At 68.2% G+C, this 57,671-nt stretch carries 42 protein-coding genes and 4 pseudogenes (1 of these 46 running past the window's edge); 30 read left to right on the top strand and 16 right to left on the bottom strand.

All coding sequences use genetic code 11. The features are described 5' to 3' along the window. The 5 genes from ACP56T_RS11050 to ACP56T_RS11030 form a co-directional block, all read left to right on the top strand. Positions 1-493 carry the final stretch of a hypothetical protein gene (locus tag ACP56T_RS11050; RefSeq protein ID WP_430912161.1) on the top strand. Its footprint begins 1,046 nt before the window's first position, so the window shows 493 of its 1,539 coding nt (coding positions 1,047-1,539); the start codon falls outside the window, past its left edge; it ends in the stop codon at positions 491-493. Continuing rightward, complete coding sequence (locus ACP56T_RS11045; protein WP_430912160.1) at positions 490-2,007, top strand: hypothetical protein; 1,518 nt, start codon at positions 490-492, stop codon at positions 2,005-2,007. Before ACP56T_RS11050 ends, ACP56T_RS11045 begins: the two co-directional genes overlap by 4 nt. Continuing rightward, positions 1,997-6,595, top strand: coding sequence for a helicase HerA domain-containing protein (locus ACP56T_RS11040; RefSeq protein WP_430912159.1), 4,599 nt, complete (start codon positions 1,997-1,999; stop codon positions 6,593-6,595). Before ACP56T_RS11045 ends, ACP56T_RS11040 begins: the two co-directional genes overlap by 11 nt. A gap of 98 nt (positions 6,596-6,693) precedes the next feature. Beyond that, positions 6,694-8,622: an ATP-binding protein gene (locus tag ACP56T_RS11035; RefSeq protein WP_430912158.1), complete on the top strand. Its 1,929-nt coding sequence runs from the start codon at positions 6,694-6,696 to the stop codon at positions 8,620-8,622. Positions 8,623-8,840: 218 nt separating this feature from the next. After that, positions 8,841-9,494, top strand: a complete 654-nt coding sequence (locus tag ACP56T_RS11030; RefSeq protein WP_430912157.1) for a hypothetical protein — start codon at positions 8,841-8,843, stop codon at positions 9,492-9,494. 54 nt (positions 9,495-9,548) lie between these two features. On the opposite strand, the gene ACP56T_RS11025 is transcribed toward ACP56T_RS11030, so the two are convergent. From ACP56T_RS11025 to ACP56T_RS11010, 4 genes are all read right to left on the bottom strand, one after another. Next, complete coding sequence (locus tag ACP56T_RS11025) at positions 9,549-9,734, bottom strand: hypothetical protein (RefSeq protein ID WP_430912156.1); 186 nt, start codon at positions 9,732-9,734, stop codon at positions 9,549-9,551. Between the two features lie 32 nt (positions 9,735-9,766). After that, a complete protein-coding gene (locus ACP56T_RS11020) occupies positions 9,767-10,126 on the bottom strand; it encodes a hypothetical protein (RefSeq protein ID WP_430912155.1) in 360 nt (119 codons plus the stop codon). A 141-nt stretch (positions 10,127-10,267) separates the two neighbouring features. Beyond that, entirely contained in the window at positions 10,268-11,602 is a 1,335-nt protein-coding gene (locus ACP56T_RS11015) for an MFS transporter (protein ID WP_430912154.1), read from the bottom strand. Further along, on the bottom strand, positions 11,602-11,874 hold the full coding sequence (locus tag ACP56T_RS11010; RefSeq protein WP_430912153.1) for a metal-sensing transcriptional repressor: 273 nt from the start codon (positions 11,872-11,874) through the stop codon (positions 11,602-11,604). Before ACP56T_RS11010 ends, ACP56T_RS11015 begins: the two co-directional genes overlap by 1 nt. Before the next feature lie 107 nt (positions 11,875-11,981). Here ACP56T_RS11010 and ACP56T_RS11005 point away from each other — a divergent pair, with 107 nt between their 5' ends. The 3 genes from ACP56T_RS11005 to ACP56T_RS10995 all read left to right on the top strand — a co-directional run bounded on the left by ACP56T_RS11005 (position 11,982) and on the right by ACP56T_RS10995 (position 16,886). Beyond that, positions 11,982-12,290 (top strand): hypothetical protein, encoded by a 309-nt coding sequence (locus ACP56T_RS11005; protein WP_430912152.1) that lies wholly within the window; start codon positions 11,982-11,984, stop codon positions 12,288-12,290. Positions 12,291-12,368: 78 nt separating this feature from the next. Continuing rightward, the gene (locus ACP56T_RS11000) at positions 12,369-13,598 is read left to right on the top strand and encodes an efflux RND transporter periplasmic adaptor subunit (RefSeq protein WP_430912151.1); all 1,230 of its coding nucleotides are present in this window, start codon (positions 12,369-12,371) and stop codon (positions 13,596-13,598) included. Positions 13,599-13,601: 3 nt separating this feature from the next. Then, complete coding sequence (locus ACP56T_RS10995) at positions 13,602-16,886, top strand: efflux RND transporter permease subunit (RefSeq protein WP_430912150.1); 3,285 nt, start codon at positions 13,602-13,604, stop codon at positions 16,884-16,886. A 446-nt stretch (positions 16,887-17,332) separates the two neighbouring features. On the opposite strand, the gene ACP56T_RS10990 is transcribed toward ACP56T_RS10995, so the two are convergent. The 5 genes from ACP56T_RS10990 to ACP56T_RS10970 form a co-directional block, all read right to left on the bottom strand. Next, entirely contained in the window at positions 17,333-18,274 is a 942-nt protein-coding gene (locus tag ACP56T_RS10990) for a cation diffusion facilitator family transporter (protein ID WP_430912149.1), read from the bottom strand. A 42-nt stretch (positions 18,275-18,316) separates the two neighbouring features. Further along, entirely contained in the window at positions 18,317-18,868 is a 552-nt protein-coding gene (locus ACP56T_RS10985) for a threonyl-trna synthetase (protein ID WP_430912148.1), read from the bottom strand. A gap of 4 nt (positions 18,869-18,872) precedes the next feature. Then, positions 18,873-22,121, bottom strand: coding sequence for an efflux RND transporter permease subunit (locus tag ACP56T_RS10980; protein WP_430912147.1), 3,249 nt, complete (start codon positions 22,119-22,121; stop codon positions 18,873-18,875). Positions 22,122-22,132: 11 nt separating this feature from the next. Continuing rightward, a complete protein-coding gene (locus ACP56T_RS10975; protein ID WP_430912146.1) occupies positions 22,133-23,482 on the bottom strand; it encodes an efflux RND transporter periplasmic adaptor subunit in 1,350 nt (449 codons plus the stop codon). A 130-nt stretch (positions 23,483-23,612) separates the two neighbouring features. Then, the gene (locus tag ACP56T_RS10970) at positions 23,613-23,993 is read right to left on the bottom strand and encodes a hypothetical protein (protein ID WP_430912145.1); all 381 of its coding nucleotides are present in this window, start codon (positions 23,991-23,993) and stop codon (positions 23,613-23,615) included. A 172-nt stretch (positions 23,994-24,165) separates the two neighbouring features. Here ACP56T_RS10970 and ACP56T_RS10965 point away from each other — a divergent pair, with 172 nt between their 5' ends. Beyond that, positions 24,166-24,402: a hypothetical protein gene (locus ACP56T_RS10965; protein WP_430912144.1), complete on the top strand. Its 237-nt coding sequence runs from the start codon at positions 24,166-24,168 to the stop codon at positions 24,400-24,402. A gap of 224 nt (positions 24,403-24,626) precedes the next feature. On the opposite strand, the gene ACP56T_RS10960 is transcribed toward ACP56T_RS10965, so the two are convergent. From ACP56T_RS10960 to ACP56T_RS10940, 5 genes and pseudogenes are all read right to left on the bottom strand, one after another. Then, positions 24,627-24,890, bottom strand: a complete 264-nt coding sequence (locus tag ACP56T_RS10960; protein ID WP_430912143.1) for a hypothetical protein — start codon at positions 24,888-24,890, stop codon at positions 24,627-24,629. 96 nt (positions 24,891-24,986) lie between these two features. Continuing rightward, on the bottom strand, positions 24,987-26,318 hold the full coding sequence (locus tag ACP56T_RS10955; RefSeq protein ID WP_430912142.1) for an ATP-binding protein: 1,332 nt from the start codon (positions 26,316-26,318) through the stop codon (positions 24,987-24,989). Beyond that, entirely contained in the window at positions 26,315-27,061 is a 747-nt protein-coding gene (locus ACP56T_RS10950; RefSeq protein ID WP_430912141.1) for a response regulator transcription factor, read from the bottom strand. Before ACP56T_RS10950 ends, ACP56T_RS10955 begins: the two co-directional genes overlap by 4 nt. Before the next feature lie 15 nt (positions 27,062-27,076). After that, entirely contained in the window at positions 27,077-27,679 is a 603-nt protein-coding gene (locus ACP56T_RS10945; RefSeq protein WP_430912140.1) for a ZIP family metal transporter, read from the bottom strand. A 7-nt stretch (positions 27,680-27,686) separates the two neighbouring features. Beyond that, positions 27,687-28,393 (bottom strand): annotated as a pseudogene (locus ACP56T_RS10940) (cation efflux transmembrane domain-containing protein). Between the two features lie 129 nt (positions 28,394-28,522). On the opposite strand from ACP56T_RS10940, the pseudogene ACP56T_RS10935 reads away from it, so the two are divergent. The 14 genes and pseudogenes from ACP56T_RS10935 to ACP56T_RS10870 all read left to right on the top strand — a co-directional run. Beyond that, a pseudogene (locus ACP56T_RS10935) lies at positions 28,523-28,642 on the top strand (MerR family DNA-binding transcriptional regulator); the annotation flags it as partial. A 540-nt stretch (positions 28,643-29,182) separates the two neighbouring features. Beyond that, complete coding sequence (locus tag ACP56T_RS10930; protein ID WP_430912139.1) at positions 29,183-29,602, top strand: hypothetical protein; 420 nt, start codon at positions 29,183-29,185, stop codon at positions 29,600-29,602. 88 nt (positions 29,603-29,690) lie between these two features. Then, entirely contained in the window at positions 29,691-31,430 is a 1,740-nt protein-coding gene (locus ACP56T_RS10925) for an efflux RND transporter periplasmic adaptor subunit (RefSeq protein WP_430912280.1), read from the top strand. Between the two features lie 13 nt (positions 31,431-31,443). Beyond that, the gene (locus ACP56T_RS10920; RefSeq protein ID WP_430912138.1) at positions 31,444-34,581 is read left to right on the top strand and encodes an efflux RND transporter permease subunit; all 3,138 of its coding nucleotides are present in this window, start codon (positions 31,444-31,446) and stop codon (positions 34,579-34,581) included. 37 nt (positions 34,582-34,618) lie between these two features. Further along, the gene (locus tag ACP56T_RS10915; protein WP_430912137.1) at positions 34,619-34,987 is read left to right on the top strand and encodes a hypothetical protein; all 369 of its coding nucleotides are present in this window, start codon (positions 34,619-34,621) and stop codon (positions 34,985-34,987) included. Positions 34,988-35,015: 28 nt separating this feature from the next. Next, positions 35,016-35,405: a CopM family metallochaperone gene (gene copM / locus ACP56T_RS10910; protein WP_430912136.1), complete on the top strand. Its 390-nt coding sequence runs from the start codon at positions 35,016-35,018 to the stop codon at positions 35,403-35,405. A 199-nt stretch (positions 35,406-35,604) separates the two neighbouring features. Beyond that, the gene (locus ACP56T_RS10905; RefSeq protein ID WP_430912135.1) at positions 35,605-35,838 is read left to right on the top strand and encodes a hypothetical protein; all 234 of its coding nucleotides are present in this window, start codon (positions 35,605-35,607) and stop codon (positions 35,836-35,838) included. Between the two features lie 479 nt (positions 35,839-36,317). Further along, entirely contained in the window at positions 36,318-37,403 is a 1,086-nt protein-coding gene (locus tag ACP56T_RS10900) for a multidrug ABC transporter ATPase (protein WP_430912134.1), read from the top strand. A 334-nt stretch (positions 37,404-37,737) separates the two neighbouring features. Beyond that, a complete protein-coding gene (locus ACP56T_RS10895; protein ID WP_430912133.1) occupies positions 37,738-38,070 on the top strand; it encodes a four-helix bundle copper-binding protein in 333 nt (110 codons plus the stop codon). A gap of 457 nt (positions 38,071-38,527) precedes the next feature. Then, positions 38,528-39,073, top strand: a complete 546-nt coding sequence (locus tag ACP56T_RS10890; RefSeq protein WP_430912132.1) for a protein phosphatase CheZ — start codon at positions 38,528-38,530, stop codon at positions 39,071-39,073. A gap of 14 nt (positions 39,074-39,087) precedes the next feature. After that, positions 39,088-40,167: an HD-GYP domain-containing protein gene (locus tag ACP56T_RS10885; RefSeq protein ID WP_430912131.1), complete on the top strand. Its 1,080-nt coding sequence runs from the start codon at positions 39,088-39,090 to the stop codon at positions 40,165-40,167. Between the two features lie 2 nt (positions 40,168-40,169). Continuing rightward, positions 40,170-41,771, top strand: coding sequence for a GGDEF domain-containing protein (locus ACP56T_RS10880; RefSeq protein ID WP_430912130.1), 1,602 nt, complete (start codon positions 40,170-40,172; stop codon positions 41,769-41,771). A gap of 12 nt (positions 41,772-41,783) precedes the next feature. Then, positions 41,784-42,680, top strand: coding sequence for a GGDEF domain-containing response regulator (locus tag ACP56T_RS10875; protein ID WP_430912129.1), 897 nt, complete (start codon positions 41,784-41,786; stop codon positions 42,678-42,680). 471 nt (positions 42,681-43,151) lie between these two features. Next, the gene (locus tag ACP56T_RS10870) at positions 43,152-44,831 is read left to right on the top strand and encodes a methyl-accepting chemotaxis protein (protein ID WP_430912128.1); all 1,680 of its coding nucleotides are present in this window, start codon (positions 43,152-43,154) and stop codon (positions 44,829-44,831) included. Between the two features lie 79 nt (positions 44,832-44,910). Here the strand turns inward: ACP56T_RS10870 and ACP56T_RS10865 are convergent, their stop codons facing one another. After that, complete coding sequence (locus tag ACP56T_RS10865) at positions 44,911-45,201, bottom strand: hypothetical protein (protein WP_430912127.1); 291 nt, start codon at positions 45,199-45,201, stop codon at positions 44,911-44,913. A gap of 1,325 nt (positions 45,202-46,526) precedes the next feature. Between ACP56T_RS10865 and ACP56T_RS10860 the strand changes: the two genes are divergently transcribed. The 3 genes from ACP56T_RS10860 (at position 46,527) to ACP56T_RS10850 (ending at position 51,830) form a co-directional block, all read left to right on the top strand. Further along, positions 46,527-47,636, top strand: a complete 1,110-nt coding sequence (locus tag ACP56T_RS10860; RefSeq protein WP_430912126.1) for an efflux RND transporter periplasmic adaptor subunit — start codon at positions 46,527-46,529, stop codon at positions 47,634-47,636. Next, entirely contained in the window at positions 47,633-48,715 is a 1,083-nt protein-coding gene (locus tag ACP56T_RS10855) for an efflux RND transporter periplasmic adaptor subunit (RefSeq protein ID WP_430912125.1), read from the top strand. The genes ACP56T_RS10860 and ACP56T_RS10855 overlap by 4 nt, the downstream gene beginning before the upstream one ends. Positions 48,716-48,842: 127 nt before the next feature. Then, a complete protein-coding gene (locus tag ACP56T_RS10850; protein ID WP_430912279.1) occupies positions 48,843-51,830 on the top strand; it encodes an efflux RND transporter permease subunit in 2,988 nt (995 codons plus the stop codon). Positions 51,831-51,908: 78 nt separating this feature from the next. Here ACP56T_RS10850 and ACP56T_RS10845 read toward each other — a convergent pair. Further along, a pseudogene (locus tag ACP56T_RS10845) lies at positions 51,909-52,189 on the bottom strand (ISL3 family transposase); the annotation flags it as partial. Between ACP56T_RS10845 and ACP56T_RS10840 the strand changes: the two are divergent. The 4 genes and pseudogenes from ACP56T_RS10840 to ACP56T_RS10825 all read left to right on the top strand — a co-directional run. Beyond that, a pseudogene (locus tag ACP56T_RS10840) lies at positions 52,159-52,343 on the top strand (IS5/IS1182 family transposase); the annotation flags it as partial. The pseudogenes ACP56T_RS10845 and ACP56T_RS10840 sit on opposite strands and share 31 nt — an antisense overlap. Before the next feature lie 215 nt (positions 52,344-52,558). Next, entirely contained in the window at positions 52,559-52,948 is a 390-nt protein-coding gene (locus ACP56T_RS10835) for an ArsR/SmtB family transcription factor (protein ID WP_430912124.1), read from the top strand. Between the two features lie 226 nt (positions 52,949-53,174). After that, positions 53,175-55,841 carry a heavy metal translocating P-type ATPase gene (locus tag ACP56T_RS10830; protein ID WP_430912123.1) on the top strand — a complete coding sequence of 889 codons (2,667 nt, stop codon included), beginning with the start codon at positions 53,175-53,177 and terminating at the stop codon, positions 55,839-55,841. Between the two features lie 367 nt (positions 55,842-56,208). After that, positions 56,209-57,498 carry an adenylate/guanylate cyclase domain-containing protein gene (locus tag ACP56T_RS10825; RefSeq protein WP_430912122.1) on the top strand — a complete coding sequence of 430 codons (1,290 nt, stop codon included), beginning with the start codon at positions 56,209-56,211 and terminating at the stop codon, positions 57,496-57,498. Positions 57,499-57,671 lie beyond the last annotated feature (173 nt).

The raw sequence follows: 57,671 nt of genomic DNA, 5'->3' as shown, positions 1-57,671 counted from the left end.
ACCTCGGCGTCTGATTGGCCTGCTCAACCGCTTCTTCGACCGAACGGATACGGCCGAGGACATGCTCCACCTGTGGGCCACGCATCGTTACGATGCGCGCCCAACGCGCTACGTCGCGGCACGCTGGCACGTGCCGGCATTGCAGATGCGCGTTCTCGTTCCCGAATTGCCGCCTCAGGTCGCAGCCGCCTTTCCGAGCTATCGGCCGGACCATGTCATCCTCACGCACAAAGACCTCACGCCGGGCGAAGGCCTGATCGTCGACCGCACGCTCCTTGAGGCGCTGCTCGGCGCTCAAGTCGGGGGAACAAGCGCCCGATCGGGCGAACCCAGAGCCCGGATCGCCGCCTTCTTCGATCGATTAGCCCGGATTGCTCGTCGCGAATGGCTGGCGACACCGTCCGCGCCGCAAGTGCAGGTGCTCGACATGGATGCTGGTCAACGGGTCGTGCTGGGTGTCGATGTCGACACAGGGAGCTTCGTGCGGCCATGAGGATCGGCGAAGTCCTCGACCGGGTGTACGATGAGGAGGTCGGTTGGCGCCCGGTGACGGGCACTATCAAGCCCGTCCACATCGCGAACGGCATGTTCCGCGCCCTGACCGGTCGGCAGCACGACATCTCGCGCATCATCGCCTTCATCGTCTGGTGGCGTAAGAAGAACGAGAAGTTGCGTCACGAACAACGCACCTTCGCGCGCTTGGTGACGGATCAGCCCGAAGGGCCATTCGCCTGTTTTAGGACCGATGAGCGTCGGTTCGACCAAGCGCGCGACTTCGCCAGGGCGATCCTCGGAACTGACAGCGCCGTCTTTCCGGACGCCGACCACAGTTCGCTCACCCTGACCTGCGCGCAGATGATCTCGCCGGATGAGTTCGATCGCGGTCTCGGCGCCTTCGCCGCAGCGCTCGTCGGCGGGGCGAGTGGAGATGCGCCGCTCGCGGCGGCTGTTCGAAGCGCTCTGGACGTCGATCAGCCCGATGACCCTGTCAGCACCCTGGTCTGGCCGCTGCTCGACCACCGTGGGCGCTCTGTGACAGTCGCTGCGCCGCCGGCCATGGACAGCTTGGCAGCACGCGCTCCCGACTATATTGCGCAACTTCAAGCCGCCGCTGCGTGCCTGGCCACGCACGAGGCGAACCAGGGCAATAGGCTGCGTACACTGCAGCGTGCCGTGCACTTTGCCTGCGTGTCGACGCAATCGCACGTTCAGGCGCTCGTGGCGGAAGGAGTTCTGGCAGATCGGATTCCCGCCCTATTGGCTGTTCGCTCTCCGACCGGGAGCGCTCTGACCACGGCGAGCGAGACCACGCTGACCTTGCTCCACGACCGCTTCGAAGACTGGCTTCGGGATCGCCTTGCTGCTCGCATCGCCGCAGGCCAACCACTCCATCGTGGTGAGACGATCGATCTGGCTGTTCTCCGGCCGAGCGCTGCGGTCGAGCGACTGGATGAAGTGCTCCGCGACATCGGTCCTTATGGACGCGGTCAGGGTCAACTAACAGACGAGGTCCTAAAGCATCGGTTCGAAGACCTCGAAGAAGCACTTCGGCTTCATCCCGAACCGACCGAGCGAGCTGCTGCTCTCGCGCACGCCATCTGGGCCGCATACCGCCGGGAGTATGGTTCAGGGGGACCCCGCCAGTATCTCCTCCGGATCGGGCGGTGGAGCGGCCTGATCTACCCGCATTTTCAGGGACCCGGTCAGAAACGGGTACGGCCCACCGTAGCGCTGCTCGACATGCTGGTGCGCAGTTGTGTGCCGTGTGGTGAGTCGGTACCCCTGGAGGACTTCCTCGAGCGATTGTGGCTGCGCTTCGGCTTGATCGCGGGGGGGCGCGGCGATGGTCAGCACGATGCCGCGCTGCTGCGTCGCCACGGCGTCGATCTCGATGCCAACCGGCTCGTTGAGAACACCGAGGATCTCGTGGATCAACTCGCCGCTCTCGGCTTGGCGCGCCGGTATGCCGACAACGTCACTTTCGTGGGAGATGGACATGCCGCCTGAGGCAGCCCTCCTCGCCGCGCAACTCACAGCAGAACTGTGCCTCGAGCGGCTCCGTCCACCCGGCGTCCTGGGCGTCTTCGCCGAACGGCTGCCGCCGCTCGATCGCGGGGCCTTCGTGGCCGCACTCGCAGGGCGGGCGGGACGACCGATCCGTGTCGCGATCCTCGGTGGCGGCCCTTGGACGGACGCCGTTCCCACCGATGTCGACCTCACCGTCGACGCGACGCAGGCAAACACGTGGCGGCACGACGCCGAGGCGCGCCAGGGCCGTCCGTGCGTCACGCTGGTGGTCGGCCAAGTCGCCAAAATCAACTCATTGCGCACCTCTGTACCGATCGTTCACGCGACGGATCTCCGGCTCGCAGCAGCCTCCCGGGCCGTCGATGCGTTGCCCACGCCCGAGCGCCGGGTGTTCTGGGACGCCGCAGCGCTCGATCCCGCCATCTCCAACACTGCGCTGCTGGAGTTCGCAGCCGCCGTGATTGCCCTCGCGCCCCGGGGCCAAGCCGCGATCTTGGAACGCGAGCCGCATCTCTTGCACCTCGCTGGGCTCCTGCCGGAGCCCGAGTTGTTGTCCGCGCGCGGGCCAACGGCGATAAAGCGACTTCTCGAGCGCAACCGTGAAGCTGTCGCTCGGATCAGGCGTTTGACCGACGCCGACCGGCGCCGTGCCGCTGCCGTGGCCCGGGACGGGCAGTTGGGCGTGGCCCTGCGCGCGGAGGCCGAGGTGCTGCTCCGCTTCGGACGCGGTGGTCCGGTCACCGACCTCGGGCGGCTGTCATACGCGAACGTCGTCAAGATCCTCCGCGACCGCCCGCCACCGGCTCTCCCCGCCGCGCCGGCCGCCGCCGAGGAGCCCGACGTGCCGGGTCCACAGCGCCCAACCCGCACCGAGCGGGTGTTCGGCGACGAACTTGCCGTCGACATGCTCCTCAACAACCAGGAGCGCGGCCTCGAGGCGGTGGCCCGGCGCTATGACGAAGCGGTTCAGCCTGGCAACGACGAGGACGTCGCCGACGAGTTTCAATCGGGTCCCCGAACCATCGCCCGACGACTCCGAAACGGACAGGCCGCGCTCGAGAACCCACTGGCACGGCTCGTGACTGCGGAGGTTTGGGGAGGACTCGTTCATACGCCCGGCGCCGTGGACGCCGTGGCAGCGATCCAGGCAATGGATGCCGACGACGCCCAGGTCGTGGGTTTCCGCCCCACCGATCGGGACCAGGTCCGCGAGATGCTGGGCCGAGCTGCTGAGCGCGGCATCGTCAGCGCTGACGCCATTGCCTGTTGGAGCGAGTACACGACCGCCCGCACGGCCCTTCTCCCGAGTTTGGCAGCCCTGGCGGATCATCCGCTGATGGCGTTCGCTGCGGATGCCGATCTTCGAGCTCGGGCCGAACGCGTCATCGCCGCACATGCCGCGTTTCTGCAGGCTGCCCGTGACGCGGCGACGGCCATGCGCGCGCGCAATTCGTTCGAACCGGCCAAACGGCTGCTGGCGCGCACGCTCTGCCTGGATTTGGTCGTCGTGCGTTCGCAGGAAGGCCTTGCCGCGATCGCCGCTCCCACCCACCCGTTCCACCTCTGGCGTTGGCTCGCCCTCGAGCGCCTGATGCGTGATCACGGCGATGAGTTGCGCGACATCGGCGATGATGTCGTGCGCCAGCTAGTGCTCGATCCGCCGCCTATCGGCCCCAACGTACTGCTGAGCCCGCACGTCTCCGAACTCGAGTTGGAGCAAGAGATCGTCTTTGTCGGGGTCGGCTCTCTAGGCGCGCTGCCGGTGTTCGGCGACCCGCAATCGCGCACGACTGGGCGCTTTCGTGCCGATGCGCTGACCAGCGTTGCGAGCAATCTCGTGCGCGTCGCCGGACACGCTCGCTTCGGCCTCAAAGTTGCTCTGATTGATCCACCGAGCCTTCCGGACATCGTCGAGGCTCTGTTGGCGGTTCCAGCCCGAAATGGAGAAGCGATTCCGCTTCATGTCGATGTATTCCGGACGAAACCAGAGCCGACGCTCTCGGAAGAGGAGCACGTCCAACTGGAGGGCGTGCTCGCCGGTCTCGACGAAACACGAGGAACCTTGCGCGTCCAACGCGAGAGGATGACGGTCAGTGAGATCGTGCAACTCCTGGCCGCTGACGCGGCACACCTCGCCATCGTGTTCGAACCGGGCCATGGCAGGATCTACCCGGTCGGCGTCGATGCGCCGCCCGCCCTCTCCCCGCTCGTTGCGCCAAGAGTCTACCAATACGACGAATTCGACGACCGCTTCACCGTTGTGGTCGCGGCAGAGGCGACGACCTTCGGCCCCTATTATCAGGTGTTCCGGGAAGCGATGAGCCTCCCGCAGAACCAGTTCTTCGGGCGGCACTCCGGATCGACCGATTGGCGGAGCGACCTCGAACGGCTCGCCCAGCACGCGTTGTGGACCGTCATCGTCGATCAAGGTCTCGAGCCGACCTTCCACTTGGCCGGAGCGATGCGGCTCGACTGGCGTAGCGCGGGCGGTCGCGACCTGGTCACGTTCACGACCCATCCGGGCACGGTCGAGGACTTCGCCGCGCAGATTGTGGAGCGCGGCGGGCTGGTCCCGAACGACCCCACCGTCGAACGCACGCTCGCCGGCATGCGTGCCCTCGGCGGCGACACCGTGCTGATGCCGATCGGTGGATCGAACGGAGCGCCGATCGATCCCAAAATCGCCAAAGGACTTCTCGGTACGTTGGCGGCGGCCCGCACGATCGCGCTGCGATACGCTGGCGGCGTCGTCGTCTCGCTGGACGATCGTCACAGCCGGCGTTGGATCCTTGGAGCACAAGCCGATGATGGGCGCCGCGGTGATCTCCTGTGGATCCGCCCAGTTGACGGCGGGATCGTCGTGACGGCTGTCGAGGTGAAGGCTCACGACGATTCCGACGGCACGATTGCAACGACCCAGGGGCGAGCGACCGGTCGTGCGGTCGATCAGATCGACAGCACCATTCGGGTGCTCCGCCGTATTCTCGTCCCGGCACCGGCGAGCGCGCTTGATCGGGCTCGCCGCGAAATCCTCCAGGACCAACTCTACCGCGCAGTGGCGAGTCGGCAGATGGAGCCCGGTGATCGCGAGCGCAGCGTCCAGATCCTGCAGGAACTCTTCCGTGAGGGTCCCACAGCCTTCGACGGAGCGCTGTTCAAGGTCAGGGTTGCCTCCGGAAGCCCGATCGTCCTGCCGACGCAGCCGCGCCACAGCTATCGGACGAAAGAGGACAATCCACTGGCGCTCTACGAGGTGGTCGAAGCCGAGGAAGGCGAGGTGACGCCGCCATCGCCGCCTCCATCCCCTCCGCCTCCTGCAGGCGACCCACCCCCTCCCTCAGCAGGATCGACTTCAGCACGAGCCTCGGCAACGGTTGCTCCCGCAGCACCGGAACCCCGGTCCAAAGCTGAGCGCGCGCCAGAACCGCCTCCAACGCCAGTGCAGGTGCCGGCTTCAGCCGTGCGCATTCTCCTCGGCCGTAGCGCCGACGGCCGCGAGATCTACTGGGATCCGACCTCTACCGAGCGGCCGCTCATGAACTTCGGCATGCTCGTCACGGGCGATTCCGGATCCGGCAAGACGCAGACCCTGCGGGCCATCATCGACGGCGTGGTCAGCGCCGGCCTGCCGGTCTGCATCTTCGACTTCAAGAACGACTACGCCGACCCGGCGTTCAGCGGCCCCCTCGGGCTCACGGTCTATGACGTGAACCGTGATGGCCTGCCGTTCAACCCGCTCGCGCTCGTGGCCGATGAGCACGGCGAAGTTCAGCCGATCCGGCAGGTGCACGAAGTCGGCTCGATCCTGAAGCGGATCTTCGGCCTGGGCGATCAGCAGGAAGCACGCCTCAAGCGCGCGATCGCAGCGGCCTTCGAAGGAAGGGGGATCGCGCCGCGCGATCGGCACAAGGTTGCCGATCTCCCGATCGGACCGAGTTTCACGGAAGTGGTCGCTCTCCTCGACGCCGATGACGGCAACGAGACGCTTCTAAATCGGCTCTCGCCGCTCTTTGATCTCAACCTGTTTCCGTCGGCCGAAGCCGCGTCAGCCGGGTTCGAGGACTTGCTGGCCGATCGGGCGGTCCTTGATCTGCACAGCCTGCCCGATGATCGCATCAAGGCGGCGCTTGCCGAACTCATTATCGTCCGGCTGCACGGCCATCTCGTCCGGGGCGCTCAGCCTCGCGCCCTGCGCCGGCTGCTCGTCTTCGACGAAGCGTGGCGGGTGAAGGACAGCAAGCGTCTGGAGGAACTGGCACGGGAAGGTCGGGCCTTCGGCGTCGGCATCGCTGTAAGCACGCAGTACCCCCGCGACGTGCCTGAGACGCTGTCCGGCAGCCTGGAGACCCAGATCTTCCTGTACAACCGCGAAGCCGAGCACCAGCGCGCGACCGTCCGGGCGCTGTGCGGAGCGACGTCCGGGCCGGTGGCGACCCAGTTGTTCGCGAAAGTCGCGGTGCTCCAAAAGCATCAGGGCTTCGTCAAGAACTCCCAGCACTCGCCCTACTTGCTCGTGAACCTTCTGCCTCACTACGCGCGATCCGCCTCGACCGAGGGCTCGCCGTAGATTTTTCCGGCGTCAATCCGTCAAGTTGGCGAGATCCTGGCGATATCAGGGGTGTCACCAGCGCTGCCATGAGCAGCCACGCCCCTGGAGAGATCGCCATGACCATCGCCACCGACGACCGCCTCCTCAGCGAACTGGAGCGCCAGCAGAAGTACCTCAACAAACTGCCCGATGATTTCGAGTTCCCGCTCTTCAACTCCCGCCAAGCCCTCGAGTCGCAGCGCCGCAACGGCTACCGCCACACCGCATCGGCGGCGCGCGAGATTGTCGACAACGCGATCGAAGCTGGCGCATCGCAGATCCACGTGATCTTCGAGCGCCCGAAGCGGTTAGCTCAGTTCCAGCGCAAGGAGTCGGTCTCCGCCGTTGCCTTCATCGACAATGGCGCTGGCATGCTGCCCATGATGGCCCGCTACGCCCTGAGTTGGGGCGCCGGCACCCACTTCGACGAGCCGGACTTTATCGGCAAGTTCGGTTTCGGGCTTCCGAACGCCTCGATCAACCAGACGCGACGCGTGGAGGTCTACACCAAAACGCGGGACGCCAAGGGGATCACCAAGGCATGGCTCGACGTCAACGAGGTCCAGCAGCATGGACTTCAGAAAATCCCCGCTCCTGAGCCATCGGCATTGCCGGATTTCGTCCAGCAGTATCTGGCGAAAGAGAAGATAACCTTTGACCACGGCACGGTCGTAGTTTGGGTCCTTCCTGACCGCCTGAGCTATCGCACAGCCGGATCGCTCCGAGAGCACTTGGTCGATGATTTTGGCGTCACGTATCGTAGCATGCTCGACGGCGTCGAGTTGTACGTTGACAGCACCTTGGTCGAACCAGTCGATCCCCTCTTTCTAGATCCCGATGCGCGACTGTTTTTGCCCGAGGACGAGGGAGGAGCGCATTGCAGTTTCGATCGAACAATCCCGGTCCGCTTTTTCCTCGACAAAACCACCGGTGCATTACATCTCCGCAAACTCGAAAGTGCGGCTGATCTCGAGGACGAAGACAGCGAACTGAGGGCTGCTGGTACTATTCATATTCGCATCAGCAGGCTGCCGCCGACATTCATGTCAGGAAATAAGACTGATGGCGAAGACGAGTTCAAGCGCTTCGAAATCCGCAAGCCCCGACGCGGAATGTCCTTCGTACGTGCGGGTCGGGAGATCGAAACACTGGACGCTTTTCCGCGTTCGGCGCGCGACATTGCCTCAGGTCTCGGTAAATGGCCGCTCCTCCAAGGATACGCCTACTACTGGGCAATCGAGGTCCGATTTGAGCCGGCGCTCGACGAGGTTTTCGGGATCACCAACGACAAGCAGACGGTCCGGCCGATCGAGGATTTTTGGCGGCTTCTTGTGGCCGATGACATCGATCGGCTCGTCAGAGACGAAAACGCATGGCAGGCAAAGAAACGCAAGAAGGTGCCCAAGCCTGAACCGGATAAGGGCCCGACGCCCGCCGAGCAGGCCGCTGCCGCGGCCGACAGCGCGGCCGGCCGCGGGCCGCAGGTTCCGGACAACCAGAAGGAGGATGTCCGCGATCGGCAGGAGGTGGAAGCGAAGCGCGTCGCGGCCACGACCGGCGCTTCGCTGCAGGCAGCTCTGGCAGCCCTAAAACAGGAGGTGAAACGGCGTCCCTATAAGATCGAGTACGTCACACTCGCTCATGGGCCCTTCTACGTGCCGGAGTGGGGACCTGGTGTTCAGGTGATCGTCAAGATCAACCAAGCACACCCATTTTACACGACGCATTACGGCGAACTCATGCGTCTCCAGGATGCACAACTGCCGAAGCAGGCGGCTGACGTCCTGCTGATCGCGCTCGCCAAGGCCGAACTCACCTGCGACGATGAGCAGGCGCAGGTCTGGTACAAGCGCCAGCGTGAGAGCGTCTGGAGCCCATTCCTGGCCGACGCGCTGACGGTACTGGGGCAGACCATGCGTCCTGGCGACAACGATCCGGTCGACTCCGAGCCCGCGACGCCCGATGATGAGGACGACGCCGACCCTTCGGCTGAAGCCGCGGAGTAAGCCCCGCGACCCGGCAGGTGCGAGCCAGCCGGGTCACCGGAACTTCGAGGCTTGGAAAAAAAGTTCCCCTTGTCCGTCGCCAAGGAGAAATCCTGGCGATACTCTGAGTACAGCTCGAAGGCAGTGTAGGCGCGGTTACTCCGCCATGTCCCCCGGACGCTGCATCCGCCTTTCCCGCTGGAGTCAAAGGCTGATGCAACGTTACGGAGACGCCACACATGCGCCCGACGCAATCCCCGAATCTTGACCGCCACGATCTGTTGATCGACTTCCTCGCCGGCAGTAAGCGCGCTCACGGTCCCTTCTTCAAGGCGTTCATGCCGGTGATGTTGTGCCAAGCGCGCAAGATCGCTCCCGACCTCCCGGCCGACCTCTGGCAGGACATCATTCAGGGCGCCTTCTTGATCTTGGTGCAGACGAACTCGAGCAAGTACGACCCGACCAAGGGGTCACCCGAGGCCTTCGTCGGACTCGCGGTCTGGGACGCGATGCGGCGCGTTCGCTCGGAATACGCCGCACCGGGGCAGATGACCCGCCGCGAGAACGAGCGCAAGAAGAAGGGCGCGAGCTCGACCTCTACGCCGCCGGCACCGACCGACCCATTCGTGCCGCCCGCCCCACCGCAGGTCATCGCATTCGATGATCTGTCCGCTGAGATCGCTGGGGGAATGGAAGAATTTGCCGCTGTCGAGCACCGCCTCGACGCCGTGAAGATCATGGCACGGGCCGAACGGCAGATCGCAACCGCTCTGGGGCTCATCCACTGGGAGGACGCCTCGAAGGGTGACGCTGCGGCGCATGTCGCGCTGCCTCGCACCACCCTCAATGATCGGCTCAAGGCGTTTGGCCGGCTGTTCGCTATCGCCGCCTGAGCAGCGGTTTGGGGGCTGCGTCGAGTGGTCCCCAAACCCGTTGTGGCTTCCGGTTCAGCGATGGTCGTTCGGCGCGGGCCGCGCGCCGATGTCGAGGGTAAAAACCCGGATCGGCCTCTCGACCCTGTCCTTGCCGTCGTTGAACGGCGCCATCCGGTCGAACTCGGCCGCCGGCAGCCACGGGCGGCCCTGCGCGTCGATCCACATCGCATCGAGCCAGACGAGGCGCGGATCCTGCACCAGCGTCGTGGTCGCGCCGTCGGGCGCGACCTTCAGGACCGCGAGACGGCCGGTGTCGCTGACGTAGAGGTTGCAGGCCGCGTCGATGGAGGTCCCCCGGTCGAGGGCGTGTCGGCGAAGGTCTCGACATGCCTGGCGAACTCCGCGCCGGGGAGCGACGGTTCGTCGAGGTAGCGGGTCTCGATCCGCGACATCCGTCCTGAACTCGGCTGGTAGTAGAACCAGCGCCCGTCCAGCGACATTTCGAGTTGGTCGGCGTGTATATGCAGCGGCTTGCCGTCGGGACCGTGCATCGGCTTGCCCTCGGCCGAGACGGGGCGGTCGCTCACCGTCGAGGGATGGCGATCGAGGACGCGGCGCGCTTGCCCCGAGGCGAGATCGAGCACGATCATGCCCGGCGCGCCCGCATCGGTGAGGTAGGCGTGGGCGCCGTTGAAGCGGACGTCGTCAACGAAGCTATCTGCCTTCGTTGCGGCGGCGGCCTCTAACGGGGCGGGGCCAAGAGAAGCGTGAGGAACGCCCGCTTGGCCCTGTCACCCCGGCCGCACCGCGGGCCAATGATGATGCAGATCGTCGATGACGAAGGCATGGGCGTGTCGGCGCGAGCCGCCGCCTTCGAGGTGGGGGTGGTCCGGCCGCAGATCGGCATGGACATGCTCGACCACGTCTGGGTCCGAGACCGGCCACAGCGCGGCCGCCGCGGTGATGGCTGCCAGGGTGAGCACGCCGAGCACGGCCAGCGTGACCGGCATACCGACCGTGGCGCCGAGCCAGCCCGCCAGCGGATAAGTCAGTAGCCACGCGACGTGCGAGAGGGCGAACTGCGCCGCGAAGACGGACGGCCTGTCGCCGGGCGAGGCGGAGCGACGGAGCAGGCGACCGGTCGGCGTCTGCGCGGCCGAGTAGCCGATGCCGAGCACCAGCCACGTCGCCAGCAGCACCGGCCATCCGATGACGCCACCCCAGGTCGAGGCGGCGAAGGCGAGCAGCACCACCCCGAGGAGGGCCGCGGAGGGTAGCATCACGGCCCGGTCGGGCAGCCTGTCGAGAACCCGCGGCAGCAGCAGGGCCGCCAGCATCGAGCCGCCCCCGAACAGGCCGAGCGCGACCGCGACGTCGTTCTGCGGCCGCTGCAGGATGGCCTGGACGATCACGACCGTGTTGACGATGACCATCGAGCCGGCCGCGGACACGGCGAGGTTCAGGGCCAGCAGACCACGCAGACGCGGCGTGGCGAGGTAGATCCGCAGGCCCCGGGTCGTGCGCTCGTAGATCCCGGCCCGCCGCTCGGGCGGTGTCGGCGACGGCAGCGACACCGAGACGACCAGGGCGGCCGAGCAGAGGAAGCCGACGACCGTGCCGCCGAACAGCCAGTGGAAGTCGATGACCGTCAGCAGCAGGGCGGCGAGCGTCGGCGAGAGCAGGTTCTCCAGGTCGTAGGCGAGCCGCGAGAGCGACAGCGCCCGGGTGTAGTCGCGCTCCTCGGGCAGGATGTCGGGGATGGTCGCCTGGAAGGTCGGGGTGAAGGCGGCCGAGCAGGACTGGAGCACGAAGACCAGGACGTAGACCTGCCAGATCTGGTCGACGAAGGGCAGGATCAGGGCGACGCCGGCCCGGACAAGGTCGGTCGCGACCAGGAAGGCGCGGCGCGGCAACTGCCCCGTGAAGGCGTTGGCGACCGGCGCCACCAGCACGTAGGCGACCATCTTGATGGCCAGCGCCGTGCCGAGCACCGCGCCGGCCTCGGCCCCGGCCAGCCGGTAGGCCAGTAGCCCGAGGGCCACGGTCAGCATGCCGGTGCCGATCAGGGCGATGACCTGCGCGGCGAACAGGTGCCGGTAGGTTCGGTTCGCGAGGACAGCCAGCATCAGAGGTACTTCGCGAGCGCCTTGAACTCGGCGAGCGCGGCCTTGGCGGACTTGCCGCCGTCCGCGACGCCGTCGCCGATGCAGTGCTCCATGTGGTCCTCGATCAGCACGCGCTTGGCGTTGCCGATCGCGCTCTCCACCGCATGGAGTTGCTGGGCGAGGTCCACGCAGGGCCGTCCCTCCTCGATCATGGCGATGACGCCGGCGAGATGGCCGTGGGCGCGCTTCAGGCGCTTGACGATGTCGGGATGCGAGGCGTGCATGTGATCCATGTTGACATCCTATCCCCCTGGAGGGGATAAGGGAAGGGTGTTCGACGCGCCGGGTGGTCCGGTGCCGGTTCGGGAGTGGTGGTCGGGTGTCGTTCGGGCGGCGTCTCATGACGGTGACCGTCGCGTTGCTGCTGGCGGCGGTGACGGTGCTGCCGCTGCTCGCCGAGGCCCATCACGCGGCTTCAGGGCCGATCGCACACGCCGTCCAGGGGTTGGCGGGCCCGGCCCATGCGGCGGACCATCAGGACGCCGACGAGCTGATCCACCACGTCCAGTCGCACGCGCAGGGCGTCGTGCCTGCTACTTCGAAGGCTCCTGCCACCGAGGACGGCGCGACCGTGGCCTTCGCTTTCGCGGACGAAGCTGCCCGGACCGGTAGTGGCGTGCGGGGACCATTCGAGCCGCCGAGGGGCTGAGGCCACCCGCCTTTCCCCTCCTCGAACGACGGCACCGACGCCGCGCGGGCGCGTGGCCGGCCGTCCCATGGCACCGACATGTTCAGACGTCTCATCCCCGTGCTGCTGGCCGTCGCCGGCGGCTTCCTGATCGCGGTCTGGTGGCCCGGCGCGCCCGATGCGGTCCGCACCATGGTGGCGGGCACCAGGGGCGGCGACGCGCCCGCCAAGCCCGGAGCGATGCCGGCGGCGGCACCGGAGCCGGAAAAGCCCGGCCTCGTCAGGCTGACGGATGCCCAGGTCACCAAGGCCGGCATCCGTGCGGAGGCTGCCGGCGGTGGCCGACTTTCGCGACATCTGCATGTGCCCGGCACCATCGTCCCAAGCGCCAACCTCACCGCCCGCATCGCGGTCAAGACGACCGGCACGGTGGTGGAACTGCGCAAGGGGCTCGGCGACCGGGTCGGGAAGGGCGAGGTCGTGGCCCTGCTCGACAGCCGCGAGATCGCCGAAACCAAGGGCGAGTACCTCACCGCCCGGGTCACCGCCGACCTGCAGAAGACGCTCTACGAGCGCGACAAGGCGCTCTGGGACAAGCGCATCTCCTCCGAGCAGCAGTACCTGCGCTCGCAGGCGAGCTACCAGGACCTCAAGGTCAAGGAGGACGCGGCCCGTCGCAAGCTGTCCTTCCTGGGTCTGAGCGCGGCCGAGATCGAGGCGCTCCCGAACCAGCCGGAGGCGCAGTTCGAGCGCCAGGAGATCCGCTCGCCCATCGCAGGCAAGGTCGTGGAGCGGCGCGTCGACCTCGGCGCCGCGGTCGGGCGGGACAACCTGGAGACCGAGCTCTACAGCGTCGTCGACCTCTCGAAGGTCTGGGTCGACCTCGCGGTCAGCCCCGGCGATCTGCCGCTGGTGAGCGAGGGTCAGATGGTGGCGGTCCGGACCGAGGCCACCGGCGATACGGCCCGCGGACGTATTGTGTTCATCGGTCCCGTGCTCGACCAGAACACGCGCGCGGCCCGGGTGGTCGCCGAGATCGCCAACGCCGGCGAGATCTGGCGCCCCGGCTCGTTCGTGGCCGCCGAGATCGAGGTCTCGGACAAGCCGGTGCGCGTGCTCGTCCCGAAGGACGCGATCCAGACCCTGGAGGGCAAGCCGAACGTGTTCGTGCGGGTGGCGGACGGCTTCGAGGCGCGGCCCGTCACGGTCGGCCGATCCGACGACGACGACGTGGAGGTGACGGCCGGGCTGGAGCCGGGAGAAGCCGTGGCGGTCGCCAACAGCTTCACGCTGAAGGCCGAACTTGGCAAGACCGCGGCGGAGGACTGAGCCATGATCCGCCCGATCCTCGCCTTCGCGATCGCCAACCGCTACGCGGTCATCCTCGTGACGCTCATCGCCGCCGTCTTCGGGGCGTGGTCGCTGGCGCGGCTGCCCATCGACGCGGTGCCGGACGTCACCAACAACCAAGTCCAGATCAACGCCATCGCACCGGCCCTGACCCCGGTCGAGATCGAGAAGCAGGTCACGGTGCTCGTCGAGCGGGCGCTCGCAGGCACCCCGGGCCTGGAGAGCATGCGCTCCTTCTCGCGCAACGGGTTCGCCCAACTCACTGCCGTGTTCAGCGACAAGGTCGACGTCTACTTCGCCCGGCAACAGGTCAACGAGCGCCTGATCGAGGTGCGCGCAAGCCTGCCGCCCGGGGTCGAGGTGCGGCTCGGGCCGATCTCGACGGGGCTCGGCGAGATCTACTGGTGGGCGGTCGAGTATCAGCAGCCCGGCGAAGGCACGCCGGTGAAGGACGGCAAGCCGGGCTGGCAGTCGGACGGCAGCTATCTGACGCCCGAAGGCGAGCGGCTGAAGTCCGACTTCGAGCGTACCGTCTACCTGCGCACCGTCCAGGACTGGATCATCCGCCCGCAGATGAAGAGCGTGCCCGGGGTGGCGGGCGCCGACGCCATCGGCGGCTTCGTGAAGGAGTACCAAGTCCAGCCCGACCCGATGAAGCTCGTCGGCTACGGGCTGTCCTTCGCCGACCTGACGCGGGCAATCCAGGCCAACAACGCCACCCGCGGCGCCAACTACGTCGAACGCAACGGCGAGGGCTACGTCGTCCGCGCCGGCGGCCTGATCGAGAACCAGGACCAGATCCGCGAGATCGTCGTAGCGACCCGCAATGGGGTGCCGATCCTGGTGAAGGACGTCGCCGAGGTCGGGATCGGGCGGGAACTGCGCACCGGCTCGGCCAGCGAGAACGGGCACGAGGTGGTGCTAGGCACCGCGCTGATGCTGATCGGCGAGAACAGCCGCACCGTCTCGGCCGCCGCCGACGCCAAGATCCGGGAGATCAACAAGCTCCTCCCGCCCGGTATCCAGGCCCGGACCCTGCTCAGCCGCACCGACCTCGTCGACGCCACCATCAGGACGGTCGGCAGGAACCTCGCCGAGGGCGCGCTGCTCGTAATCGCGGTGCTGTTTCTGGCGCTCGGCAACATCCGGGCGGCGATCATCACGGCGCTCGTCATCCCGGTGACGATGATGCTGACGGCCACCGGCATGCTGGCGGGGCGCATCAGCGCGAACCTGATGTCGCTCGGCGCCCTCGACTTCGGCCTCATCGTCGACGGGGCCGTCATCATCGCCGAGAACAGCCTGCGGCACCTGGCGGAGCGCCAGCACGCGCTCGGGCGCAAGCTCAGTCTCGACGAGCGGCTGGAGACCGTGCGGGTCTCGGCCGAGGAGATGATCAAGCCGAGCGTCTACGGGCAGGCCATCATCATCCTGGTCTACGTGCCGCTGCTGACCTTCACCGGGGTCGAGGGCAAGACCTTCACGCCGATGGCCCTGACGGTGCTGATCGCACTGGTGGCCGCATTCGTGCTGTCGCTGACCTTCGTGCCGGCGATGGTCGCGACCTTCATCACCGGACGGGTGAGCGAAGGCGACAACCTCCTCATCCGCGCCCTGAAGGCGGCCTACCGGCCGGTGCTCGCCGGCGCGGTCCGGGCGCCGCTTGCCTTCATCCTGGGAGCGGTCGCGCTGCTCGGGCTGGCCGGGGTTCTGGCGACGCGGCTCGGGCAGGAGTTCACGCCGACGCTCGACGAGAAGAACATCGTCATGGAGGCGCGGCGGATTCCGTCGACCTCGATCACGCAGTCGCAGGCGATGCAACTCGGCGTCGAGGAGGCGATGAGCAAATTCCCGGAGGTGGCCTTCGTCTACTCGCGCTGCGGAACGCCCGACATCGCCGCCGACCCGATGCCGCCCAACGCGTGCGACGCCTACCTGATCCTGAAGCCGCAATCGGCATGGCCGAACCCGGACGAGACCAAGGAATCCCTCATCGGACGCATGGAGGCCGAGGCGAAGTTGATCCCGGGCACGCTGCTCGGCTTCTCGCAGCCGATCCAGATGCGCTTCAACGAGCTGATCGCGGGCGTGCGCGACGACCTCGCGGTGAAGGTGTTCGGCGAGGAGTTCGGACCGATGGTCGAAGGGGCCCGGAAGATCGCGGGCATCTTGCGCGGCCTGGAGGGGGCCGCCGACGTGAAGGTCGAGGAGGCGGTCGGGCTGCCGTTCCTTGAGATCAGGATCGACCGGGGCGAGATCGCCCGGCGCGGCCTCAGCATGGCGGACGTCCAGGACGTCATCGGCACCGCCATTGGCGGCAAAGATGCAGGCTTGGTTTTCGAGGGCGACCGGCGCTTCGCCATCGTGGTGCGGCTCGCCGACGGCGTCCGGGGCGACGTCGAGGCACTGAAGAACCTGCCGGTGCCGCTGCCGCCCTCGCAGGCCGCGTCCGCGCGGGCAAGCACCGGGGTTCCGGCCGGCCCGCTTCCCGCGAGTGGCATGAGCGTGCCGCTCCGCCAGCTCGCGACCTTCACCTTCACCGAGGGACCGAACCAAGTCAGCCGCGAGAATGGCAGGCGACGGGTCGTGGTGACCGCGAACGTGCGCGGACGCGACATCGGCTCGCTGGTGGCCGAAGCGCAGGAGCGCATCGCCCAGGACGTGAAACTCCCGGCCGGCTACGAGGTGAAGTGGGGCGGGCAGTTCGAGAACCTGACGGCAGCGCGTCAACGCCTGATGGTGGTGGTGCCGGCCTGCTTCGCGCTGATCTTCATCCTGCTGCTCGGGGCGCTCGGGTCGGCCCGGGATGCGGCCATCGTGTTCAGCGCCGTGCCGATGGCGCTGACCGGTGGCGTGGCGGCGCTGTGGCTGCGCGACATGCCGTTCTCGGTCTCGGCTGCCGTCGGGTTCATCGCGCTCTCGGGCGTGGCGGTGCTGAACGGTCTCGTGCTCTTGAACCACATCCGGCAACTCGTGACGGAGGGGATGGCGGTGCCCGAGGCCGTGCGCGAGGGCGCGCTGACGCGGTTGCGGCCTGTGGTGATGACGGCTCTGGTCGCCGCGCTCGGCTTCGTGCCGATGGCCTTGGCCACGGGGACGGGCGCGGAGGTGCAGCGGCCGTTGGCGACCGTGGTCATCGGCGGCCTGGTGAGTGCGACCTTGCTGACCCTGCTGGTGCTGCCTGCACTCTACGCTCGCTTCAGCCGCACTGTCCCAATCATGGAGACTTCCCCCGTAGCGCCAAGCCTGCCGGTTCCGGCCGAGTGAGGAGACTCGATGGCCCCTCGATTAGCCACATGGTAAGCCAACGATTATCAGCCAACGGCAGGCTGCAGATCGTTCAAGTCCAGCTCGCCCATTCACGCCCGCAAGGTCCAGGTCGCGAACCGGGCTTGCTCGGGTATCGTACTTCTGAGGCATATCGGGAGGCGGCCGGGTCGGCTCCAACGAGCGGACGTGAGTGTCGGTGCGACCCCGGATCGATCGTGAGGCGCGGACGCTTACGAGATTTCGACGCGGCCCGCAGGCCAAACTCCCTCAGGAAAGCCTTCCGATGATGAACAGGAGGGCAACCAGCGCCAACACCAGCCCCGTCACCCAAGCCATCGTCCGGTCCGCAGCACGGCGCACACCCGGGCGAACCCGGCGCCTGCCGCGGGGCCTTGAGCCATAATCGAGTTGCGAACGGGCGAGCTTCTTTCCGGCCATGACCGTCAGACCGGCAGATGCGCGCCTTCGGCAGCGAGACTCTCGTCCTCGACCTGGACGGTCACGTGCTCAATGCCGTGCCGCTCCTTCAGCAGGCCGCGCACCGCCCGGATCACCGCTGGGCCGCCAGCGACGTCGTCGACCACGACGTGACCGCTCATGGCGTCGAAGCCCGAGGTCAGGGTCCAGGCATGCAGGTCGTAGGCGCGCCGCACCCCCGGCATCGCCTCGATCTCGGTCTTGAGCACCGCGAGATCGATGCCGGGCGGCGTGCCCTCCAGCAGGATGTGCAGCGCCTCGTTCAGCAGGCGCCACGTGCGCGGCACGATGAACAGGCCGATGCCGGCACCCACGAGCGGGTCGACCCAGCGCCAGCCCGTCCCCATCACGACGAGAGCCGCGAGAATCACGCCGAGCGAGCCCAGCATGTCGGAGAAGACCTCGAAGTACGCACCCTTGACGTTGAGACTCTCCGCCGAGCCTCCGGCGAGCAACTTCATGCTGGCGAGGTTCACGCCGAGGCCGACGAGGGCGACCAGCATCATCGGCCAGCCGAGGATCTCGGTCGGCTCCACGAAGCGGCGGTACGCCTCGTACAGGATGTAGGCCGTCACCCCGAGCAGCACGACGGCGTTGGCGAGCGCCGCGAGGATCTCGAAGCGCATGTAGCCGAAGCTCTTGCCCGGCGTCGGCGCCTTGCCCGCGTAGTGGATGGCCAGCAGTGCCAGGGCGAGGCCGCCCGCATCCGTGACCATGTGCGCGGCGTCGGCGAGCAGCGCGAGGCTACCGGTCAGGAGACCGCCGACGACCTCGGCCGACATGTAGGTCAGCGTCAGTCCCAACGCCCAGGCGAGCCGGCCCTTGTTCCGGGCCGCCGCCGAGCCCGACGGGATGCCGCCCCCGTGCGAATGCCCGTGGCTGCCCCCGTGCGCGTGTCCGTATCCCATCTGTCGCTTCCGAGTTCGTGACGAGGTTTCCGGCCGAGGGTCTCAGGGGGTGATCCCACCGATGAGATCGGCCACGTGGGCGCCGGCCCGATGCCCGGTCTCGGCGCGGTGGGTCTCGGAGCAGGCCGCGTAGCCGGGACCGAAAGCGGTCATGACCAGCTCGCGGCGTCCGTCCGGCGCCTCGCGGCTCGCCAGCAACGCCCGCCCTTGAGGCCAGAGCTCCGAATCCGCCGTGGGTCCGGGACCGGGCTCGCCGTAGCGTCGCACGCCCTCGTCGTGGATGGCCCGATGCGCCTTCGCGAGAGCGTCCCCCGAGAGCGGCACGCCGACCCAGACCACTTGCTGCAATCCTTCGGTCCGGCAGATCACCAGCACCACCTCGGCCGTCCCGGGTCCCGTGGCCGGCCGCCATCCGTGCGGGTAGTAGAGCGCGGTCAGGTTCGCCTCGCGGTCGACCTTCATCGGGCGCGGTACATTGGCGACCGGTCCCCAGGTGAAGCCGAGCGGCGCCTCGCCATCCTTCTCCGCCGCCGATGGCGTACGTGCGAGGGCAAGTCCGGCCAGCGCGGCCGCCCAGAGGGGAGCGGCCCGCATCGGCCTACTCCGCCGCCTTGAGCTGCCGCGGCGCGGTCTCCGGCAGCCGCGCGGTCGCCTTCGCGGGTGCCACCTTGCCGAACCGGGCGTACAGGGCCGGCAGCACCACCAGCGTCAGCAGGGTGGCGCTGATCAGGCCGCCGATGACCACGGTGGCGAGCGGCCGCTGGATCTCGGCACCGGTCTCGGTCGCGACCGCCATCGGCACGAAGCCGAGCGAGGCGACCAGCGCCGTCATCGCCACCGGCCGCAGCCGGGTCATGGCCCCCTCCAGGATGGCCTCGCGCTTCGGCCGCCCCTCGGCGACGAGTTGCTTGATGAAGGTCAGCATGACGAGACCGTTGAGCACCGCCACGCCCGAGAGGGCGATGAACCCGACCGCCGCCGGCACCGAGATCGGCATGTCCCGAAGCCAGAGGGCCGCGATGCCGCCCGTGAGGGCCAGCGGAACCGCGCTGAACACGAGAAGTGCGTCCCGGGGCGAGCCCAGCGCCGAGTAGAGCAGCAGGAAGATCAGGAAGAAGCAGACCGGCACCACCACCAGCAGCCGCTTTTTGGCCGAGGCGAGGTTCTCGAACTGGCCGCCCCAGGTCACGTAGTAGCCGGAGGGAAGCTGGACCCCGCTCGCGACCTTGGCCTGCGCCTCGGCGACCAGGGAGCCGATGTCGCGGCCGCGCACGTTGGCGGTCACCACCACCCGACGCTTGCCGTTCTCGCGCGAGATCTGGTTCGGCCCCTCGGCGACGCTGAAGGACGCCACCTGCTTGAGCAGCACCGAGGACGCCCGCCCGTTCGGACCCGGCGGCAGCGGCACCGGAATGTTCTCCAGCGCCTCGCGGTCCTCGCGCACCTTGTCGGTCAGGCGCACGACGATGGGAAAGCGGCGATCCCCCTCGAACACGACCCCGGATTCCCGGCCGCCGATGGCCGCGCCGATGACCTCCTGGATCGCGCCGGTGCTCAGCCCGTAGCGGGCGGCCTCGGCCTTGTTGATCTCGATCTCCAGGAACGGCAGGCCGGCCGTCTGCTCGACCTTCACATCCTCGGCGCCGTCGATGCCTTTCAGCACCGCCGCGACTTGGTTGGCCGCTTTGAGCATCGGCTCGAACTCCTCGCCGAACACCTTCACGGCGAGGTCGCCGCGGCTGCCGGCCAGGAGCTCGTTGAAGCGCAGCTGGATCGGCTGCGAGAACTCGTAGACGTTGCCGGCGAGCTGCCCGACCGCCTTCTCGATCTGCTCCTGCAACTCGGCCTTCGACAGGCTCGGATCGGGCCACTCCTCCTGGGGTTTGAGGATGACGAAGGTGTCCGAGGAGTTCGGCGGCATCGGGTCGGAGGCGACCTCCGCCGTGCCGGTCTTCGAGAAGACGTAGGCGACCTGCGGGAACCGCGAGACGGCCTTCTCGACGTTGAGCTGCATCGCCTGGGACTGGGTCAGCGAGGTCGAGGGGATGCGCGTCGCGTTGAGCGCGATGCTCTTCTCGTCGAGTTGCGGAATGAACTCCGTGCCGAGGCGGGTGAACAGCGCGCCGGCCCCGACGAGGAGCAGCAAGGCCCCGCCGACGAACGCGAAGGGCGCCCGCACCGCCGCGCCGAGCACGGGCCGGTAGGCCGCCTTCAGCGCCCGGATGATGAGGTTGTCCTTCTCGGTGACCTTGCCGGTGATGACGATGGCGATGAGGGCCGGCACGAAGGTCAGCGACAGCACGAAGGCCGCCACCAGCGCGATGATGACCGTCATCGCCATCGGCTGGAACATCTTGCCCTCGACCCCGGTGAAGGTCAGGAGCGGCACGTAGACCAGGATGATGATGGCCTGCCCGTAGAGGGACGGCTTGATCATCTCCTCGGCCGAGGCGCGGACCGTCTGCAGGCGTTCCTCGGTGTCGAGCTTCCTGCCGAGTTCGTGCTGCTTCTCGGCGAGGTGTCTGAGCGCGTTCTCCGTGATGATGACGGCACCGTCGACGATGAGGCCGAAGTCGAGGGCGCCGAGCGACATCAGGTTGGCAGAGATCTTGGCCTCGACCATGCCGGTCATGGTCATCAGCATGGCGACCGGGATGACCAGCGCCGTGATGATGGCCGCCCGGATGTTGCCGAGCAGCAGGAACAGGATGACGATGACGAGGCCTGCGCCCTCGGACAGGTTCTTGGCCACCGTCTTCACGGTCGCCTCGACGAGGCGGGTCCGGTCGAGCACGGTCTGAACCTCGACGCCCGGCGGAAGCGACTTGCGGATCTGCGCCATGCGGGCGTCGACGGCGGCCGCGACCGTGCGGCTGTTCTCGCCGATCAGCATCAGGGCCGTGCCGACCACGACCTCCTGCCCGTCCTCGGAGCCCGATCCCGTGCGCAGGTCCTTGCCGATGCGCACCTCGGCGATGTCCCTGATCCGTACCGGCACGCCGCCGCGGGTGGCGACCACCACGGCCCCGATATCGTCCATGCCCTCCAGCCGGCCGGCCGCGCGCACGACGTAGCCCTCGCCGTTGTCCTCCAGGTAGCGCGCGCCCTGGTTGGCGTTGTTGGCGTCGAGCGCCCGGCCGACGTCGCCGAAGGACAGGTCGAGGGAGGCGAGCTTCGTCGGATCCGGCTGGACGTGGTACTGCTTCTCGAAGCCGCCGATGCCGTCGACCCCGGCCACGCCCGGCACGGTCTTGACCTGCGGCCGGATGATCCAGTCCTGGACGGTGCGCAGGTAGGCGGTCTGCTCCAGCTCCGTTCGGAGGCGCTGGCCCTCGGGCGTCAGGTAGCTGCCGTCGGGCTGCCAGCCCGGCTTGCCGGCCTCCGAGACCTTGCGCTCGCCCGGCTTCGCGTAGTGGATCGACCACATGTAGATCTCGCCGAGCCCGGTCGAGATCGGTCCCATGGCCGGCTCCGCGCCCGGCGGCAGGTCCTTTTTCGCCTGGGCGAGGCGCTCGGCCACCTGCTGGCGCGCGAAGTAGATGTCGAGCCGCTCGTCGAAGACCGCGGTGACCTGCGAGAAGCCGTTGCGCGAGAGCGAGCGCGTGTATTCCAGCCCCTTGATGCCGGCCAGCGCGGTCTCGACCGGGTAGGTGACCTGCTTCTCGATGTCGACGGGCGACAGCGAGGGCGCGGTCGTGTTGATCTGCACCTGGTTGTTGGTGATGTCCGGGACGGCGTCGATGGGCAGCTTCGTCACCGCGTAGCCGCCGAAGCCGGCGGCCAGCAGCGACAGCAGCAGGACGAGCCAGCGCTGGTGGACCGAGAAGTCGAGGATCCTCGAGATCATGTCCCGTCTCCTCAATGGGCGTGGTCGGCTTCGCTCTTTCCGAGCTCGGCCTTCAGCAGGAAGGTGTTGCCAACGGCGATCTCCTCGCCGGGCTTCAGGTCGGCGACGACTTCGAAGGCGTCGTCGTCGGAGCGCCCCAATCCGACCTCGCGCTTCTCGAAGCCCTCCTCGGTGCGCACGAAGACGACGCGCTTGCCCTCGACGGTCTGCAGCGCCGCCTTCGGCACCACGACCGGGACTCGGTCCCGGGCGATCTCGACCTCGGCGTTGACGTAGGTGCCCGGGCGCCAGGCCATGTCCTTGTTCGGCAGCGCGACGACGACGCGCGCGGCGCGGGTGTCGGCGTTGAGGAGCGGACTGACGAAGACGACCTTGCCCCGCTCGTGGCGCTCGCCGCCCTCCTGGCTCGGCGTGACGGCGACGGCGGCGCCTTCCTTGACCTTGGCGAGCTCGGAAGTCGGCACCGAGAGCTCGATCCAGACGGTCGAGAGGTCCGCTACCGTGTAGACGTCGGACGGGTCGCCCTCCTTGCCCACCGCGGTGCCGACGTCGACCTTGCGCTCGACGATCCGCCCGGAGAGCGGCGAGCGCAGTTCGTACTGGCGCAGGGTCGAGGCGTTCGGGGTGGTCTCGTCCTGCTTGGCGAATTTCGCCACCTCCGCTGCGTTCAAGCCGAGCGCCGACAGCTTCTGGCGCGCGAGATCCTGGCGGAGGGTCGCTTCCGAGTAGACCGCCTTGGCGTTCAGGTAGGCGCTCTCGGCCGAGATGCGCTTGTCCCAGAGGGCCTGCTGACGGTCGAAGTTGGTCTTCTCCAACTCGGCCTTCACCGAGGCGGTGAGGTATTCACTCTTGGCGTCGGCCACCTCGCGGCTGTCGAGCACGGCCACCACCTCGCCCTTCTTCACGTCGTCGCCCAGGCGCTTGCGCATCTCGGCGACCGTGCCGACCACCCGCGCCGGCACCCGGGCGATCCGGTCGGTGTCGGGCGTGATCGTGCCGGGCACGAGGATGTGCCGGGAGAGCGTGCCCCCCTCGGCCTTGGCGACCTTGATATCCTGGTTCGCGATCTGCTCGGCGGTCATCTTGACGTGACCCTCCTCGCCCTCGGCCTCGGAATGGGCGTGCTCGCCGTGGGCGTGGCCTTCCGTCTTCGGGGCGGCCGGGCCGCCGTGGGCGTGGCCGTCGCCCTCGGAATGTTCGGCCTTCGGCTCCGGCGCCCCAGGCGCGGCGGTGAAGGCGAACAGCGACGACGGAACGCCTGCGGCCGAAAGGCCGCCGCGCACGAGGTCGGACACGGCGGGAACGGCGGCGCCAATGGCGACGCCGGCGGCCAGGAGGACCGCGGACAGGAGAATGCGCATGGGGGTCTGCTCGGCAGGGACGCGGACGCGCCGGAAGGCGGTCATGGTCGGTCCCGCTTGGATGACGTGAGGGGGCGGTCCCGGGGCATCGGCACCGGGTTCGGGACGCGCGCGCTTTCGCGGCGTCACCTCAGGCGCGCGGTGGACGCGGCAGGCGGTCGAGGAAGATCGAGGAGACGGCCTCGGCGACCGGGGCGTAGCTCGGACGGGAGGCCGCGGCCGGCAATGCGGTCACGGTTTCGTCCAGGGCGGTGGCGACGTGGCAACCGCAATGGATGTGACAACCTAACCCCGGGTCTGCGGCCTGGGTCTCGGCCGCCGACAGGTCGGACACCATCGCCAACTCGGTCCGGTCGTGGCCCGGGTGGTCCTGATGGTAGGAGAAGTCCTCCGCAAGGCCGGCGGTCGGCGCGGCGACGGCCAGCGCCAGGACCAGTGCGAGCGCGCGGGCGGCGGTCGCCCACCATCCCGTCACGGCCCCGAAGGCCCTCTGGCGTCCCGCCGCTCGCATCGCTGTCCTTATGCTCGATTCAAGGATTCAACCACAAGCGGTCACGTCCGGAAGCGGAAGCGTCGCCCATGGTGAAACGAGGCCCGGCCGTCGATGCGCTGAACGCCGCCTTCAGCCATGGTTCAAGGCATCCGACGCAGCCTGATGCGATCAGCATCGGGATCATGCCACCATGAAACGTCACCTCACCGTCCTGGCGGCCGCGGCCGCCGCACTCGTTCCGGTCGCGGCATCCGCGCAATACTACGGCTACGGGCCTCCGCATCACCACGAGGAGGTCCGACGCTACCACCACGGCGACCACGACGACCTCGTCGTGCGGCGCCGTCACCATCACGGCGGCTGGTACGACGACCGGCCCGCCAGGTTCGAGCGCCACCATCGTCACCATCACGACTTCGACGACTGAGCGCGTCGGTCCGGCGGATCATGATGGGTGCCCGCCTCGACCGGGGTCGAGGCGGGCGTTTCCACGGTGCGTGAGGGGGCACCAACGCACCGGGAACCGTATCCGCGCAAGGGGCGCCCGCGAACGCGTAGCCGATGCCGGCGGCCAGGAGCGCGAAGACGACGAGCAGGGGCAACATCCGCATGCCGGCGTCCTCCGCTTCCCCTTCTCCTTGCGCGAGGACCCTACTTTTTGCCGGGCTTGTCGTGGCTGTGCCCGTGGGCGTGGCCGTCGCCCTCGCGGTGCGCGGGCTTGCCGTCCGGACCCTTCTCCTGCGCCTCGCGCACCCGCGGATCGTCGCGGTGGGCAGGACCGCCCGAGACGTTGCCGGTGTTCGGCACGGCGCGCTCGGGGTTCGCGGCGTTGCCGTGCCCATCGACGGCAAGCGCGGGCGCTGCAGCCCCGGCCAGCATCGCGGCGGTCAGTGCGGCGGCGAGCATGCGCTTCATGGGTCTGTCTCCGGTTCGTCGGCCCCAGCGGCCACTTCGGAGAGTGAGATAGCCGCGCCGTTTGTCTGCCGGTCGCCGCGTTCGTGACGAAGTGTGTCAGCCGCGGGCGCCCGCCCTGGGCAGCCGGATCTCCGTCCGCAGGCCGCCCTCCGAACGGTTCGACAGGGCGAGCGTGCCGCCCTCCGCCTCGACCGCCCGCTTGGCGATGGTCAGGCCGAGACCCGTTCCGCCGGTGTTGCGGTTGCGCGACCCCTCCAGCCGGGTGAAGGGCTCGAAGGCCCTGGCGACGTCCTCCGGCGCGATGCCGGGACCGTCGTCGTCGATGCGCACCACCAGGGCGGCCTCGTCGACCTCGACGCCGACCCGGACCCGGGTCCCGTAGCGGACGCCGTTGTCGACGAGGTTCTCGACCGCCCGGCGGAAGGCGACCGGACGTACCGCAGCCAGTGCCCGACCGGGTCCGTCGTACTCCACCTCGCGGCCTGCGTCCGCGGAGGCGTCGGCGATCCCCATCAGCACGCTCACCACGTTGACGACCTGGCGTGCCTCCGGGTCGGCGTCGCCCCGCAGGTAGGACAGCGTCGCATCGACCATGGCCTGCATGTCGTCGAGGTCGGCCGCCATGGCGCGCCGTTCGCCCTCGTCGTCCATGCAGTCCAGGCGCAGGCGGAGCCGGGCGATTGGCGTGCGCAGGTCGTGCGAGACCGCCGCCAGGGCCTGCGTCCGCTCCGCGACGAGGCGATGGATGCGCCCCTGCATCGCGTTGAGCGCCCGGCCGATGCCACGCGTCTCGTCCGGCCCGACTTCCGGTATCGGCACGACCGTGCCGTGCCCGATCCGGCCGGTGGCATGCGTGAGCTCCCGCAGCGGGCCGGCGATCCGATGCACCAGCACGACGGCGGCGACGCCGACGAGGATGGCCATCGCGGTGGCGAGGTACGCCCAGGGCGCGAGGTGGACGAGGCCGGGCGCGTGGGCGGATCGGAAGGTCAGGAAGCTGTCGTCTGGGAGCGGGAAGGCCCCGCGCAGATCCTGCTGATGCAGCGGTTCGTCCGGCTCCGCCAGGGCAAGCACCAGATTCGGGCCGAGCACGGGCTCGATCTCCAGGACGCGGTCGCGCAGGCCGTGCAGCGCGGGGTCGGTCCTGCCGGTCTCGGCGGACGGCCCCCGCTCCCAGCCGATCTCGAAATGGGCGGACGAGAGCGCCTTGGCCTCGGTGCGGCGCTCCTCCGGCGGGCGGCGCAGCACTGCCTCCCGCGCCAGGACGAGCTGCCGGGCCACCTCGGTCGCGAACGCCTCGTTGGCCGCAGCCGTCGCCGACTGGCGGTACAGCAGCAGCGCGCCGCCGTGGACCGCCAGCACCGCCAGCAGCAGGACGGCGACCGTGCGCCCCTCCAGGCTGCGGGCGAGACCGAGGAGGCCCTTCATGCCCGCTCGACCTTGGCCGCCAGCATGTAGCCGGAGCCGCGCACCGTCTTGATGACGGGCTGGGCACCCTCGGGTGGTTCGAGCTTGCGCCGCAGGCGGCTGACCAGGGTGTCGACGCTGCGGTCGGACGGCGCGGCGAGCCGCCCGCGGCTCATCTCCAGGATCTGCTCGCGCCCCAGCACCCGTCCGGGATGCTCCAGGAAGACCAGGAGCAGGTCGTGCTCCGCCCCCGACAGATCGACCGCGGCGCCCTCGGGATCGGTCAGGGCGCGGCTGCGGAGGTCGAGCCGCCAGCCGGCGAAGGACAGGGCTTCGGGCCGCGACGCTGCGGCCGGGACCGGCGCGATGGCGGTCCGGCGCAGCACCGCCCGGATGCGGGCCAGGAGTTCCGGCCGCCCGAACGGCTTGGCGACGTAGTCATCCGCACCGAGTTCCAGCCCAAGCACCCGATCCGCCTCCTCGTTCCGGGCGGACAGCATGATGACGGGGACGGTGCCCTTGGCCCGCAGAGCCCGCAGCAGGTCGAAGCCCGAGGCGCCGGGCAGCATGACGTCGAGCAGCACGAGGTCGACCGGCGTCTCCGGCAGCAGCGACCACATCTCGGCGCCGCTCCGACAGCCCGTCACCCGGTAGCCGCTCTCCCGAAGGAGTCGCGTGACCAGCACCCGCATGCCGTCGTCGTCCTCGACGAGCAGGACGTGGGCGGTCTCGGGGAGCGCGGGCGCATCCGCGGGTGGGGCCATCTTCGAAACCTTAGCCTAGCCGACCATCTCGTCGAGGAGGAGCAGCAGCAGGAAGCCCGTGAAGAACACCGCGGTCACCCAAGGGCGGTCCTCGGTCACGTGCGCCTCGACGAGCAGTTCCTCCGTGACGAGATAGAGGAGCGCGATCAGGCCGAAAGCGAGGAACCCGCCCGGGACAGCCAGAGGCAGCTTACCGATCGGACCGCGGAGCAGGGCTCCGAGCGGCAGCAGCAGGACGAGGCCGGTGGTCGTAGCGATCACTCTGCGCTTTGAGGCGCCACCCTCGCCGAGTTCGTTCGCCACGGTCAGGCCGAGGAACAGCACCTCAACGGTCAGGGCCACCGTCAACAGGATGCCGGCCTTGGCGCCGGTCGCGAAGGCGATCCCGAGAACGAGTCCGTCCACCAGGATGTCGATGCCTGTGACGGTCGTCAGCCCGACCGGCCCCTTCCCCCGCCGCTCCAGCATGCGAACGCCGAGCATCGCCGCCACACCGACGGCACCGCCGATCAGTATGGCCCCGGCAGAGCCCGCATGCTTCAGGTTGGGCAGGATCTCGCCGGCGGCACCGACGACGGTCGTCTCAGCCGGGATCAGCGTGTAGGCCCAGGCTTGCATCGCGGCCTCAGGCGGGCTCGCTCGGACCGGCGCCGATGGCGGTCCCGCCGAAGCCCCTGGACGCATGGCCTTGGCCGCCATCCTCACGGTATTCCCGCCACACCTGCCGCAGGATCTGCACGGACGAGGTCAGGAAGATGCCGGCCATCACCCCGCGACGGCGAGATCGGGCCAAGCGGTCGAGGTCCCCCACACGCCGAGCGCGGCCGCCATGACCACCACGTTGCCGATGGCGTCGTTGCGCGAGCACAGCCAGACCGAGCGCACGTTGGCGTCGCCGTCCTTGTAGGGCCGCAGCAGCAGGCCCGATGCGAGGTTGGCGGCGAGCGCCAGCACGCCGATGACGCCGATCACCTCAGCCTTCGGCACCCCGAGGACGAGGATCTAGAAGGCGGTCGAGCCGAACACCCAGAGCGCCATCAGGCTGAGCGACAGGCCCTTGGCCAGCGCCGCCGTCGCCCGGGTTCGGAGGGATGCGCCGATGACCGCGAGGCTGAGGCTGTAGGTGACGGTGTCGGCCAAGAAGTCGAGGGCGTCGGCCTTCAGCGCCTGCGATCTGGCGAACTGCCCGGCGACCGTCTCGGTCATGAACATCGCGCCGTTGATGGCGATGACCGTCCAGAGGATGCGCTTGTAGCGCGGGTCGACCCCGTCGAAGACTGGGACGCCGCCGGAGCAGCCGCAGGCGTCGTCGGCCGGCCAACTCCCCGGCATGGGCGTGCGTCGGCCCGTACGCGTGATGGGCGTGGTCGGTGCCGCAGCGATCGTCGGTCACGATCCCCTCCTCCCAAGAGCGTCGGAAGGGTCCTAATTCCTCTAGTGGCTAGAGGAGCAATGCCGGAAATGGATTTTCCGATCGGCGAGTTGTCGCGGCGCACGGGCGTGCTTGTGCCGACCGTGCGCTACTACGAGCAGGTCGGGCTGATGCCGCCGCCGCCGCCGCGGACGGAGGGCGGTCGCCGCATCGCCGTCCACGAACGCCGAGAGCCCGAACGTCAGCGCTTGCGTCGGGAAACGGTGCTGCGGGCAAGTGCTTCGACCGGGCTGCCGGCCTGGGGGCCGATGCCCGCCTGCGACCCAGCTTCACCCAGCCCACAGTTCGGCACCGGAATTCGATCGGTCGACTTCGCAGGAAACGACCGCCACCCCTATTGACCTTGTCACCGTTGGAAGCCCCATCCGTGCGTGACGCGGCCGAGGGAGCGCGTCATGTTCCGCCACCAAGTAGACGGAGTGGGTCACCGCAGTAGAGCCGAGGGCGTCGCGCGCGTCGCCCGGATCCAACCTGCGGCCCGGATCGCCGTCGACCTCGGGGCGAAGCTCGTGACGACACCGGCCGAGCCGCCGAGTGCATCCCCAAGACCATCGGCGTCGCCGACCCCCCGGCCGAGCCGCTTGCCAAGGTGGCCGGAACACCGCCATGGAAACCAAACGTCGACGCATTCATCCACGTCTCGAGCGCGGATATGGTCCGGACGCAGGAATCGGTGTAGATCGAGCTTCATGGGTTTTGACCGGCAGTTCGTGCGCCTGATGGCGGCGACGATCCTCGCGATCGTCGCCTACCTCGCGCCGTCCGCCGTCCAGGCCCATCAGGGGCACGCCCACGACGGCCAGCCCACGGTGATCGTGGCGACTGCCGCACCGATTGCCGAGGTCATACTGCCTGAAGCCGCGCCGGTCGCGGCGTCGTCCACCGCGTCCCTCCGTCCGGAGGCAAGTGGTTCGGGTTGCTGCCCATCCGGTGCCTGCAAGGGCGTCTGCTGCGGCGACATGGTCTGCTGCGCGAGTGGCATCCTGTCCGGGCCGTCCGCACTGTCTCCCGTGCTGCTCGGACCCGTCGTGCTGATCCCGCACGACGTCGCCCGCCTCGCGGGCATCGGCCCCGAAGCTCTCCCCGAGCCGCCACGAACCCTCGCGTGAAGTGACGCGCGCCTGAGGCGCGCAACGCCCGGACTGCGTCCGCACTCGCGGCATGCGTCCGGACTTCCCGACGCGAGGATCCCTTTCCATGTCGAAACGTCTGGCCGCCGCCTTCGTGGTGGCGATGGCTGCCGCGTCGGCGGCCGTTCCTGCCCGTGCCCACGACGGGCATGACCACGGCGCCCCCCCGACGCCGGTCTCGAAGACCATCTCACCGCGCGGCGACGCCGCGACCGAGGCGTTCGAGCTGGTCGCGATTCCCCGCGACGGCACGCTGACGCTCTACCTCGACCGCTTCCGAACCGGCGAACCGGTTTCCGGGGCGACGCTGGAGGTCGACACTCCGGACGGCCCGAAAGCCGCCGCACCGACCACCGAGCGCAGCTACCGGCTGCCAGCTCCGTGGCTGAGCAAGCCGGGCCACTACGACGTGGTGGTCACGGTGACCGCCGGAGACGTCGTCGACGTCCTGCCGGTCGCGCTCGACATCCCCGTTCCCGGTGCAGACCTCGCCGTCACACCCCCGAGCGGCTCCGTCCAGGCGATGGGCGACACCGTACGGAACGCGCTGCCCGTCGCGACCCGCGACCTCGCCGACCGTCTGGCGCGGCAGGACCCGGTACTGATCGGCGTCGCCACCGTCAGCTTCCTGCTCGGCCTCGTCGTGATGATGCTGGCGCGCAGCAGGCGTCGGCACGTACCGGCTCTCGCGTTGTTGGCGGTCGCGGCGATCGTCCTGTTCGGCGCCAAGGCGTTCGCGCACGACGGCGAGGACCACAAGGAGGTCGCCACTCCGGCAGCGTTGATCCAGCCGGGCTCGGGCGGCACCGATCTGGCCCAGCGCCTGTCCGACGGCGCGGTGTTCGTGCCGAAGCCGGCCCAGCGCCTTCTAGAACTGCGCACGGTCATGACGGAGACCGGCACGTTCGACAGAACGATCGGTCTGCCGGGGCGTGTCGTCCCCAATCCCAACGCCAGCGGCGTGGTCCAGTCCTCGGTCGGCGGTCGGTTGTCGCCGCCCGCTTCGGGGCTCTTTCCCCGGCTCGGCACGCCGGTGAGGAAAGGCGACATCCTCGCCTACGTCACCCCGCCCGTGGCGCGGGTCGATGTCTCCGACATGCGCCAGCGGCAGGGCGAACTCGACCAGCAGACCGCGATCGTCCAGCGCCGCGTCGAGCGCTACGCGAAGCTCGCGACCACCGGCGCCGTCGCCCAGGTCCAACTCGACGAAGCCCGCGACGAGCTCAAGGGCCTGCAGGACCGCCGCGCGGCGCTCGACAGCATCCGTCTCGAACCCGAACCGCTGATCGCGCCGGTCGCCGGCATGATCGCCGAGGCGTCCGCCACGGCCGGCCAGATGGCCAATGCCGGTCAGATGGTCTTCCGGATCGTCGAGCCGACCAATCTCTGGATCGAGGCTCTCAGCTTCGACGCATTGACCGCAGGCCAGCACGCCACGGCGCGGCTGCCCGACGGCCGGACCTTCGCGCTGACCTATCAGGGGTCGGGCCTCGCCGACCGCAACCAGGCCATCCCGGTGCAGTTCGCGATCGAGGGCGACGCGTCGGGCCTGCGCGTCGGGCAGTTCCTGACGGTGCTGGCCAATACCGAGGGCCGGCTGTCCGGCCTCGCCCTGCCGCGCGCCGCGGTCGTGCGCACCGGCAACGGCCAGGACGTCGTCTACGAGCACGTCGGCGCCGAGCGCTACGAGGCCCGCCAGGTCCGCATCGAACCGCTGGACGGCAACCGCGTGCTGATCGCCGGCGGCATCGGCCCTGGCAGGCGCGTGGTCGTCCAGGGCGCCGAACTCCTCGACCAGGTTCGCTGAGGAGGGCGGCGCGATGTTCACCTTCCTCGTCAGCCAGTCGCTCAGGAACCGTCTGGTCGTGCTCGCGATCGCCGGCGTCCTGGTGCTCTACGGCGCGTTCACGTCCGGCAAGCTGCCGGTCGACGTCTTTCCCGACCTCAACAGGCCCACGGTCACGATCATGACCGAGGCGGAGGGCTACGCGCCCCAGGAGGTCGAGCAACTGGTCAGCTACCCGATCGAAACCCGCATGAACGGCCTGCCGGGCGTGACCCGCGTCCGCTCGGTCGCCGGCGTCGGCCTGTCGATCGTCTACGTCGAGTTCGACTGGGGCACCGACATCTACCGCAACCGCCAGCAGGTCGGCGAGCGCCTCGCGCTGGTGAAGGACCAGCTGCCGCCGAACGTCACCCCGCAGATGGGACCGATCTCCTCGATCATGGGGCAGATCGTGCTCGTCGCCGTGACCGGCGAGCAAGCCGGCCCGATGGAGGTGCGCGAGGCCGCCGACTTCGTCATCCGTCCGCGGCTCCTGACCATTCCGGGCGTCGCACAGGTCATCCCGATCGGCGGCGAGGTGCGCCAGTTCCGCGTCAGCCCGAACCCAGCCGCCATGCGCGCGCTCGGCGTCGGCAACGCCCAGCTGGAAACGGCCCTGCAGTCCTTCGGCACCAATGCCGGCGGCGGCTTCACCGACCAGTACGCTCGCGAGTACCTGATCCGGAACATCGGCCGGACGATGAGCCTGGACGACCTGCGCAGCATCGTCGTCGCCAATGTCGGCGGCGCGCCGGTGTACCTGCGCCAGATCGCGGACGTGTCCTTCGCCGCCAAGGTCAAGCGCGGGGACGGCGGCTACATGGGCCAGCCCTCGGTCGTCGTCTCCGTCGAGAAGCAGCCCGGGATCGATACGGTCGGACTGACCCGCGACATCGAGCAGGCGCTGAAGGAGATCACCGCCAGCCTGCCGGACGGCATCAAGGCCGACCGGATCCTGTTCCGGCAGGCCGACTTCATCGAGACGTCGATCGGCAACGTCGAGCGCGTGCTCGTCGAGGCCATGCTGGTGGTCGCGGTGGTGCTGTTCGCGTTTCTGCTGAACGTGCGGACCACGGCGATCTCGCTGCTCGCCATCCCGGTCTCGATCCTGACCACGGCGGTGGTGTTCCACTTCGCCGGCCTGTCGATCAACACGATGACGCTCGGCGGGCTCGCGATCGCGATCGGGGAACTGGTCGACGATGCCGTGGTCGACGTCGAGAACATCTTCCGGCGGCTCGGCGAGAACCGGAAGGCCGGCAATCCGAAGAGCACTTTCGAGGTGGTGGTCGAGGCCTCCAGCGAGGTGCGCTCCGGCATCGTCTACGCGACGCTGATCATCATCCTGGTCTTCGTGCCGCTGTTCGCGCTGTCGGGCATCGAGGGGCGGCTGTTCGCCCCGCTCGGGCAAGCCTACATCATCTCGATCCTGGCCAGCCTGATCACCTCGATCACGCTGACGCCCGTGCTCGCCTACTGGCTGCTACCGGGCCTGAAGAACCTCGAAGAGCACGACAGCCGGTTTCTCAAGGCGCTCAAGCGCGGCAACGCCGCGCTGCTCGCCGTCGCCTTCCGCCACCAGCGGCTGCTCATCGGCACGGTGGCGGTCGCGGTGCTCGCCGCCGGCGTCACCGCCTGGAACCTGCCCCGCGCGTTCCTGCCGCCGTTCAACGAGGGCAGCTTCACCGTCAACATGACGTTCAACCCGGGCATCTCGCTGGCCGAGAGCAACCGGGTCGGCCTGATCGCCGAGAAGCTGCTGCTGCAGGTCCCCGGGGTGTCGGCGGTCGGCCGGCGCACCGGCCGCGCCGAGCTCGACGAGCATGCCGAGGGCGTCCATTCGTCCGATCTCGAGGTGGAGCTGAAGGCGGGCCGCGAACGGTCCAAGGACGCGCTGGTCGAGGATATCCGCCAGCGCCTCAAGCAGTTGCCGGTGTCGGTCAACGTCGGCCAGCCGATCTCGCACCGGCTCGACCACATGCTGTCAGGCGTGCGCGCCGAGATCGCCCTCAAGATCTTCGGCGAGGACCTGGACCAGCTGCGCCGCCTCGCGAACGGCCTGCAGGAGCGGTTCCGGAGCATTCCGGGTCTCGCCGACCTGCAGATCGAGAAGCAGGTCCGCATCCCGCAGCTGGATGTGCGCGTCGACTACGCCCGCGCCGCACTCTACGGCGTGCAGCCGGCGGCCGTGGTCGACCAGATCAGCCGCCTGTCCAACGGCCGCGTGGTCTCGACGGTGGTCGACGGCTACCGCCGGTTCGACGTGCTGATCCGTCTGGCCGAGGACCAGCGCACCACCAGGGGGCTCGGCGATCTCCTGCTGGAGACGCCGACGGGCTGGGTTCCGGCCCGGCAGGTCGCCGACATCCGCGAGACGGACGGCCCCAACCAGATCCTGCGCGAGAACTCGCGCCGGCGGATCGTCGTGCAGGCCAACACCAACGGCGAGAGCGACATGACCACGATCGTCGCGGCGATGCGCCGGGCGATCGCCGAGGAGAAGCTGCCCCCGGGCTACTTCACGAGCCTGGAGGGCACCTTCCGGGCGCAGGAGGAGGCCAGCCGGACCATCGGGGTGCTTTCGGCGCTGTCGTTGGCCCTGATCTTCATGATCCTGTTCAGCCGGTACCGCTCCGCGGCGCTGGCGCTCATCATCATGGGCAACGTGCCGCTCGCGCTGATCGGCAGCGCGGTGGCGCTGTGGTGGACCGGCCAGCCGTTGTCGGTGGCCTCGATGGTCGGCTTCATCACGTTGACCGGGATCGCCGCGCGCAACGGCATCCTGAAGATCAGCCACTACCTCAACCTGTCGCTCCACGAGGACGTGCCGTTCGGCCGCGACCTCGTCGTGCGCGGCAGCCTGGAGCGGCTGACGCCGGTGCTGATGACCGCGCTGTCCGCCGGCGTCGCGCTCGTGCCGCTGCTCTACGACGCGGCCGCGCCGGGCAAGGAGATCCTGCACCCGGTCGCGGTGACGATCTTCGGCGGCCTGATCAGCGCGACCCTGCTCGACACGTTCCTGACGCCGGTCCTGTTCCTGCGCTTCGGCCGGAAGCCCCTCGAGCGCCTGCGCGCCGCCCAAAAGCCGGACGGCTCCGCCACCGCCGGCGCGCGGTCGCGCGAGGCGTTCTGAACATCCCCTGAGAGCAACCCGACGAAGGAGAAGTCCGATGATTCCATGGAGAGCCGCGCTGATCGGCGGCCTGCTGATGGTGGCCGCACCCGTATGCGCGCACGACAGCGCCGGCCGGAACGGCGGCCGCGTGACCGACGCGGGCAAGTACCACGTCGAGCTGGTCGCCAAGGACAGGGCTGTCGAGGTCTACGTTTTCGATAGCCGCGATCAGCCGGTGCCGGCCGCCGGCTTCAAAGGCACGGCGACGCTGGTCGCGAACGGCAAGCCGGCGCGCATCGCGCTGAATCCGGGCGACGGCAACAAGCTGACCGGCAACGCCGAGGTCGCGCTTCCCGCCAAACCCAAGGGCGCCGTGCAGTTGACCGCCCCCGACGGAGCGTCGGCCAGCGGCAAGTTCAACTGATCCCGCCACCCGTACCTGGAGAAATCCCATGCCCCGCAACAAGACAATGCTGATCGCTGGATTGCTCGTCGCCGGTCTTGCCGGCGCCGCGGTGGCGCAGAGCTCGCGCGAGCATATGGATCACGCAGGCCATCAGCCGGTTCCGGCGGCCGGCCAGACCGAGACCCCCGCCACGAAGGCGTTCCGCGACGCCTCGGCCGCCATGCACCGCGACATGGACATCTCCTACACGAACGACGTCGACGTCGATTTTATGCGCGGCATGATCCCCCACCATACGGGCGCGATCGCCATGGCCAAGGTGGCCCTGCTCCACTCGAAGGATCCGGAAATCCGGAAGCTCGCCGAGGAGGTCGTCAAGGCCCAGGAAGGCGAGATCGCCCAGATGCAGGCTTGGCTCAAGCAACGCGGCAAATGAATGCTGCAAGTACAGCATGTCAATTTTCATGAACTGCTCAACAAATTGACGCGTGAACTTGGGGTAGAGCCGCTTCAGGCGCCTGAATTCCGGGCAGTTCCATACATTCACGGCGGCACGACCAAATGCCGCCGCTGAAAGAAGGGTTGCCGAACCAGGGCAGCCCGGACCCTCCAACGAGAACGAAAGGACGAGAGCCATGAAATCGACCCTCCTGACCATCGCCATGCTGTCGAGCCTGGCCGCCGTGCCCGCCCTTGCCACCGACGCGGGCAATGCCAACGCCGAGCAGCAGACGCAGACGACGCCCAACCGCGGCAACACCGCCGGCGGCCCGGCTCATGGTCCCGATCATCCCAAGAGCGCTGCCGATGACGCCGCGCGCGGCCATTCGTCCAAGCCTCACGGTCACGGCGACGGCAGCAAGCACTAGGCCGGCACGCTGGACCCGAGTGGCGGCCGTATGCCGCCACCCGGGTTCAGGGCAGTTCTGAAAAGGGTTTCACAGGCTGGGTGACCGGTACCGTGTAGGACAGGACGCGAACGCTTTGAACTGACGGATGCGCAGCAGGATTAGATCGCCCGCTGCTGCCGGCCTGGGAACCTGAGACGGCGTGGACGGCGGAAGATCACAGCCGGATCGTGAGCGGCATGCTGTGGATCCTGCGCGGGCGTGTCCTGTGAGGGTCTGCCCACGCGCTACGGGCCTATCGGTACCGTGTCGAGCCGTTCATCGCGCTGGCGTAAGGTTGGTGCGTTGACTGGATCCTGCAGCGTCTACAGACCTAAACCGATGGGTGGGACGAACAGAGTTGGGACATGCACTGACGCACTCTTTATTGTCGAGGCAGTGTTGATTTTGACAAATTTTGTTTCATTGTAAATGCAATCGTGCCGAAGAGCCAGGAGCGGATGGATACGATCAATTTCTTGCATGCTCTGTTTCACAGTATCGCAGGCACAGATTATCCAGTCGATCATTGGTGGCTCGACCTCGGCGCCGGTTTGATGCTCGTCGTCGCCCCCTTCTGGTCTGCCTGGATCCTCGGTCGTTTCATCCTCAGACGGACGCAGGAGTGGTGGGGAAGGATCTCCGCAACCGGCTTGGGGCGACCGACCGCTCGCTGGCCGCTCGAGATGTTCGTCCTGCGTACCACGTTGCGTTACCAAGTGCGGGTGGCCATCCTTTGCCTACTGACGCTGCCTGCCGCTTGGCTGCTGCTGGAGATCCCGAAGCACATCATCAACCATGCGCTTGCCGACTCCGTTTGGCGCGGTGACACCGCCCTGCCGTTCCTCGGCCTTGAACTCCGGCGCTTGGAACTGCTGCTCGCACTGTGCGCGAGCTACCTTGCGGTCCTGACCTTCAACGGGTTGATCAAGTATGCGACCAACCACGTCCGCGGCCTCGCCAACGAGCGCCTCGTCCGCAGGCTCCGCCTCGCCGTCGTTCGGCGTGCCCGGCACGTACAGTCGGAGGCGGAGCGAGCGACGCTGGCGGCAGTCGCCGTGCAGGAGGTGGAGGCGATCGGCTATTTCGGCGGCGGTCTCGTCGCCGTCCCGCTCCTTCAGGGAGGAGCCTTTCTGATCAGCATCGCCTTTCTTCTCCTGCAGAACGCTGCGCTCGCCGTAGCCGCGCTCGTCATGCTTCCCGTCCAACTCACATTGCTGCCGCGGTTGCAGAGGCGGCTGAACGCGACGGTCCGCGAGCGTGTCCACGCAACGCACGCGCTCGGTGCCATGCTGACGGCTCCTTATACGAAGGCGCTTCCGGCGGTGTTGTGCTCCAACCCCGAGGGTAGAGAAAGGAGCCCCCTCCGAAGCCGGATCCACCAGGCCGAGGTACTCGAACGCCTTCGTATCGCGATTAACGAACTCAAAAGTCGCATGAAGGGCCTGTACAACTACACCTCCAATCTGACGCCTTTCTTCTTGTTCCTGATCGGTGGATATCTCATCGTGGAAGGGCAAGCGGTCGTGTCCTGTGGGGTGGTGTAGGAGTGCCGGTCCTCGGTACCTACGATCCTCAACCGGCCCAAAATGGCCGAGGTGTGCCATCGGCATGGGCCATGGCAGAGCTTCGAGGCCGTCGAGTCATCCCGATCGCCCGCTCGAATAGGACGGCCGTCCGGCCCGCCGACCGATGAGAAACGTCATGCAGAACAGCCGGCAAACGCGTTCGGGAGGGGCTTTCGACCCCTATTGGAACAACGAGCGCATCACAAGGTTTGATTTGCTGTGCGGCCGTACATCGCTAAAACCTTTACATCATTAGAACCTTTCGCGATGGTAATGGCGCGAACTTAAGTGAACACAAGATAGGGAGCGTCCAATGCACCAGAATTCTTCTGAAATGAAAGCATGCATCGACAACTGCTTGGCTTGCTACAGCGAGTGCCTGTCGATGGCCATGAATCACTGCTTGGTGGCCGGCGGCAAGCACATTGAGCCCAATCATTTCAAGCTCATGATGGCCTGCTCTGAGATCTGTCGGACATCAGCTCACTTCATGTTGATCGGCACTGAGCACCACAAGCATACCTGTCGTGAGTGTGCCGAGATCTGCCGCCAATGCGCGGATGACTGCGAGCGCATCGGCGATATGCAGAGCTGCGTCGAAGCGTGCCGCAGGTGCGCCGATAGCTGTGAGAGGATGGCTGCATAGCATTACGGATACAGACTCGGGTTCCTATCGGGCGAGGGGTCTGGGGGTACATCATCGCCGTGTACTCGCCGCCGCGGTCGTAGCCAGCTAAAATCGACGCCCTCCGAGCACGATGGCACGTAGCGCCCGTGTGTTGCACACGGGCGCTACGTGGCGACACACGCTGTACGCGTTCCTGCCACGGTGCGCGTCGGATAGCTGGCACGGGCCATATGAAAGCAGCTCCAAGAGACCTCGAGCTCCGCCATCGATGCTCGGAACGCCGAAATTTAAAGCACATTCCCATCGTTCCCCCAGCGATCCAACAGATATTTTGTATACATCGCGTATCGCTATTAAATTACAGCGCGCCCAAAATGTATCGAAGCGCCTTATCGCGTCTGTAATGCCGTTTTAGGTTCGATTCATATGAGCCGGCTACGCTCATTCGCATCGAACACTAAAAGCCGCTGGACCCATGGCCTTCAGCCCGTTGAACTCCGTATCCGTCGAAGAGGGGCATGCCCTCCTGCAGCGCCATCTGATCTCTCTCTCGGAGGCGATCGCCCGGACCCGGCAGGAGATCGCCGACCTCCGGCACGAGCAGGAGGCGAGTCGCGCCTGCGACGAGTTGCACGCCGTCGTCCACGGCACCGAGCAGGCCACCAATACCATCCTCACGGCCTCGGAGACCGTCGACAGTCTCGCTCGCGGGATCGCGAAGCAATCCCGGGATGGGGCGACCCGTGCCGACGCGCAGGCCATCCAGACGCAGATGCAGACCATCTTCGAGGCCTGCAACTTCCAGGATCTCACGGGGCAGCGGATCTCCAAGGTCGTGCGCACCATCGTCCTCGTCGAGGAGCGCGTCGGCGAGATGCTGCGCCTTTGGTCCGGTGCCGGCGGAGCGCCCGCGAAGCCGGTCGCGGACAGGCGCACCGAAGAGGAGGCCCTGTTGAACGGCCCAGTCCTGCCCGGCGAGGCCACCGTCTCGCAGGACGCCGTCGACGCGATGTTCCCTTAAGGTCGGAGCGCCGGATGGACCGGATCCTTCTGATCACGGACGATGTCGGACGCAGCAGAGGCCGGGCGCAGGAACTCGCTGGCGAGTTGCCCTGCGAAATCCACGACCTCTACGGCGGCGAAACTCCGGCCGGTCCGGCCTCCGCGCTCGTCGCCGACATCCACGACCTCGGCTCGGGCTCGTTCGAACGCCTGCGGCGGTTCCTGGCGCACACGCGGCGCGGCGCCCCCCTCGTCGTCCTGCTGCACCAGAACAGCCAGCGGGCCCGCATGGCGGCGATCGCGCTCGGCGCGACGCAGACGGTCTGCGCGCCCTTCGACATGACCTTGGTGCGGGAGATGGTGGGCGCAGCGCACGCGACGCCGACGGCGCTGCCCCACGAGGGCGAGGCGCCCTTGCCGGCCTGCGCGGTGCAGACGGCCGCGGAGGCTCGCGCGTTCTTTACCACGGCGTTCGTGCCGGACCGGCCGATCAACCCCAGCGTCGTCGACACCGGAACCGACTTCATCGGGCGCGCGATCCACGACACCGGTATCCGCGACTGGGTCCGGGCCGTGCACCGGTTCGACGACGCCACCCACCAGCACTGCCTGCTCGTCGCAGGCTTGGCCGCCGCATTCGCGGCGAGTCTCGGGCTGGGCGACCTTGAGTGCCACCGGCTGACCAAGGCGGCCCTGCTGCACGACGTCGGCAAGATCCACGTCCCGGCCGCCATCCTCAACAAGCCGGGCAAACTCGACGAGGCCGAGATGGCGCTGGTCCGCCTGCATCCGGAGGAGGGGCACCGCATGCTCGTCGACCAGGGCTTCGAGCCGGAGATGCTCGCAGTCGTGCGCTCCCATCACGAGATGCTCGACGGTTCCGGCTATCCCGACAGGCTCGCGGGAGACGCGATCCCCGACCTGGTGCGTCTCGTGACCGTCTGCGACATCTACGCGGCCCTGATCGAGCGCCGGTCCTACAAGGCGCCGATGCCGAGCGAGAAAGCCTTCGCGATCCTGGACGGCATGGCGGGGCGCCTCGACCCGGCCGTGGTGGGCGCCTTCCGGCCCGTCGCCGCAGCCTTCATCCCCCGCTTCCCCTGCGACGCGTGAGCATGAGCGCCGCCGCAGACCACCGAAGCCCGGTACGCCGCCGCTTCCGGCCGCGCTCGACCCGGGCCTGGATCGGGCTCGGCATCCTGGCGCCGCTGGGCATGGTCGCCGTCTGCTCCGCGATGCTGCTCGATCTGCGCCAGGACGCCTGGGACAAGGCCGAGCAGACCGCGCAGAACCTGCTCCAGGTGATCGAGCGCGACATCGACCGCAACGTCGAGATCATCGACCTGGCGCTCAAGAGCGCCGTCGAGAACCTCGAACTGACCGATCTGGAGGAGATCCGCCCGAAGTACCGCCAGCGCGTCCTGTTCGACCGCGCCGTCAACGCCAAGGACCTCGGCGTGATGCTGGTGCTCGACGAGCACGGCAACAGCATCTACGACGCCGCCGGCTGGCCGGCGCGGCGCCTCAATAACGCGGATCGCGCCTACTTCCGGGCCCACAAGGCCGACCCGAGCCTCGGTCTCCACATCAGCCGGCCGCTGATCTCGCAGCACACAGCCCAGCCGGTCATCGTGCTCAGCCGGCGGATCGGCAGGCCCGGCGGCGCCTTCAGCGGGATCGTGCTCGGCAGCCTGTCGCTCGCCTACTTTGACCGCCTGTTCGACCGGATCAAGCTTGGGCGCAAGGGCACGATCGCCCTGTTCCTCGACGACGGCACGCGCATCGTGCGCCATCCCGAGCCCAATCCCGAGCTCGCCCCGAACTTCGCCGACTCGGCCAACGTCCAGCGCTTCCGGCGCGAGGGCCGGGGCAGCTTCGTCGGCATCACCCCGAGCGACAAGATCGAGCGCCTCTACACCTTCACCCGGGTCGGCGACCTGCCGCTCTACCTGACGGTCGCCCTCTCCACCCGCGAGATCGAGGCCGAGTGGCGCGCCAAGGCCCTGGTGATCGGGCTGCTCGTGCTGGTGCTCTGCGGGCTGACGGTCGGGCTCTCGCTCCTGGTCGGGTGGGAACTCCGGCGCCGCGCCGCCGCGGAGGCCGAACTGGCGCATCTCTCGCAGACCGACGCCCTCACGGGCCTAGCCAACCGCCGCGCCTTCGAGACGGCGTCCGGGCGGGTCTGGGCCGAGGCGCGCCGACGCGCCGGCCCGGTCGCTCTGCTCGTGGTCGATGCCGACCACTTCAAGCGCTACAACGACCGCTACGGGCACGCCGTCGGCGACCGGGTACTGCAGGGGCTGGCCCGGGCCCTCGCCTCGGGCGCGCGTCGGCCGGGCGACTGCGTGGCGCGGATCGGGGGCGAGGAGTTCGCCGTGCTCCTAGCCGACACTGATGCCGAGGGCGCGGCCCGCGTCGCCGAGGCGGTGCACGAGGCGGTCGCCGAGCTTGCCGTCGAGGCGGAGGGCGTCGGGGTCGGCCCGATCACCGTGAGCATCGGCCTCGCCTTCGGCCTGCCCGGCCGGACCGGCGCGCCGGCTGACCTGCTCGGCCTGGCCGACGCCGTCCTCTACGAGGCCAAGGCGGCGGGCCGCAACCGGACCTGCTACGCGGTCATGGGCGTCACCGGCCCGAGCGCGGCCCGACCCGCCCCGCGCCCCGAAGACCATCGCCGCCCAAGCACTGCCCGCCCGGCGCCGGGCCTCCTCGAAGCCTGAAGAACCCCGGCCATGCACGTCGCCCTGATCGATCCGAGCCGCGTCATCCGCAGGACCGTCTCCGGCATGCTGGAGGCCGGCGGCCACAGCGTCGTGGCGTTTGGGGACTCGACCGCTGCGCTGGCCCATGTCGAGGCCGACCCTTCGGTGACCTGCGTCCTCACGAGCCTGGAGGTCCAGCCGATCTGCGGCCTGGAGCTGTGCTGGTCACTGCGGGCGCTCGCCGACGACCGGCGCCCGCTCACCATCCTGGTGATGTCCTCCGCGCGCGACGACCGGCCGCTCAGCGAGGTACTCGACAGCGGCGCGGACGATTTCCTGATGAAGCCGCCAAGTGCCCAGGAGCTTCACGGCCGCCTGCGCTCGGCCGAGCGGGTGCTCACGCTGCAGCAGGCGCTCATCCGGCAAGCCGACACCGACCACCTGACGCAACTGCTCAACCGCGGTGCGCTGATGCGACAGGCCGGGATCGCGCTGGCCAATGCCTCGGCCGCGGCTCCGCTGACGATGCTGCAGATCGACATCGACCACTTCAAGTCGATCAACGACCGGTTCGGCCACGATGTCGGCGACTGCGTGATCCGCTGCGTGGCACAGGTGCTGCGGGAGACCGGTGCGGTGACGGGACGGCTCGGTGGAGAGGAGTTCGCAGTGCTGATGCCCGGGCATGGCCTGGGCGGGGCGGCCGTGGTCGCCCATCGCATCCGCAGCCGGTGCGCGGTAACGGCGGTGCCGGGGCAGCCGGATCTTCGCTTCACGGCGAGCATTGGGCTGAGCGAGTGGTCGGCGGGTGACAGCGTCGACAGCCTGCTCAAGCGGGCCGACCTGGCGCTGTACGCGGCCAAGCGGGGCGGACGGAACCGCGTGGCGATGACCAGCAGCGCCCTGCGGACGGAAGTCGTCGGCTGAACTGCGTCAGGGCGGGCGCAAGACCGGACGCTCGGCCAGGGTTCGGAAACGCCGTCATCGTCCAAATGCCAGAACGGTGCGGATCGCCGTAGGTGTCGCAGTCGTGTTTCGCCCGGTCGTCGTGGACGCGATGACGGACACCGCGCTCCGGACGGAGTTCGGCAGTTGAAGCGCCACGAGCTTCTACATCCGATCTGGTGCTCTTTGCGAGCGGGATTGGAATGATGCGCAGCGTCGGTGCAACCTGAAATTTTGATAGAAAACTATCCTGAAAAAATATTCTTCAGGATCAAAGCAAACACCGCAGGTGCGTATTTATTTAATATTTATGGTTTACAGCTTTCCGCCTGATCGAAACGGGAATGATATCGACAAACCCGCGCGGCGCCAGGGGAAATCCTGTCCTGCCACCCCGAAGAGATCAACCGGAGACGGCACTATATATCCACAAACCGAGTGGTATTCAGAGTCATGCTCGCAAACATCAGCATCCGCGCGCGCCTGATCGGCGCCCTGATCCTCCTCTTCGGCCTCGTCTGCGGGCTCGGGGCCTTCTCCTACCTGAAGCTCGACGCATTGAGCCGGGCGAGCAGCGGCCTCGCCGAAGAGGCCCTTCCGTCGACGCGCATCCTCGGACGCCTCGCGGCGAATTTCGAGGCCCTGCGCAGCCGGCAACTCGCCTATCTGGTATCCGGTGACGCGCGCCGGACGCAATCCCTGACGCGGTTGCGCGAGATCACCGTGGAGATCCGGAAGGATCTGGACGCCTACAAGGGCCTCGTCAGCGCCGGCGAGGAGGCGCTCTGGCAGGCCACGCAAGGCGGCGTGCTGGGTTACGCGAGCATGGGCGAGGAGTTCCTGACCAAGCTGGGCGCGGGCGACGAAGCGGCCGGCAAGGCTTGGCTGCTCGATGGCATGCTGCCCGCCCTCAACGCAGCGCGCTCGGCGATCAAGGCCGAGCTCGACTTCAACGACGCCCTCGGCACCCGGATGGCCCGGGACGCCGTGACCCTCGGGGCGGATGCACGCTACGCGGTCGTCGTCGTCATCGCCGTCGTGGCAGCGCTGATCGCCGGCATCGGCTGGATGTGCGCCGCCACGATCTCCGCCCCCGTCCGGCAGATGTCCGCCGTCATGCACCGCCTTTCGGCCGGCGACACGGCGGTGGCGGTGCCCCATATTGGCGAGCGTAGCGAGATCGGCGCGATGGCCGATGCCGTCGGTGTGTTCAAGGACAACATGGTCCGCACACGCCGGCTCGAGGAGGAGACCGCCCTGGCGCGCGCCTCGGCCGAGGAGCAGCGCAGGCGCACGATGCAGGAGATGGCCGAGGGCTTCGAGCAGGCGGTCGGTGGGATCGTCGGCTTGGTGGCGGCCGCGTCGACCGAACTGGAGGCCACGGCCCGGAGCATGACCGCCACGGCGACCCGAACCACAGGGCAGTCGGCGACGGTCGCCCAGGCGGCCGAGGAAGCGGCGGGCAATGTCGGGATGGTGGCCGCCGCAGCGGAGGAACTCGGCAGTTCGGTGCAAGAGATTGGCCGGCAGGTGCAGGGCTCGACGGACCTCGCCCGAACCGCGGTGGCCGAGGCCGGCCAAACGGTCGCGCTGGTGCAGGAGCTGTCCGCTTCGGCATCCAAGATCGGCGAGGTGGTGGGCATGATCTCGACGGTTGCCGGCCAGACCAACCTGCTCGCGCTCAACGCCACGATCGAGGCGGCGCGGGCGGGCGCGGCGGGCAAGGGTTTCGCGGTGGTGGCAGCCGAGGTCAAGGCCCTGGCCGACCAGACCGCGCGGGCCACCGGAGAGATCGCGGCCCAGGTCGAACGCATCCAGGGGGCCACCGGCCACGCCGTCTCGGCAATCGAGGGGATCGGGGCGCGCATCCACGAGATCTCGTCCATGGCGACGATGATCGCGACGGCCGTCGAGGAGCAGGGCGCGGCGACGCAGGAGATCGCACGCAACGTGGCGCAGGCTGCCGCCGGGACGGGTGAGGTGACGGCGATCATCGCCGGCGTTGCCGGTGCCGCGCAGGAGACCGGCGCGGCGGCGGATCAGGTGCTCGCCTCGGCCTCCGAGCTGTCGCGGCAATCCGAGCACCTTTCGGGCGAGGTCAGGCGGTTCCTGGCGACGGTGCGGGCAGCGTAGCGGCTCGGGCGCGTGAGGGCGGGCGGCCAGAACGGCCGCCCGCCCTCGGCGAAGCGGAGCGTTAGGGAGGGAGGCATGATCACGGCGTACTGAGGGACGCGCCGATCTCCTCCACGGCAGCGTCCATCGCCTCCCGGAGATCCGCGATGGCGGCGGCGATGATTGCTTCCGCTAGCTCACGGTCGATAATTGTCTCGACGTGCTCGATGCAGCCGAGAAGTCGAAGCAGACCTGGCGTGACCTCGGCGGTGCGCCCGGTGCGCTCCAGATGGGCGTTGACGAACCGGAGCCGGTCCAGCGCGGCCTCCATGCCGTCGGCCAGATCGCAGATCCTCAGGGTCGATTCACCGCGACGAGCGCCCGCATTCATTCTCAGGCCGAGTCCGTAAAGTCAGCAGATCGTCTTATTGAAGGTCCATCTCTCGGAGGCCAGCCCTGAACTAGTGAATGTGCCGGATTTGTAAGCCGCAATGCCGCCTCGCATATGAGATAACTTGCAGGAAATCCTTGTTGCATACAATATTCGCACGTTGTGATGCGATATTGCGCGAAATGCTACGACTCCACAGCTCGCCACAATAATTCGAGATTTGAGATGCGTTCGGATCGGTCACTTGCACGCCGCTCCTCCCGACTTCGACGCCCGGAGGATCTTGAAACCACGGTCTTGCCGGGTGCGGCAGGGCCTTCCCCAATCCGCGTTCTGCAAGGCGTGCTTCGCCGAAGACGCACGCCTCGGTTCCCGAGGCGGGACACATGCTCGTCGCGTCGCGCTCACCTCTGCTCGGCGATCGTCGTCTGAATGCCGCCCGCCCGGCCCAGCCGCGGCGGGCTTTTTCCTGGTCGGCTCACTTCGGAAGGGGCCGCCGAGTCTGCGGCTACTGGAGCCGGTCCCGACCACATTTCGATGGGGAACGGCCCTGAACCATCGACTTTAGCGTGATCTTTCCACCGAACCGGCATCCGCTTCGACGGAGGGCGCTCCGAGCCCGCGGAATGAAATGCTCATATGGTTTAAATTCATTGGCCCATGAGAACCTGTGCTGATCCATACAGCGTGATAAAGACACCACAAGCAAAAGCAAAGATCATAGCATAGGAAAAGGGCTTTAATTCCATTCAGGACTATCCTTTTGAGAGCTCGATTTCTGTGCGTCGCGTCGCAAACGGTGCGTGGGCATCATGTGGAGCGACATCCCACCATACTCAGTCTCTGACCTTGTCCCACGTCCGAAAGTTCACGAAGCCGTGAGATTTGCCACAAACGACAGAATTCGTTGATTAAAACGAAGTATATTTCACTTGATCGTCTTTGTCGGCATAAACATGCATATATGCCATGATGATTTCCGCGCGCAGCATTCGGGTGGCTCGCCCTTGATGCCCGGTGATTACGAAATCCTATCGGCTCCAGAACCCTGGCTGTTCTTTCTCCGGTAACCAGAGGGATCTGCTTGCCCACCATGCGGTGACCGCGGTGCGATGCCGACCCCCGCTTCACGGTTTGTCGCTCGTCCAAGTTCGGGGGGGGGCAGCACGAAGCTGGGCAGGCAAACCGGGCGTGCCGAACGAGCGAGCCCAGGGCACGGTCCGGAGCTGCGGTCGAATCACAACGCTTGACCTTCCAACGGTGGTAAGGGGCATCGCTGCCGTCGGACGGCCTCGATCCGAGGCCGTGGAGACGAAGACGGACCGATGGCGGCGTCACGGTACATCGCTTTCTGCGTGACTCTCGCGCTGGCGGCCTCGCCCGCCGGTGCCAACCCTGCTTCCTCCGGAGAGGAGGACGATCCTTCGGTGGCGCGCGTGCGCGTGCTCGAGGTGCGCCGCACCGCGATGGTGACCGACATCGTCCTCACTGGCGACGTACAGGCGCAGGCACAGACCAACGTCGCTTTCCGTACCAGCGGCAAGGTTGCGAGCCGGCTCGTCGAGGTCGGCGATCACGTTGCCGCCGATCAGGTCCTGGCGCGGCTCGATCCGCAGGAGCAGAAAGCGAACCTCGACAACGCACGCGCGGTGCTCACCTCCGCCGAGGCGCTGCTCGCGCAGGCCAAGGTCGCCTTCAGACGCCAGGAACAGTTGCTCTCGGGCGGATACACGACGCGCCCGGCCTACGACAATGCCGAGCAGCAGTTGCGCACGACGCAGGCCGCGGTCGATTCGGCGAAAGCCGCGCTCGGGTCGGCGCAGGAGCAGTTCTCCTACACGGAACTGCGCGCCGGCGTGGCCGGCATCCTGCTGAGCCGCGACTTCGAGACGGGACAGGTCGTCCAGGCCGGTCAGACCGTTCTGGTCCTGGCGCAGGACGGTCCGCGCGACGCCGTGTTCAACGTGTACGAGGCGCTGACGGCCGGCGGCGACGATCAACGCGTCGCGATCGATGTCTGGCTCCAGTCCGACGCAAAGGTCGCGACCCGCGGCAACCTGCGCGAGGTGGCGCCGACCGTCGATCCCGCTTCCGGCACCGTGCGCGTCAAGTTCGGTCTGGAGGGCACGCCAGCCGCCATGACCCTGGGCTCGGTCGTGATCGGGCGAGGCAGGTTCAAGGCGAACGAGGCCGTCGTCCTTCCCTGGTCCGCCCTCTACCGCTGGGACGACGGACCGGCGGTCTGGATCTACGATCCGAAGACGGGCGCGGTCGCGCCGCGCACCGTGACCATCGACCGCTATGGCGCCGACACGATCGCGCTGTCGGGCGGCATCGAGCCCGGCGAGTCGGTCGTGAGCGCCGGCATCCAGTTCCTGCGTCCCGGGCAACGCGTCGTGGTTGCCGGGTCGGGCGCCGGGCGGTCCGCGCCATGAGACGCTCGCTCGCCCACGGCGCCACTGCGACCCTCGTCGTCGCCATGCTCGGCGCGTGCAAGCCGGCCGAGGAACAGCCGGCGCCGCCTATCCGTCCGGTCCTGTACACGATCGTCAAACCGACCGAGGCGGTGCCGTTCGGCCCCTTCGCCGGCACGGTCGAGCCGCGCTACCAGTCGCAACTCGGCTTCCAGATCGGCGGGCGCGTCGTCGCACGGGACGTCACCGTGGGCGACGTCGTGAGGAAAGGCCAGCGTCTCGCCGCGCTCGACCCGGTGGTGCCGCGCTTCGCGCTCACCCGCGCCGAGGCCGACGTCGCCGACGCGCGCGCGCAGGCCGAGAACGCGACGGCCACCGAGGCGCGCATGCGCCGCCTCATGGAAGGCAACAACGTCAGCCAGGCCCAACTCGATACGTCGGTCGCCAACCGCGACACCGCCCAGGCACGGCTCGCGCAGGCGACCGCAAGCCTCCAGAAGGCGCAGGATCAGATCCGCTACACCACCCTGCTGGCGGATTTCGACGGCGTCGTCACCCAGCGCCTCGCCGAGGTCGGGCAGGTTCTCACGGCGGGCCAGGGCGTGATGACGGTCGCCCGGCCCGAGATCCGCGAGGCGGTGGTCGACATTCCGGAGGATCTCGTCGGCGCTATGCCACGGGACCGGGTCTTCACGGTCTCCCTCCAGAGCGCGCCCGAGATCACGGCCAGGGGCCGCGTGCGCGAGGTCGCCCCCTTCGCCGACCGGAGCACGCGAACCCGCCGCATCCGCATGACGCTCGAGGCTCCGCCGCCCGTGTTCCGGCTCGGTACGACGATCACGGTCTCGCTCGAGCAGCGCACCGAACGGCGCTTCCTCCTGCCCGCGACCGCGCTTCTCGAAGCGGATGGCCGCACCTCCGTGTGGATCGTGCCCGCGGGCAAGAACACCGTCGAGCGGCGCGACGTCGTCCTCGCGGAGCGCAAGCCCGGCCGGGTCGCGATCCGCGAGGGCTTGTCCGAGGGCGACCGGGTCGTCGTCGCCGGCGCGCATTCGCTGCAGGACGGCCAAGCCGTCCGCGTCGCCGATGGAAGGATCTGAGCCCGTGCATTCGCAGCCCGACCGAGACGCCGTCGAGGACCACGGCGCATCCGGCCATGCCGCGCCCGCGGGAGGATTCAACCTCTCCGACTGGGCGCTCGGCCATCGCTCCTTCGTGTGGTTCCTGATGCTGGTCAGCCTCGCCGCGGGCGTGATGGCCTATCGCGGCCTCGGCCGCGAGGAGGACCCGCCCTTCGCGATCAAGACGATGGTCGTACAGGCGAGCTGGCCCGGTGCGACGATCAAGGACACGCTCGAACAGGTCACCGACCGGATCGAGAAGGAGGTCCAGCAGGTCGCCGGCCTCGACTACGTCAAGAGCTACACCACGCCGGGGCAGACGACCGTCTTCGTGCAGTTCCGCGACACCACGAAGCCGACCGAGATCCAGCCGGCCTTCTACCAGGTCCGCAAGCGGCTCGGCGATATCAAGAACACCTTTCCCGAGGGCGTCCAAGGTCCCGGCTTCAACGACGAGTTCGGCGACGTCTACGGCAACGTCTATGCCTTCACCGCCGACGGGCTGACCCACCGCCAGTTGCGCGACTACGTCGAGGACGTGCGTACCGAGATCCTGAAGGTGCCCAACATCGGCAAGACCCAACTCCTCGGTGTGCAGGGCGAGACGATCAACCTCGACTTCTCGACGCGCAAGCTCGCCGGCTTCGGCATCGACATTCAGGCGCTCGTCAAGGCCATCCAGGCGCAGAACGCGGTCACCGCCTCGGGCGTGGTCCAGGCCGGGCCGGAGCGGGTCAGCCTGCGCGTCAGCGGCCAGTTCGCCTCGGAAGACGCGCTGCGCGACGTCAACCTGCGCTTCAACGACCGCTTCTTCCGGCTCGCGGACGTGGCCGAGATCGCGCGCGGCTACGAGGATCCGCCCGCGCCGATGTTCCGGGTGAACGGGCAGCCGGCCATCGGGCTCGCCATCGCCATGCGCCCGAACGCCAACCTGCTGCATTTCGGCGAGGACCTGAAGGAGCGGATGCGGACGATCGAGGGCAGGCTCCCGATCGGCGTCGGCATCCACCTCGTCTCGGATCAGCCCAAGGTGGTCGAGGAGGCAGTCGGCAGCTTCACCAAGGCGCTGGTCGAGGCCGTGGTGATCGTGCTCGTCGTCAGCTTCGTCAGCCTCGGCCTGCGCGCGGGCCTCGTCGTGGCCGTCTCGATCCCGCTCGTGCTCGCGATCGTGTTCGTGGTGATGCAGACGATGGGCATGACGCTCCAGCGCATCTCGCTCGGCGCGCTGGTCATCGCGCTCGGCCTCCTCGTCGACGACGCGATGATCACCGTCGAGATGATGGTCGCCCGTCTCGAACTCGGCGACAACCTCAAGAAGGCCGCGACCTTCGCCTACACCTCGACCGCCTTTCCGATGCTGACGGGCACGCTCGTCACCGTGGCGGGCTTCCTGCCGATCGGCTTCAACGGCTCGGCGGCGGGCGAGTACACGTTCTCGCTCTTCGTGGTGATCGCCGCCTCGCTCCTCGTCTCCTGGGTCGTCGCCGTCCTGTTCGCGCCTCTGCTCGGGGTGGCGCTCCTGCCGAAGACGATGAAGCAGCATGCCGGGAAGCACGGGATCCTCACCCGCACCTTCCTCGCGATCCTCACGGTCGCGATGCGCTTCCGGTGGACGACCGTGGCGCTCACCGTCGCCCTGCTCGCCGCCGCCTTCGTCGGCATGGGCCACGTCCAGCAGCAGTTCTTCCCGTCCTCCGATAGGGCCGAACTCCTCGTCGACCTGACCCTGCCGCAGAACGCCACCATCGCCGAGACCAGGAGCCAGGTCGAGCAGTTCGAGGGCGCGCTCAAGGGCGATCCCGACATCGAGCGCTGGTCCTCCTATGTCGGCCAGGGCGCGGTGCGCTTCTACCTGCCGCTCGACCAGCAACTCGTGAACGCGTTCTTCGGACAGATCGTGATCGTGACCAAGTCGCTCGAGGCGCGGGACAAGGTCATCGGGCGCCTGCGGACCGTCGCGCGCCGCGAATTCGTCGGCACCGACGTGATGGTGGAACCCCTGACCCTCGGTCCGCCGGTCGGGCGGCCGATCCAGTACCGGCTGAGCGGGCCGAACATCCAGGAGGTGCGCCGCCTCGGCCTCAAGCTCGCCGACGTGGTCGCACAGGACAAGCACGTCGTCGTGCCGACCTTCGACTGGAACGAGCCCGGCAAGGTGCTGCGCGTCGAGATCCTGCAGGACAAGGCGCGCCAGCTCGGCGTGACGAGCCAGGACATCGCCGGCATCCTCAACAACGTTGTCGGCGGCCAGACGATCACGCAGGTGCGCGACTCGATCTACCTCGTGAACGTCGTGAGCCGCGCCAGCGCCATCGAGCGGCAATCGCTCGATACCCTGCAGAGCCTGCAAGTGGCCCTTTCCAACGGCTCGGTCGTGCCGCTGCTCGCCTTCGCCAAGATCAAGTACGATCTCGAGCAGCCGATCGTCTGGCGTCGCGATCGGCTGCCGACCCTGACCGTGCGCGCCACGATCAAGGATGCGACGCAGCCGGCAACGATCGTCGCCGCGATCCAGCCCGGGATCGACGCCTTCGTGAAGGACCTGCCCGAGGGCTACACGCTGGCCACCGGCGGCGCCGTCGAGGAGGCTGGCAAGGGCCAGGGACCGATCGCGGCAGTGGTGCCGGTGATGCTGTTCGCCATGGCGACGCTGCTGATGGTGCAACTCCAGAGCTTCCAGAAGCTGTTCCTGGTCTTCGCCGTCGCCCCGCTCGGGCTGATCGGCGTGGTGCCGGCCCTGCTGCTGTTCGACAAGCCGATGGGCTTCGTGGCGATCCTCGGTATCCTGGCGCTGATCGGCATCATCATCCGCAACGCGCTGATCCTGGTCAGCCAGATCGAGGAATCGGAAGGGGAGGGCCTCGAGCCCTGGGACGCGGTTGTGGAGGCGACGCGCCACCGCATGCGCCCGATCCTGCTCACGGCGGCCGCGGCGAGTCTCGGCCTCGTCCCGATCGCCCGCGAGGTGTTCTGGGGGCCGATGGCCTACGCGATGATCGGCGGCATCCTCGCCGCGACCATCCTGACGCTGTTCTTCCTGCCGGCCCTCTATGTCGGCTGGTACCGGATCAGACCTCCGGGGCGGGCAGCGTGACGCCGCCGGAGCCTGGCCCATATCCGGTCGCGAGACTCCCGGCATCTGCGTCGGCGCGCAGAGCTTTGCGAAGACGCCAGGATCGGCCGGTCGGTCGCCGTCCAGGCCGCAGGCGCGCACCAGCATCGTGAACCGCCGCGCCGGAGAAGCGACGCGAACTGCCTCGGTATCCTGCCGGATTCAAGCGAGGTCGGCCGTCGCGCGGGCTGCAGCGTCGTGGCAAGCTGCACCAGAATCCAGGCCAACTGCTTCGGAGAGGCGACGGATTCTGCTCTGGCGACCTCCGAGTTCGTCGATCCGGTCCGCAACAGCCATTTGCGGGGCGTGCGCCGAGCCGGCACTGGCCGCCGAGGTCGACGCGTGGCTAGACCGGGCGCGTGAACTGGACAGGCTGAGGATGGGGCACCAGGCGCGGACCGGCGTGGCGACGAGACGCCGGACGGGATGGCCGCTTCACGTACCCCGGTCGAGCGCCTTCGCCGCGAGTGTCATGGCGCAGAGAACGAAGCGGCCGCCTTGAGGCGGCCGTGTCGCGTTCGTGGTAACGGGGGCTTGCCCGTTGATTGACGGTTAGGGTTCGGCACGATCACGGCTGATCGCAGTCACGCTCGGATGCATTCTTTCCCTCCGAGAGCGTTCGTGTTTTGACAGGTCGAACCCGGAGCATCGATGTGGACGCCAATTCTCGAAGCCGACCGAAGCCATACCGCGGCACTGGTCTCCAACCCGTGACCACACGCAAGCCGAAGAGCGCTCCGGCGGTGCGGGGCGATGTCGTCGAGCACGCTGGCGCCGCGCACGAGGTCGCCAAGCCCTCGATGTTGGCGCCGAACGAGATCACCATCCTGGCGGAAACCTTCCGCCTCCTGGGCGACCCGTCCCGCTTGAAGATCCTGCTGTGCTGTCTGCAGGATTCCATGTCAGTGGGCGAGATCGCGGAGCGGCTCGATCTCTCGCTGTCCCTCGTCAGCCACCACTTACGGCTCCTTCGCGGGGCGCGCCTCGTCAAGGGCGTGCGCAACTCGAAGCAGATCTTCTACGAGATCGCCGACCAGCACGTCAGTCAGATGTTGTCGGACATGGCCACGCACATCGCGGAGGACCAAGCCGACGACTGAGCGCTTGCCGTTGGAATAAGCGTAGGATCGTAAAATAGATTTATAAACAATAAGTTAGAGTCAATTTCCTGCCTCAGGCTGACCCAGGCAGCCGGCGCTGCGCAGGCGGTGACCGGGCACTCAAGCAAACACTTGAATATGTGTTCAATCGTGATATCGATCGTCCTGAAACCCGCGCGACGCTTCGGATGCGCGCGTGCGTCAAACGGCGAGCATGGAGATCGATATGACCACAGGACTCAGAGGGACGGCCTCGGTGACTGATGAACGGCTCGGCTTCCGCGTGGCAGGCATGGACTGCGCGAGCTGTGTCGGAAAGATCGAGACGGCGCTGGGGCGGATGGCGGGGCTCTCCAACGTGAGCGTCAAATTCTCCTCGGAGACGCTCTCCCTCTCCCGCGATCCCGCCGGCAAGACGACGGCGGAGGACGTCGCCAAAAAGATCCGATCCCTGGGCTTCGACGTCGATGTATTGCCCGCCTCGGCTGTATTGGCGGCGACGCAACCGTCCGGCCCGCGCGCCTCTCATGACGCACACGCGCATTCCGGCTGCTCCGGCGACCACGAGCATGACCATGGGCACGACCACGCCGACCACGCCGACCACGCTTGCGGCGGCCACGATCATGGCCACGGCGCCGCAGCGCATGGCAAGGGGCCGAGCGTACCCCCGGCATCCCCCCCGAACGTCTCGATGCGGGTCGAGGGCATGGATTGCGCGAGCTGCGTGGGGAAGATCGAGACGGCGCTGGCGCGCATTGCGGGCGTCTCCGACGTCCGGGTGAACTTCACCACCGAGACGCTCGAACTGACGCTCGCCGAAGGCTCGGGCACGCGGGTCGGCGACATCGAGAAGATGATCCGGAGCCTCGGCTTCGGCGTCTCCAGCACACGGCATCTGTCGGCCTCGTCCGGCCCGGCGGCCGAAGCGGCGCCCGCGCCCGCCATGCGCAGCCAGCGCTGGTGGCAGACGCGGAAAGGCAAGCACGTCGTCGGCCTCGGCGTCCTGATGGGCGCGGCCTACGGCATCGCGCAATTCTTTCCCGCTCACGCCGAATGGATCTTCGCCGCGGCGGTGCTCGCCGGCGTCGTGCCGTTCGCGCGCAAGGCCTTCGCGCTGGCGATGTCCGGCTCGCCGTTCTCGATCGAGACGCTGATGTGCGTGGCCTCGGTCGGCGCCCTCGTGATCGGCGAGGCCGAGGAGGCGGCCGCGGTCGTGTTCCTGTTCGCGGTCGGCGAACTCCTGGAGAGCGTGGCGGCCGGCCGGGCCCGCGCCGGGATCAAGGCGCTGGCCTCGCTGGTGCCAAAGACCGCCCTCCTGCTCGACGCGCAGGGCGGACAGCGCAGCGTTCCCGCGGCCGTCCTTCGCGTGGACGACCGCGTCCTCGTGCGTCCGGGCGACCGGGTGCCCGCCGACGGCATGATCGTGCAGGGCACGTCGAGCCTCGACGAGTCGCCCGTGACCGGCGAGTCCGTGCCCCGGCCGAAGTCCATCGGGGAGAGCGTGTTCGCGGGATCAATCAACGTCGACGGCGTCCTCCAGGTGCGCGTGGAGAAGACCGCGGCCGACAACACGATCGCGCGGATCATCCAACTCGTGGAGCAGGCGCAGTCCTCCAAGGCACCGACCGCCCGGTTCATCGAACAGTTCAGCCGCTACTACACCCCGGCGGTCATGCTCATCGCCGTGCTGGTCGTGGCGGTCCCGCCTCTGGCGATGGGCGGGGATTGGGGAGCTTGGCTCTACCGTGGTCTCGCCCTGCTCCTGATCGCCTGTCCCTGCGCGCTCGTGCTGTCGACGCCGGCCGCCATCGCCTCGGGGCTTGCCGTGGGAACGCGCCGCGGCCTGCTGATCAAGGGTGGCAATGCGCTCGAGACCATCGGCCGGGTGCGTGCCGTCGCGTTCGACAAGACGGGCACACTGACCGAGGGCAGGCCGCGCGTGACCGACGTCGTCGCCTTCCCGGACGGCGGCGAGAACGAGGTGATCGCCCTGGCCGCGGCCGTCGAGTCCGGCTCGAGCCATCCGCTCGCCAAGGCGATCGTCGGTCGGGCCGAATCCACGGGCATCGTCGTCCCGTCCGCCGCCGACGCTTCCGCGACGCCCGGCAAGGGGGTGCATGCCACGGTCGCCGGCCGCCGTCTGGCCGTCGGGTCGCCCGCCTACGCGGCTCAGGCTGCCGATATGTCGCCTGAACACCGCAGGCATATCGAGGCTCTGGAGGATGGGGGCAGGACCGTCGCGGTTCTCTTCGATGAGCGGGCCCGCGAAGTTCTCGGCCTGCTGGCGTTGCGGGACGAGCCCCGCCGGGACGCGCGCGAGGCGGTTGCCCAACTCAAGGCGATGGGCATCCACTCGGTCATGCTGACCGGCGACAATCGCCGCACCGCCCAGGCGATTGCGGGTACGCTCGGCATCGAGTGGAAGGCCGAACTCCTGCCCCAGGACAAGCTGAGCCTGATCGAGGAGATGAAGCGGCGCGCCAAGGTGGCCATGGTCGGCGACGGCATCAACGACGCGCCGGCGCTGGCGACGGCGGATGTCGGCATCGCCATGGGCGGCGGCACGGATGTCGCGATCGAGACGGCGGATGCGGCGCTGCTGAAGAGCCGCGTCACCGACGTGGCCCATCTCGTCGCGCTGTCGCGTGCCACCATGGCGAACATTCACCAGAACGTCGTCTTCGCGCTCGCGCTCAAGGGTCTGTTCCTCGTCACCAGCGTACTCGGCATCACCGGCCTCTGGGTCGCCGTGCTGGCGGATACGGGAGCGACCGCGATCGTCACGCTGAACGCGCTGCGGCTGCTGCGCTTCAAGGGCGCGGCGGCGACGGACGACGACCGCGACGAGGGCCTGCCGTCTCCGGTGCTGGTCTCGGTCCAGAGCCACTGATCGGCCCCGCCTCCCGGATCGGGAGGGACCCCGACCCCGGGAGGCGGGCGTCCGGAGCCGGTCGCCGCCGGTGTCATGCCAGACCTCGATGAGCCTCTCATCGAGGTCTGGCCGTGCGATGGCGAGACTGATGTGAGCGGTGGCGTTCGAGAGAAGGCGCGCTTGACCTTGCAACGATGGGAAGGGGCATCCCCATCGACGATCAGCCTCGTCCCGAGGCAGGGGGAAGCGACCGATGTCGGCGTCGGAGCAGGTCGTTCGCAGCGCGCTGCCGGCCAAGCGTGTGCGCCCGACCGCGGCCGGAGGCGCCTTCGCGCCATCCGCCACCGCCGGTACGGGTCGGGACTCTTGTGCGTACGGCCGGCACGTGAAGATACCGGATGCGGGGCAGAACCCGTTTCCGGAACTCGATCTCAGCAGCGGCTTGGCGCGCGGCTTCGACAGGAGAGCGCTACCGGTCCGGCTGGGTATCCTCGCCGCTCTTCTGGTCGCCGCGCTGCTCGATTACGGACATGAAGGCCGGGCGGGACACTGGATCGTCCTCCTCGCCTACGGGGCGGCGACCATTGCGGCCGCGGTCGGGACCTATTCCCGATCCAAGCGCGTGGCGACGGCCTTGCCCGTCGCCACAACGGCTTTCGACGCGGCCGTCGCGGTCTATGTCATCGCCGATCACATTGAGCCTGCAGGCTCCCTCGCGCACGCAACCGACTCGATCGCCGCGCTTCCGGCCTACCTCTTCCTGATCCAGACCGGCATGCGCCTGCGGCCGCGCCTGGTCGCGCTGTTCGGCATGCTCGTCCTCTCGGGATGGGCCGCCGTCGCGGCGTTCGCCGTGATGTCTGACGCGCCGCAAGCCCATCAGGCGATGGCGGGCGAATTGCTGCGGCTCATCCCGTTCGCGGCGGCGGCGGGCTTCGTGCTCTACGCGGCTTGGTGGACGAGCCGATCCGCGACCTCGACGCTCCGGGCGTGGCGTGAGCGCGTCCTCCTGGCCCGGTTCCTTCCGGGCGGCGTCGACGATTTCGTCACGCGGGGCGCGGGCCACGCGATCCACGAGCGGCGCGCCACCGTTCTCGCGGTCGACCTCCGGGGCTCCTCCGCGATGGCGCGCGACTATCCGGCGGAGGTCTTCGTGTCCTGGCTCCTCGACATGCGCGGCATCGTCCACGATGCCGTGACGAGCGCGGGCGGAATCGTCGACAAGTACATGGGTGACGGTGTCCTGGCGCTGTTCCTGTCGGGAGACGCGACGAGCCAGGCCGACGCCGCCCTCGCGGCGGTGGACGAGGTCGCATCCGGGATGGAGGCGCTCAACCGCCGCCGCGTCGCCGGGGGGCTGCCGCAGCTGCGCGTCATCGCGAGCCTACATGCCGGGGACTTGCTCGCCGGCGTGTTCGACGACGGCCGGCGTGCCGAGTTCACCGTGCTCGGACCATGCATGAACGACCTCTCGCGGATCGAACGCAGGGCGAAGAGCGCGGGGGCCGACATCGTCGCCTCGCTCGATGTCGTCTCCTCCCTCTCGCCGTCCGTGGTTCTGCGATGGGAAAGCGCGCGGCTCGTTCCACAGTCGCAACAGGGCCGCCTGCCCGAAATCCTGACCCTTCGTCGGAAGCCGTTTCCGGATCCTTCTGTCGGCCAGCAGCCGGCCTAAGGCCGGCTATGTCGGCTGATACCGGATCAGGCCTTCGGGGCGGGCAGCGGAGCTATGCGGGAGATTGGGTGACGACGGTGTGTTGAAGGCGGCGTATCGAGGCGGGTGTCGAAGCCTGCCAGAACCTCTCAGCGAGAGCGATACGCCATGGAGACACCTACCAACATCGTCCG

Origin of the sequence: Methylobacterium endophyticum, assembly GCF_050591105.1 — a bacterium.
Taxonomy (GTDB): domain Bacteria; phylum Pseudomonadota; class Alphaproteobacteria; order Rhizobiales; family Beijerinckiaceae; genus Methylobacterium.
Note: the sequence above shows the minus strand (reverse complement) of the source record. Positions and strands in the feature narration are given on the sequence as shown.

Coding starts and splice junctions, on each gene's coding strand:
- ACP56T_RS10870 (WP_430912128.1), top strand. CDS start 43,152: ATGCTCGCAAACATCAGCATCCGCGCGCGCCTGATCGGCGCCCTGATC.
- ACP56T_RS10950 (WP_430912141.1), bottom strand. CDS start 27,061: ATGGCCCCACCCGCGGATGCGCCCGCGCTCCCCGAGACCGCCCACGTC.
- ACP56T_RS10980 (WP_430912147.1), bottom strand. CDS start 22,121: ATGATCTCGAGGATCCTCGACTTCTCGGTCCACCAGCGCTGGCTCGTC.
- ACP56T_RS10875 (WP_430912129.1), top strand. CDS start 41,784: ATGCACGTCGCCCTGATCGATCCGAGCCGCGTCATCCGCAGGACCGTC.
- ACP56T_RS10985 (WP_430912148.1), bottom strand. CDS start 18,868: ATGCGGGCCGCTCCCCTCTGGGCGGCCGCGCTGGCCGGACTTGCCCTC.
- ACP56T_RS10925 (WP_430912280.1), top strand. CDS start 29,691: ATGTCGAAACGTCTGGCCGCCGCCTTCGTGGTGGCGATGGCTGCCGCG.
- ACP56T_RS10880 (WP_430912130.1), top strand. CDS start 40,170: ATGAGCGCCGCCGCAGACCACCGAAGCCCGGTACGCCGCCGCTTCCGG.
- ACP56T_RS11005 (WP_430912152.1), top strand. CDS start 11,982: ATGACGGTGACCGTCGCGTTGCTGCTGGCGGCGGTGACGGTGCTGCCG.
- ACP56T_RS11020 (WP_430912155.1), bottom strand. CDS start 10,126: ATGATCGTGCTCGATCTCGCCTCGGGGCAAGCGCGCCGCGTCCTCGAT.
- ACP56T_RS10905 (WP_430912135.1), top strand. CDS start 35,605: ATGAAATCGACCCTCCTGACCATCGCCATGCTGTCGAGCCTGGCCGCC.
- ACP56T_RS10900 (WP_430912134.1), top strand. CDS start 36,318: ATGGATACGATCAATTTCTTGCATGCTCTGTTTCACAGTATCGCAGGC.
- copM (WP_430912136.1), top strand. CDS start 35,016: ATGCCCCGCAACAAGACAATGCTGATCGCTGGATTGCTCGTCGCCGGT.
- ACP56T_RS10865 (WP_430912127.1), bottom strand. CDS start 45,201: ATGAATGCGGGCGCTCGTCGCGGTGAATCGACCCTGAGGATCTGCGAT.
- ACP56T_RS10990 (WP_430912149.1), bottom strand. CDS start 18,274: ATGGGATACGGACACGCGCACGGGGGCAGCCACGGGCATTCGCACGGG.
- ACP56T_RS10895 (WP_430912133.1), top strand. CDS start 37,738: ATGCACCAGAATTCTTCTGAAATGAAAGCATGCATCGACAACTGCTTG.
- ACP56T_RS10930 (WP_430912139.1), top strand. CDS start 29,183: ATGGGTTTTGACCGGCAGTTCGTGCGCCTGATGGCGGCGACGATCCTC.
- ACP56T_RS10855 (WP_430912125.1), top strand. CDS start 47,633: ATGAGACGCTCGCTCGCCCACGGCGCCACTGCGACCCTCGTCGTCGCC.
- ACP56T_RS11035 (WP_430912158.1), top strand. CDS start 6,694: ATGACCATCGCCACCGACGACCGCCTCCTCAGCGAACTGGAGCGCCAG.
- ACP56T_RS11010 (WP_430912153.1), bottom strand. CDS start 11,874: ATGGATCACATGCACGCCTCGCATCCCGACATCGTCAAGCGCCTGAAG.
- ACP56T_RS10850 (WP_430912279.1), top strand. CDS start 48,843: ATGCTGGTCAGCCTCGCCGCGGGCGTGATGGCCTATCGCGGCCTCGGC.
- ACP56T_RS10920 (WP_430912138.1), top strand. CDS start 31,444: ATGTTCACCTTCCTCGTCAGCCAGTCGCTCAGGAACCGTCTGGTCGTG.
- ACP56T_RS11000 (WP_430912151.1), top strand. CDS start 12,369: ATGTTCAGACGTCTCATCCCCGTGCTGCTGGCCGTCGCCGGCGGCTTC.
- ACP56T_RS10830 (WP_430912123.1), top strand. CDS start 53,175: ATGACCACAGGACTCAGAGGGACGGCCTCGGTGACTGATGAACGGCTC.
- ACP56T_RS11045 (WP_430912160.1), top strand. CDS start 490: ATGAGGATCGGCGAAGTCCTCGACCGGGTGTACGATGAGGAGGTCGGT.
- ACP56T_RS10915 (WP_430912137.1), top strand. CDS start 34,619: ATGATTCCATGGAGAGCCGCGCTGATCGGCGGCCTGCTGATGGTGGCC.
- ACP56T_RS10975 (WP_430912146.1), bottom strand. CDS start 23,482: ATGCGCATTCTCCTGTCCGCGGTCCTCCTGGCCGCCGGCGTCGCCATT.
- ACP56T_RS10965 (WP_430912144.1), top strand. CDS start 24,166: ATGAAACGTCACCTCACCGTCCTGGCGGCCGCGGCCGCCGCACTCGTT.
- ACP56T_RS10945 (WP_430912140.1), bottom strand. CDS start 27,679: ATGCAAGCCTGGGCCTACACGCTGATCCCGGCTGAGACGACCGTCGTC.
- ACP56T_RS10955 (WP_430912142.1), bottom strand. CDS start 26,318: ATGAAGGGCCTCCTCGGTCTCGCCCGCAGCCTGGAGGGGCGCACGGTC.
- ACP56T_RS10885 (WP_430912131.1), top strand. CDS start 39,088: ATGGACCGGATCCTTCTGATCACGGACGATGTCGGACGCAGCAGAGGC.
- ACP56T_RS11040 (WP_430912159.1), top strand. CDS start 1,997: ATGCCGCCTGAGGCAGCCCTCCTCGCCGCGCAACTCACAGCAGAACTG.
- ACP56T_RS10995 (WP_430912150.1), top strand. CDS start 13,602: ATGATCCGCCCGATCCTCGCCTTCGCGATCGCCAACCGCTACGCGGTC.
- ACP56T_RS10890 (WP_430912132.1), top strand. CDS start 38,528: ATGGCCTTCAGCCCGTTGAACTCCGTATCCGTCGAAGAGGGGCATGCC.
- ACP56T_RS10960 (WP_430912143.1), bottom strand. CDS start 24,890: ATGAAGCGCATGCTCGCCGCCGCACTGACCGCCGCGATGCTGGCCGGG.
- ACP56T_RS11015 (WP_430912154.1), bottom strand. CDS start 11,602: ATGCTGGCTGTCCTCGCGAACCGAACCTACCGGCACCTGTTCGCCGCG.
- ACP56T_RS10970 (WP_430912145.1), bottom strand. CDS start 23,993: ATGCGAGCGGCGGGACGCCAGAGGGCCTTCGGGGCCGTGACGGGATGG.
- ACP56T_RS11030 (WP_430912157.1), top strand. CDS start 8,841: ATGCGCCCGACGCAATCCCCGAATCTTGACCGCCACGATCTGTTGATC.
- ACP56T_RS10860 (WP_430912126.1), top strand. CDS start 46,527: ATGGCGGCGTCACGGTACATCGCTTTCTGCGTGACTCTCGCGCTGGCG.